The sequence below is a fragment of the Mesorhizobium sp. 43Arga genome (assembly GCF_053714255.1).
Window position 1 is genome coordinate 334,938 of sequence record NZ_JBSKBO010000005.1, and the last position, 56,627, is coordinate 391,564.

Annotated in this window: 48 protein-coding genes and 1 pseudogene (1 of these 49 only partly in view); 25 read left to right on the forward strand and 24 right to left on the reverse strand. The window is 63.9% G+C overall.

Annotation, left to right across the window (positions count from 1 at the left end; genetic code table 11):
- Window positions 1-927 carry the 3' portion of a xanthine dehydrogenase accessory protein XdhC gene (xdhC, locus tag ACWGS8_RS19810; protein WP_454582654.1) on the forward strand. The gene continues 75 nt to the left of window position 1, outside the view, so only the last 927 of its 1,002 coding nucleotides appear in the window; its start codon lies off the left edge, out of view; its stop codon occupies window positions 925-927.
- A 14-nt stretch (window positions 928-941) separates the two neighbouring features.
- Here the strand turns inward: xdhC and ACWGS8_RS19815 are convergent, their stop codons facing one another.
- From ACWGS8_RS19815 to ACWGS8_RS19825, 3 genes are all read right to left on the reverse strand, one after another.
- Complete coding sequence (locus ACWGS8_RS19815) at window positions 942-2,189, reverse strand: LLM class flavin-dependent oxidoreductase (protein ID WP_454582502.1); 1,248 nt, start codon at window positions 2,187-2,189, stop codon at window positions 942-944.
- Complete coding sequence (locus ACWGS8_RS19820) at window positions 2,186-3,205, reverse strand: LLM class flavin-dependent oxidoreductase (protein WP_454582503.1); 1,020 nt, start codon at window positions 3,203-3,205, stop codon at window positions 2,186-2,188. Before ACWGS8_RS19820 ends, ACWGS8_RS19815 begins: the two co-directional genes overlap by 4 nt.
- Window positions 3,206-3,291: 86 nt before the next feature.
- A complete protein-coding gene (locus ACWGS8_RS19825; RefSeq protein ID WP_010912979.1) occupies window positions 3,292-4,212 on the reverse strand; it encodes a LysR family transcriptional regulator in 921 nt (306 codons plus the stop codon).
- 132 nt (window positions 4,213-4,344) lie between these two features.
- Here ACWGS8_RS19825 and ACWGS8_RS19830 point away from each other — a divergent pair, with 132 nt between their 5' ends.
- From ACWGS8_RS19830 to ACWGS8_RS19845, 4 genes are all read left to right on the forward strand, one after another.
- Complete coding sequence (locus tag ACWGS8_RS19830; protein WP_454582504.1) at window positions 4,345-5,562, forward strand: urate hydroxylase PuuD; 1,218 nt, start codon at window positions 4,345-4,347, stop codon at window positions 5,560-5,562.
- Between the two features lie 2 nt (window positions 5,563-5,564).
- A complete protein-coding gene (gene guaD, locus ACWGS8_RS19835) occupies window positions 5,565-6,881 on the forward strand; it encodes a guanine deaminase (RefSeq protein WP_454582505.1) in 1,317 nt (438 codons plus the stop codon).
- Between the two features lie 73 nt (window positions 6,882-6,954).
- Window positions 6,955-7,458, forward strand: a complete 504-nt coding sequence (locus ACWGS8_RS19840; protein WP_454582506.1) for a heme-degrading domain-containing protein — start codon at window positions 6,955-6,957, stop codon at window positions 7,456-7,458.
- A complete protein-coding gene (locus ACWGS8_RS19845; RefSeq protein ID WP_454582507.1) occupies window positions 7,455-8,720 on the forward strand; it encodes a glycerate kinase type-2 family protein in 1,266 nt (421 codons plus the stop codon). Before ACWGS8_RS19840 ends, ACWGS8_RS19845 begins: the two co-directional genes overlap by 4 nt.
- Window positions 8,721-8,729: 9 nt before the next feature.
- Here the strand turns inward: ACWGS8_RS19845 and ACWGS8_RS19850 are convergent, their stop codons facing one another.
- The 3 genes from ACWGS8_RS19850 to ACWGS8_RS19860 are packed head-to-tail and all read right to left on the reverse strand — an operon-like array spanning window position 8,730 to window position 12,251.
- Complete coding sequence (locus tag ACWGS8_RS19850; protein ID WP_454582508.1) at window positions 8,730-9,401, reverse strand: UdgX family uracil-DNA binding protein; 672 nt, start codon at window positions 9,399-9,401, stop codon at window positions 8,730-8,732.
- A gap of 55 nt (window positions 9,402-9,456) precedes the next feature.
- The gene (locus ACWGS8_RS19855; protein ID WP_454582509.1) at window positions 9,457-10,857 is read right to left on the reverse strand and encodes a glutamine synthetase family protein; all 1,401 of its coding nucleotides are present in this window, start codon (window positions 10,855-10,857) and stop codon (window positions 9,457-9,459) included.
- Between the two features lie 11 nt (window positions 10,858-10,868).
- Window positions 10,869-12,251, reverse strand: coding sequence for an aspartate aminotransferase family protein (locus ACWGS8_RS19860; protein WP_454582510.1), 1,383 nt, complete (start codon window positions 12,249-12,251; stop codon window positions 10,869-10,871).
- A gap of 155 nt (window positions 12,252-12,406) precedes the next feature.
- On the opposite strand from ACWGS8_RS19860, the gene ACWGS8_RS19865 reads away from it, so the two are divergent.
- The gene (locus tag ACWGS8_RS19865) at window positions 12,407-12,859 is read left to right on the forward strand and encodes a hypothetical protein (protein WP_454582511.1); all 453 of its coding nucleotides are present in this window, start codon (window positions 12,407-12,409) and stop codon (window positions 12,857-12,859) included.
- Window positions 12,860-12,876: 17 nt separating this feature from the next.
- Here the strand turns inward: ACWGS8_RS19865 and ACWGS8_RS19870 are convergent, their stop codons facing one another.
- Together ACWGS8_RS19870 and ACWGS8_RS19875 are read right to left on the reverse strand one after the other, a co-directional pair.
- Window positions 12,877-13,851, reverse strand: coding sequence for a WD40 repeat domain-containing protein (locus ACWGS8_RS19870; protein ID WP_454582512.1), 975 nt, complete (start codon window positions 13,849-13,851; stop codon window positions 12,877-12,879).
- A gap of 259 nt (window positions 13,852-14,110) precedes the next feature.
- Window positions 14,111-15,178 (reverse strand): CobW family GTP-binding protein, encoded by a 1,068-nt coding sequence (locus tag ACWGS8_RS19875; protein ID WP_454582513.1) that lies wholly within the window; start codon window positions 15,176-15,178, stop codon window positions 14,111-14,113.
- Window positions 15,179-15,597: 419 nt separating this feature from the next.
- Here ACWGS8_RS19875 and ACWGS8_RS19880 point away from each other — a divergent pair, with 419 nt between their 5' ends.
- A complete protein-coding gene (locus tag ACWGS8_RS19880; protein WP_032933964.1) occupies window positions 15,598-16,068 on the forward strand; it encodes a MarR family winged helix-turn-helix transcriptional regulator in 471 nt (156 codons plus the stop codon).
- Here the strand turns inward: ACWGS8_RS19880 and ACWGS8_RS19885 are convergent, their stop codons facing one another.
- Window positions 16,069-16,941, reverse strand: a complete 873-nt coding sequence (locus tag ACWGS8_RS19885) for an AraC family transcriptional regulator (RefSeq protein ID WP_454582514.1) — start codon at window positions 16,939-16,941, stop codon at window positions 16,069-16,071.
- A 51-nt stretch (window positions 16,942-16,992) separates the two neighbouring features.
- Here ACWGS8_RS19885 and ACWGS8_RS19890 point away from each other — a divergent pair, with 51 nt between their 5' ends.
- From ACWGS8_RS19890 to ACWGS8_RS19910, 5 genes and pseudogenes are all read left to right on the forward strand, one after another.
- Window positions 16,993-17,400, forward strand: a complete 408-nt coding sequence (locus tag ACWGS8_RS19890; protein WP_454582515.1) for a DUF2000 family protein — start codon at window positions 16,993-16,995, stop codon at window positions 17,398-17,400.
- A gap of 200 nt (window positions 17,401-17,600) precedes the next feature.
- The gene (locus tag ACWGS8_RS19895) at window positions 17,601-18,485 is read left to right on the forward strand and encodes a DMT family transporter (RefSeq protein WP_454582516.1); all 885 of its coding nucleotides are present in this window, start codon (window positions 17,601-17,603) and stop codon (window positions 18,483-18,485) included.
- Between the two features lie 78 nt (window positions 18,486-18,563).
- Window positions 18,564-19,586: a LacI family DNA-binding transcriptional regulator gene (locus tag ACWGS8_RS19900; protein WP_454582655.1), complete on the forward strand. Its 1,023-nt coding sequence runs from the start codon at window positions 18,564-18,566 to the stop codon at window positions 19,584-19,586.
- Window positions 19,583-20,566 (forward strand): 2-hydroxyacid dehydrogenase, encoded by a 984-nt coding sequence (locus tag ACWGS8_RS19905; protein ID WP_454582517.1) that lies wholly within the window; start codon window positions 19,583-19,585, stop codon window positions 20,564-20,566. The genes ACWGS8_RS19900 and ACWGS8_RS19905 overlap by 4 nt, the downstream gene beginning before the upstream one ends.
- Window positions 20,567-20,649: 83 nt before the next feature.
- Window positions 20,650-21,047, forward strand: a pseudogene (locus tag ACWGS8_RS19910) (hypothetical protein).
- Here the strand turns inward: ACWGS8_RS19910 and ACWGS8_RS19915 are convergent.
- Window positions 21,048-21,821: a gamma-glutamyl-gamma-aminobutyrate hydrolase family protein gene (locus ACWGS8_RS19915; protein WP_454582656.1), complete on the reverse strand. Its 774-nt coding sequence runs from the start codon at window positions 21,819-21,821 to the stop codon at window positions 21,048-21,050.
- A gap of 264 nt (window positions 21,822-22,085) precedes the next feature.
- On the opposite strand from ACWGS8_RS19915, the gene ACWGS8_RS19920 reads away from it, so the two are divergent.
- Entirely contained in the window at window positions 22,086-23,195 is a 1,110-nt protein-coding gene (locus ACWGS8_RS19920) for a TRAP transporter substrate-binding protein (RefSeq protein ID WP_454582518.1), read from the forward strand.
- 105 nt (window positions 23,196-23,300) lie between these two features.
- Here ACWGS8_RS19920 and ACWGS8_RS19925 read toward each other — a convergent pair whose 3' ends face one another.
- The 4 genes from ACWGS8_RS19925 to ACWGS8_RS19940 form a co-directional block, all read right to left on the reverse strand.
- On the reverse strand, window positions 23,301-24,329 hold the full coding sequence (locus tag ACWGS8_RS19925) for a zinc-dependent alcohol dehydrogenase family protein (protein WP_454582519.1): 1,029 nt from the start codon (window positions 24,327-24,329) through the stop codon (window positions 23,301-23,303).
- Between the two features lie 13 nt (window positions 24,330-24,342).
- The gene (locus tag ACWGS8_RS19930) at window positions 24,343-26,124 is read right to left on the reverse strand and encodes a TRAP transporter large permease (RefSeq protein ID WP_454582520.1); all 1,782 of its coding nucleotides are present in this window, start codon (window positions 26,122-26,124) and stop codon (window positions 24,343-24,345) included.
- Window positions 26,121-26,705 carry a TRAP transporter small permease subunit gene (locus ACWGS8_RS19935; protein WP_454582521.1) on the reverse strand — a complete coding sequence of 195 codons (585 nt, stop codon included), beginning with the start codon at window positions 26,703-26,705 and terminating at the stop codon, window positions 26,121-26,123. The genes ACWGS8_RS19930 and ACWGS8_RS19935 overlap by 4 nt, the downstream gene beginning before the upstream one ends.
- 181 nt (window positions 26,706-26,886) lie before the next feature.
- On the reverse strand, window positions 26,887-27,792 hold the full coding sequence (locus ACWGS8_RS19940; protein WP_454582522.1) for a branched-chain amino acid ABC transporter permease: 906 nt from the start codon (window positions 27,790-27,792) through the stop codon (window positions 26,887-26,889).
- Between the two features lie 142 nt (window positions 27,793-27,934).
- Here ACWGS8_RS19940 and ACWGS8_RS19945 point away from each other — a divergent pair, with 142 nt between their 5' ends.
- The 6 genes from ACWGS8_RS19945 to ACWGS8_RS19970 all read left to right on the forward strand — a co-directional run bounded on the left by ACWGS8_RS19945 (window position 27,935) and on the right by ACWGS8_RS19970 (window position 36,643).
- The gene (locus ACWGS8_RS19945; RefSeq protein ID WP_454582523.1) at window positions 27,935-28,546 is read left to right on the forward strand and encodes a CGNR zinc finger domain-containing protein; all 612 of its coding nucleotides are present in this window, start codon (window positions 27,935-27,937) and stop codon (window positions 28,544-28,546) included.
- Complete coding sequence (locus tag ACWGS8_RS19950) at window positions 28,539-29,072, forward strand: hypothetical protein (protein WP_454582524.1); 534 nt, start codon at window positions 28,539-28,541, stop codon at window positions 29,070-29,072. Before ACWGS8_RS19945 ends, ACWGS8_RS19950 begins: the two co-directional genes overlap by 8 nt.
- Window positions 29,073-29,282: 210 nt before the next feature.
- Window positions 29,283-32,762: an indolepyruvate ferredoxin oxidoreductase family protein gene (locus ACWGS8_RS19955; RefSeq protein WP_454582525.1), complete on the forward strand. Its 3,480-nt coding sequence runs from the start codon at window positions 29,283-29,285 to the stop codon at window positions 32,760-32,762.
- A 142-nt stretch (window positions 32,763-32,904) separates the two neighbouring features.
- Window positions 32,905-35,244, forward strand: a complete 2,340-nt coding sequence (locus ACWGS8_RS19960; RefSeq protein ID WP_454582526.1) for a putative bifunctional diguanylate cyclase/phosphodiesterase — start codon at window positions 32,905-32,907, stop codon at window positions 35,242-35,244.
- Window positions 35,245-35,681: 437 nt separating this feature from the next.
- The gene (locus ACWGS8_RS19965; RefSeq protein WP_454582527.1) at window positions 35,682-36,374 is read left to right on the forward strand and encodes an N-acyl amino acid synthase FeeM domain-containing protein; all 693 of its coding nucleotides are present in this window, start codon (window positions 35,682-35,684) and stop codon (window positions 36,372-36,374) included.
- 119 nt (window positions 36,375-36,493) lie between these two features.
- Window positions 36,494-36,643, forward strand: coding sequence for a DUF3096 domain-containing protein (locus ACWGS8_RS19970; protein ID WP_111544933.1), 150 nt, complete (start codon window positions 36,494-36,496; stop codon window positions 36,641-36,643).
- Between the two features lie 8 nt (window positions 36,644-36,651).
- On the opposite strand, the gene ACWGS8_RS19975 is transcribed toward ACWGS8_RS19970, so the two are convergent.
- On the reverse strand, window positions 36,652-37,467 hold the full coding sequence (locus ACWGS8_RS19975) for an alpha/beta fold hydrolase (protein WP_454582528.1): 816 nt from the start codon (window positions 37,465-37,467) through the stop codon (window positions 36,652-36,654).
- Window positions 37,468-37,723: 256 nt separating this feature from the next.
- Between ACWGS8_RS19975 and ACWGS8_RS19980 the strand changes: the two genes are divergently transcribed.
- From ACWGS8_RS19980 to ACWGS8_RS19995, 4 genes are all read left to right on the forward strand, one after another.
- Window positions 37,724-37,948 carry an aa3-type cytochrome c oxidase subunit IV gene (locus ACWGS8_RS19980; protein WP_454582529.1) on the forward strand — a complete coding sequence of 75 codons (225 nt, stop codon included), beginning with the start codon at window positions 37,724-37,726 and terminating at the stop codon, window positions 37,946-37,948.
- Between the two features lie 87 nt (window positions 37,949-38,035).
- Window positions 38,036-39,310 (forward strand): Re/Si-specific NAD(P)(+) transhydrogenase subunit alpha, encoded by a 1,275-nt coding sequence (locus ACWGS8_RS19985; RefSeq protein WP_454582530.1) that lies wholly within the window; start codon window positions 38,036-38,038, stop codon window positions 39,308-39,310.
- Window positions 39,310-39,735 (forward strand): proton-translocating transhydrogenase family protein, encoded by a 426-nt coding sequence (locus ACWGS8_RS19990; RefSeq protein WP_032919126.1) that lies wholly within the window; start codon window positions 39,310-39,312, stop codon window positions 39,733-39,735. Before ACWGS8_RS19985 ends, ACWGS8_RS19990 begins: the two co-directional genes overlap by 1 nt.
- A 6-nt stretch (window positions 39,736-39,741) precedes the next feature.
- Window positions 39,742-41,139 (forward strand): NAD(P)(+) transhydrogenase (Re/Si-specific) subunit beta, encoded by a 1,398-nt coding sequence (locus tag ACWGS8_RS19995; protein ID WP_454582531.1) that lies wholly within the window; start codon window positions 39,742-39,744, stop codon window positions 41,137-41,139.
- 74 nt (window positions 41,140-41,213) lie between these two features.
- Here the strand turns inward: ACWGS8_RS19995 and ACWGS8_RS20000 are convergent, their stop codons facing one another.
- The 4 genes from ACWGS8_RS20000 to ACWGS8_RS20015 all read right to left on the reverse strand — a co-directional run bounded on the left by ACWGS8_RS20000 (window position 41,214) and on the right by ACWGS8_RS20015 (window position 48,725).
- The gene (locus ACWGS8_RS20000; RefSeq protein WP_454582532.1) at window positions 41,214-42,131 is read right to left on the reverse strand and encodes a hypothetical protein; all 918 of its coding nucleotides are present in this window, start codon (window positions 42,129-42,131) and stop codon (window positions 41,214-41,216) included.
- A gap of 686 nt (window positions 42,132-42,817) precedes the next feature.
- On the reverse strand, window positions 42,818-45,289 hold the full coding sequence (gyrB, locus tag ACWGS8_RS20005) for a DNA topoisomerase (ATP-hydrolyzing) subunit B (RefSeq protein WP_454582533.1): 2,472 nt from the start codon (window positions 45,287-45,289) through the stop codon (window positions 42,818-42,820).
- A 145-nt stretch (window positions 45,290-45,434) separates the two neighbouring features.
- Window positions 45,435-48,065, reverse strand: coding sequence for a caspase family protein (locus ACWGS8_RS20010; protein WP_454582534.1), 2,631 nt, complete (start codon window positions 48,063-48,065; stop codon window positions 45,435-45,437).
- 90 nt (window positions 48,066-48,155) lie between these two features.
- Window positions 48,156-48,725 carry an NADPH-dependent FMN reductase gene (locus tag ACWGS8_RS20015; RefSeq protein WP_454582535.1) on the reverse strand — a complete coding sequence of 190 codons (570 nt, stop codon included), beginning with the start codon at window positions 48,723-48,725 and terminating at the stop codon, window positions 48,156-48,158.
- Window positions 48,726-48,924: 199 nt separating this feature from the next.
- Here ACWGS8_RS20015 and ACWGS8_RS20020 point away from each other — a divergent pair, with 199 nt between their 5' ends.
- Window positions 48,925-50,298 (forward strand): cytochrome P450, encoded by a 1,374-nt coding sequence (locus tag ACWGS8_RS20020; RefSeq protein WP_454582536.1) that lies wholly within the window; start codon window positions 48,925-48,927, stop codon window positions 50,296-50,298.
- A 19-nt stretch (window positions 50,299-50,317) separates the two neighbouring features.
- Here the strand turns inward: ACWGS8_RS20020 and ACWGS8_RS20025 are convergent, their stop codons facing one another.
- Together ACWGS8_RS20025 and ACWGS8_RS20030 are read right to left on the reverse strand one after the other, a co-directional pair.
- Window positions 50,318-51,295: a complex I NDUFA9 subunit family protein gene (locus tag ACWGS8_RS20025; protein WP_454582537.1), complete on the reverse strand. Its 978-nt coding sequence runs from the start codon at window positions 51,293-51,295 to the stop codon at window positions 50,318-50,320.
- 497 nt (window positions 51,296-51,792) lie between these two features.
- The gene (locus tag ACWGS8_RS20030; RefSeq protein ID WP_454582538.1) at window positions 51,793-52,749 is read right to left on the reverse strand and encodes a GlxA family transcriptional regulator; all 957 of its coding nucleotides are present in this window, start codon (window positions 52,747-52,749) and stop codon (window positions 51,793-51,795) included.
- Between the two features lie 88 nt (window positions 52,750-52,837).
- Between ACWGS8_RS20030 and ACWGS8_RS20035 the strand changes: the two genes are divergently transcribed.
- Entirely contained in the window at window positions 52,838-53,974 is a 1,137-nt protein-coding gene (locus ACWGS8_RS20035; RefSeq protein ID WP_454582539.1) for a DJ-1/PfpI family protein, read from the forward strand.
- Window positions 53,975-54,021: 47 nt separating this feature from the next.
- Here the strand turns inward: ACWGS8_RS20035 and ACWGS8_RS20040 are convergent, their stop codons facing one another.
- From ACWGS8_RS20040 to ACWGS8_RS20050, 3 genes are all read right to left on the reverse strand, one after another.
- The gene (locus ACWGS8_RS20040) at window positions 54,022-55,023 is read right to left on the reverse strand and encodes an Ldh family oxidoreductase (protein ID WP_454582540.1); all 1,002 of its coding nucleotides are present in this window, start codon (window positions 55,021-55,023) and stop codon (window positions 54,022-54,024) included.
- Between the two features lie 99 nt (window positions 55,024-55,122).
- Window positions 55,123-55,932 (reverse strand): ABC transporter permease, encoded by an 810-nt coding sequence (locus ACWGS8_RS20045; protein ID WP_454582541.1) that lies wholly within the window; start codon window positions 55,930-55,932, stop codon window positions 55,123-55,125.
- Complete coding sequence (locus tag ACWGS8_RS20050) at window positions 55,932-56,597, reverse strand: ABC transporter permease (RefSeq protein WP_454582542.1); 666 nt, start codon at window positions 56,595-56,597, stop codon at window positions 55,932-55,934. The genes ACWGS8_RS20045 and ACWGS8_RS20050 overlap by 1 nt, the downstream gene beginning before the upstream one ends.
- Between the last annotated feature and the right edge of the window lie 30 nt (window positions 56,598-56,627).

A 56,627-nucleotide genomic window follows, 5' to 3' on the forward strand; every position in this document is an offset into this window, starting at 1 on the left:
ACCAAGGGCTCGACGCCGCGCGAGAAGGGCGCCTTCATGCTCGTCTCGCGGGAGGCGATTTTCGGCACAATCGGCGGCGGCCAGCTCGAATATATGGCGATCGACAAGGCGCGGCAGATGGTGGCGTCTTCACCCTCCTCCTTATGGGGAGGGTCGGCCGGCAAAGCCGGTTGGGGTGGGGATGCGGCGTTCGAAGGTCCCCCGCCCCGGCCGACTGCGTCGTCCGACCCTCCCCGCAAGGGGGAGGGTAAGGAAGCCCTCATCGACGTCGACGAAATCTGCGCTACCCTAGACATTCCGCTCGGACCGGAGATTGGCCAATGCTGCGGCGGGCGCGTCGAAGTCTTGATCCGGCTCGTCGATATCGATCTCGCCAGCCAGTTGGTCGCGGCGGCGGAAGCCGAAGATGCGCATCTGCCGCATGTCTACATCTTCGGTGGCGGCCATGTCGGCCAGGCTCTGGCATCGGCAATCGCTCTTCTGCCGGTGCACGGCGTCGTCATCGAAACGCGGGCCGAGGCGCTGGACGGCATGCCGGAAACCGTCGAGACGCGGTTGACGCCGATGCCCGAGGCCGAGGTGCGCAATGCGCCCGCCGGCACTGCCTTTGCCATCCTCACCCATGACCATGCGCTGGATTTCCTGATCGTTGCCGAAGCCTTGAAACGCAACGACGCGGCCTATGTCGGCATGATCGGCTCGAGGACCAAGAAGACGACGTTCAGGAACTGGTTCCTGAAATCGGCTGAAGGCACGGAAGCGGAATTTGCGCGCCTCGTCTCGCCGATCGGCGGCGACGCCGTCAAGGACAAGCGCCCACCAGTCATCGCGGCGCTTGCTGCCGCCGAGATCATGACGGCGCTGGTCGTGCGCACCGCTGCGTCAAATGCCGGCCATCAGGTGCAGCGCAGGGTGATGGCTCGCTAAGCTTGCGCTGCGGCTCAGGCCGGCCGCTTCAGGCCCAGATGGTCGCGCAAGGTGCGCCCCTCATAGTCCCGGCGAAACAGGCCGCGCCGCTGCAGTTCCGGCACGACCAGTGTGGCAAAGGCATCGAGTTCGCCGGGGAAATATGCGGGCATGACGTTGAAGCCGTCGGCGGCACCGCCTTCGAACCGCGCCTGCAGCTCGTCGGCGACCTGGGCCGCCGTTCCGACGATGCGCCAATGGCCGCGCGCGCCGGCGAAGTGGCGGGCAAGCTGGCGGATGGAAAGGCCATCGCGGCGCGATTGCTCGACGACCAGCGCCTGCCGGCTTTTCATCCCCTCGCTCTCGGGCAGTTCGGGCAGCGGCCCGTCGATCGGATAGCGCCACAGATCGGAGATGCTGAGATAGCTGGACAGCAGCGCCACGCCGACATCGTCCGGGATCAGTTCCTGCAATTGCTCGTGCTTCGCGCGGGCCTCGGCCTCGGTTTCCGCCACCACCGGTGAGACGCCGGGCATGATCTTGATGTCGTCAGGCTCACGTCCATAGGCGGCCATGCGTCCCTTCAGATCGTCGTAGAAGGCCTTGGCTTCCTCGAAAGTCTGCGCCGCCGTGAACACCACATCGGCGGTGCGGGCGGCAAGGTCGCGGCCGACATCCGAGGCGCCGGCCTGAACCATGACGGGCGCGCCCTGCGGCGAGCGCGGTAGGTCGAGCGGATCACGAACCGAAAAGCTCTGGCCGTCATGGCCGGACGCCTTGCCCTGCCAAAGGCCGGTGACCACCTCGGCAAATTCGCGCGCCCGCTCGTAGCGGTCGGCATGCGGCTTGAGGCCCGTCGAGCCGAAATTGGCGGCCTCGATAGGGCTGGCCGAGGTGACCAGGTTCCAGCCGGCCCGGCCGCCGCTCAGATGGTCGAGCGACAGGAAAGTTCGCGCCAGCCCGTAAGGCTCGTTGTAGCTTGTCGAAGCCGTCGAAACGAGGCCGATGCGGCTGGTCTGTACGGCCAGCGCCGAAAGCAGGCTGATTGGCTCGAACCCGATCGACCGCGACGTCTGGCTGGCGATGCCGATATTGGCTTCGCGCAGGCCTGCGGCGTCCTCGCAGAAGATCATGTCGAACTTCGCTGCCTCCGCCGTGCGCGCCAGCTGGATGTAATGGTCGATGTCGATGCCTGCCGTCACATGCGCCTTGGGATGGCGCCAGGCGGCGATATGATGACCGGTCGCCCAGAGGAAGGCGCCGAGCTTCATCTGCGCGGTCATTGGTCACCACCGCCGGCAAGCCCAAGATGCGAGCGCAACGTCGCCTCGCGATAGCCCTCTCGAACAAGGCCGCGCCGCCGCAACGCCGGCAGAATATGATCGGCGAACTCGTCGAGCGCGGAGGGTTGCAGCGGCAATTGAATATTGAATCCGTCGCAGCTTTTTGCCCGGAATTGAATTTCCAACCTGTCGGCGACAGCGGCCGGCCCTTCATCGGGGGCGAACGAGATACTCGTCAGCACCCTCACAGCGTCCGGATCGCGCCCAGCGGCCGTGGCGCGATGCTTCAGATCATCAAAGCGTATTTTCGCGCTCTCGGCCGACCCGCTCTCCAGCAAAATGACATCGGCGCTGCGGGCAGCAATATCCAGATCAGGCTCGGACAGGCCAGACAGCACCAGCACCGGCGCATCCTGCGGCGAGCGTGCGACGTTCAATGGTCCACGTACCGAAAAGAACTCGCCCTTGTGGTCGAGCAGATGCATTTTCTCAGGATCATGGAAGCGGCCGCCGGTCTTGTCGAACAGCAACGCGTCGACATCCCAGCCCTGCCACAGGCCTTGAACGATGCCGATATACTCCTCGGCCCGGTGACGAAAGTCCGTGTCGGAAAATCCTTCAGGCCGGCTGAAATTGGCGGCTTCGCGGGAGCCCTGCGCCATCGTCGCATTCCAGCCGGCGCGGCCATGGCTGATGATGTCGAGCGAAGCAAAGCGGCGCGCCAGATTGTAGGGCTGGTGGGCAACCGTCGAGGCTGCGGCGACGAGGCCGATTCTGCTCGTCACCGTCGCCAGTGCGGCTAATAAGGTGGTCGCTTCGAAGGGCACGGGACCGGTTACGGCGTCGCGGCTCGAAGCGGGCGCGGAATCGGCAAGCAGCACCATGTCTATCCCGGCCGCTTCGGCTCGTTGCACAAGACCAGCAAGACGGCTGAATTCCGGCTCTTCCCCAGGCGGTGTGTCGGCGGCTCCCGGCAACAGCGAAACGGCAAGATGCATTGTGGCGCCGTTGTCCATCGATGGTTCCCGCGAGACGAAATGGAAACCGGACTATGTTCGCCACATCCAGGGATGGCAACCGCTGGCACTGGGCCAATCGCCGCTCACTTGCCGGCCAGGATATCCTTGATCAGCCGCTGGCAGCGCTCCGCCATGAAGTCGAGCAAAAGCCGCACCTTGGGGTCCTGCAGCTTTTTGTGCGGATAGACGGCGGCGAACTGCACCGGCGTCGGCGGCGTGTTGGCCAGGATCACCTGCAGCCGCCGGTCGCGGATGAACGGTTCGACCTCGAAGCGCGGCTTGTTGATGATGCCGCGCCCCGACAGCGCCCAGCCGGTCAGCACATCGCCATCGTCGGTGTCGTAGGGTCCGTGCACCTCGAATTTCTGCGGCCCGGTCGGGGTCTGCAAGGTCCAGACATATTCGCGCGCACCGGAATAGCGCAGCATCAGGCAGTCGTGTTTCTTGCCGATCAGCTCCTGCGGCTCGGCCGGTTCGCCGCGCGCCTCCAGATATTTCGGCGCCGCCACGAGCACCCGCTCGCATTCCATGATGCCGCGCATCCTGAGGCTGGAATCCTCGATGATGCCGAGCCGGAAGGCGACATCGATGCCTTCCTTCATAATATCGACATTGTGGTCCGAGAGCCTCAGCCGGACCTCAATATCAGGATATTTGTCGTGGAAATCGGGAATACCGGAAGCCACCAGCCGACGGCCAAGGCCTAGGGGTGCGGTCACGCGGATCGTGCCGCGTGGCTGGCCGGAAAGTGCTGATACCGCCGCTTCCGCTTCGGTGATCGCCTCCAGCACCTGCTTGGCGCCCGAGTAGAAAACCGTGCCGTGCTCGGTCGGCATCAATTGCCGCGTCGTGCGGTTGAACAGCCGCACGCCCAGATGCTTCTCCAGTTCCTTGATGCGGTTGGAGGCGACCGCCGGCGAAATGCGCATGTCGCGGCCGGCCGCCGACAGATTGCCGAGTTCGACGACGCGGACGAAGACGGCGATGTTGTCGAGATAGGCCATGCGGGGCACCTTCGCCGGTTTTCGGCGACAAACCTAGTATTTTCCATTTTTTTTTGAAAGTCATCGTACACCTCACCTCTTTCCGTTTGCGCGCGACGCCGTAAAGTCGCGTCATCGGCAGGGACGACTTCAATGATGGATTTCGCGATTTTCTGGGACTGGCTGAGCTTCGCCGTGCGGTGGCTGCATGTCATCACCGGCATCGCCTGGATCGGCTCGTCCTTCTATTTCGTCGCGCTCGATCTCGGCCTGCGCCAGCGGCCGGGCATGCCGGTCGGCGCCTTCGGCGAGGAATGGCAGGTGCATGGCGGCGGCTTCTACCACATCCAGAAATATCTGGTGGCGCCAGCCGAGATGCCGGAGCACCTGACCTGGTTCAAATGGGAATCCTACGCCACCTGGCTGTCCGGCTTCGCCATGCTGTGCGTGGTCTATTACGCCGGCGCCGATCTGTTCCTGATCGATCCCAATGTGCTGCCCATGTCGGTGCCGGTCGGCATCCTTTTGTCCATGGCCACGATCGGCGTCGGCTGGGTGGTCTATGATCTGCTCTGCCGCTCGCCGCTCGGCAAAAGCGACACCGGCCTGATGCTGGTGCTTTACTGCGTACTGGTGTTCATCGCCTGGGGGCTGACGCATCTGTTCACCGGCCGCGCCGCCTTCCTGCATCTGGGCGCGATCACCGCCACGATCATGTCGGCCAACGTCTTCATGGTCATCATCCCCAACCAGAAGATCGTCGTCGCCGACCTCATCGCCGGCCGCAAGCCCGACCCGAAATACGGCAAGATCGCCAAGCAGCGCTCGCTCCACAACAACTATCTGACGCTGCCGGTTCTGTTCCTGATGCTGTCGAACCACTATCCGCTGGCGTTCGGCACGCAGTTCAACTGGGTCATCGCCTCGCTGGTGTTCATCATCGGCGTCTTGATCCGCCACTATTTCAACACCGTGCACAAGCGGGCAGGCAACCCGCACTGGACCTGGCTCGGCGCGCTCGTCCTGTTCATCATCATCATCTGGCTGTCGACCGTGCCGAAGGTGCTGACCGGTGAGCCCAAGGCGTCCGCCTCGGCGGACATCTATATCGCTTCCGCGCATTTCCCGGCGGTGCGCGACACCGTGCTCGGCCGCTGCTCGATGTGCCACGCGCAAGAGCCGGTCTACGAAGGCATCTATCACGCGCCCAAGGGCGTGATGCTCGACACCGATGCAGACATCGCCAACCACGCCCGCGAGATCTATCTGCAGGCCGGCCGCAGCCACGCCATGCCACCCGCCAATGTCTCTGAGATCACCGACAAGGAACGGGCGCTGCTGGTGGCCTGGTTCGAAGGCGCGGGGAAATAAGCATGACCTCGACACTCCTGCGCGGCCGCACGCTGTCCTTCGTGCGCTGGCCCGAGACCATCGACGACCATTCGGCCTGGCGTTACGAGGAGGATGGCGGCCTGCTGATAAGCGACGGTCGGATCGTCGCCTCGGGCGCCTACCACGATGTCGAGAATCAGGCTGGTGAGGGGGCCAAAAAAATCGACCACCGGCCGCACCTCTTGCTGCCGGGTTTTATCGACACCCATGTGCATTTCCCGCAGATGCAGGTCATCGCCTCTTACGGCGCCGAACTGCTCGACTGGCTGAACACCTACACTTTTCCCGAAGAAACGAAATACGCCAACGCGCAGCATGGCCGCCGCATCGCGCGGCTGTTCCTCGACGAGATGGTGCGGCACGGCACCACGACGGTTGTCGCCTACTGCTCGGTGCACAAGGCTTCCGCCGAAGCCTTTTTCGCCGAGTCGCATGACCGTAACATGCTCAACATCGCCGGCAAGGTGATGATGGACCGCAACGCACCCGAAGGCGTGCTCGACACGCCGCAATCCGGCTATGACGACACCAAGGCGCTGATCAACGAGTGGCACGGCAAGGGGCGCCAGCATTATGCCATCACGCCGCGCTTCGCCATCACCTCCTCGCCGGAGCAGATGGAGATGGCCGGCGCGCTGTGCCGCGAGCATCCCGACCTGCACATGCAGACGCACCTGTCGGAAAACCACGCCGAGATCGCCTTCACGCAGCAGCTTTACCCCTGGTCGCGCGACTACACCGACGTCTACGAACATTACGGGTTGCTGGGCAAAAACAGCCTGTTCGGGCACTGCATCCACCTGTCGGAGCGTGAGGCGGACGCACTATCACAGAGCGGCTCGGTGGCGGTGTTCTGCCCGACCTCGAACCTGTTCCTCGGCTCCGGCCTGTTCGACTATCAGCGCTTCCGGCGCAGGGACAAGCCGCTCAGAATCGCTGCCGCTACCGATGTCGGCGGCGGCACTAACTATTCCATGCTGCGCACCATGGACGAGGGCTACAAGGTGATCGCGCTGAATGGCGAAAAGCTCAACCCGTTCCAGTCTTTCTGGCAGATCACGCGCGGCAATGCCGAGGCGCTGTCGGTGGCCAGCAAGATCGGTACGCTGGATCAGGGCACCGACGCCGACATCGTCGTGCTCGACGCCAGGGCGACGCCGGCGATGCGGCTGAGGATGGAAACGGCGCAGACGCTGGCGCAGGAATTGTTCCTGCTGCAGACACTGGGTGACGACCGCGCCGTGCGCGAGGTCTATGTCGCGGGGCGGGCTGCCAAGAGCGAAATGATCGCGGGGTAGGCCGCCGCGACGAGAGCTTGACCGGGCGGAGCTTGTCGTACAAACGACGTGTGACGATTTTCGGAGAAAGAAAATGGCCGCTGCGGACGACATCGCTCTGATCCGGAAACAGGAAGAGATGCTGGTCTTTCCTGCCTTCGATGAGGCCGTCGCCTTCAAGATCGGCTCCGCGATCCGCCACCGCGCAATCACCGAAAACCTGCCCATCATCGTCGACATCAGGCTGTGGGACCGGCCGCTGTTCTATGCGGCCATGCCGGGGTCAAATGCTTCCAATCCCGATTGGGCGCGCCGCAAGATCAATGTAGTGAAACGGTTCCTGAGAAGCACCTACCGCATGGTGCTGGAGCAGCAGCGCCCTGACCGCGCCTTCAAGATCGGCGAGGGCCTCGACGTCTCCGACTATGTGCTCGCCGGCGGCGGTTTTCCGGTGACGGTCAAAGGCGCCGGCGTCATCGGCGTGATCGCGGTCTCCGGGCTGCCGGAGCGCGAGGATCACGGCGTGGTCGTCGATGCGCTGTGCGACCACCTGGGTGTTGACAAGCGTGGACTGGCGCTGGCTACGGAAGCCGAATGACCGTGCTCGATCCCAAGGCCTTCCTCATCTCGATCTTCAACGCCGCCGTTGCCGCTGCCGATCCGGAACGGACGATCAGGGATCATCTGCCGGCCAGGCCAAAGGGCCGCACCATCGTCATCGGTGCCGGCAAAGGCTCGGCGCAGATGGCCGCGGCTTTCGAGAAGGTCTGGGACGGGCCGATCGAAGGGCTGGTCGTCACCCGCTATGGCTATGGTGCGAAATGTGAGCGCATCGAGATCATCGAAGCGGCGCATCCAGTGCCGGACGCTGCTGGCCTCGAGGCCTCGCGCCGTCTGCTCGCCAAGGTCCAGGGTCTCACGGAGGATGATCTGGTCGTGGCGCTAATATCGGGTGGCGGCTCGGCCCTGCTGCCGTCGCCGGCCGCCGGACTGACACTCGCCGACGAGATCGCCGTCAACGAGGCACTTCTCGCCTCCGGCGCGCCGATCGCGGCGATGAACACCATCCGCAAGCATGTCTCGACCATCAAGGGCGGCCGGCTGGCCGCCGCCGCATGGCCGGCCAAGGTGGTGTCGCTGGTTGTCTCCGACATTCCCGGCGACAATCCGGCCCTTGTCGCCTCCGGCCCGACGGTCCCGGATACGGGCAGCCGGGAAGATGCGCTGGCGTCGATATTGGCCTATGGCATGAAGCTGCCGGCCTCGGTGATGGCGCATATCCATTCGCCGGCGGCCGATGCGCCAGATCCCGGAGATGAGCGCTTTTTGCGCAATGAGGTGCATCTGATCGCCTCGGCCGGGGTGTCGCTGGAAGCAGCGGCGGCGGAAGCCAAGCGGCAAGGGATAGAGGCCGTCATCCTCTCCGACGCCATCGAGGGCGAAGCGCGTGAGGTCGGCGGCGTCCATGCGGCCATCGCGCGCGAAGTGGCGACGCGCAACCGGCCGTTTTCGAAGCCGGTGCTCATTCTCTCGGGTGGCGAAACAACCGTGACCTTGCGGGCAAAAGGCAAGGGTGGCCGCAATTCGGAATTCCTGCTCGCCTTCGCCATCGGCGTCAACGGCATGCAAGGCATCGATGCCCTCGCCGCCGATACCGACGGCATCGACGGTTCGGAAAACAATGCCGGGGCCTTTGCCGACGCTTCGACCGTGTCGCGCATGCGCGCGGCCGGCGTCGACGCCAAGGCAATGCTGGCCGGCAACAATGCGTGGACGGCGTTCAATGCGGTTGGCGATCTGTTTGTACCGGGGCCTACGGGCACGAATGTCAATGATCTCAGGGCGATCCTGATCCGATAGGTGACCGGTTCAGGTAGCCATTAACCGCTTCACCTCTATCATATCCCGCAGGAAACGCTCGCGCTCGGCCTCCTTGTCGGCAGGCTCATGGATGCGCAGGATGAAGGACGGATGGATGGTGATGAACACGCGCAGGCCGTCCTCGCGTTCGATCATCTGGCCGCGCATCTTCGTCACTGGGATAGCCTTGCCCAGCAAAGACAAGGCAGCCGTTGCGCCGAGCGCCACCGCCAGTTCCGGCTTGATCAGTGCGAATTCCCGGTCGATCCACCAGCGGCAGGCCTGCACCTCACCGGAATTCGGCTTGGAATGGATGCGGCGCTTGCCGCGCGGCTCGAATTTGAAGTGCTTGACCGCGTTGGTGACGTAGACTTTTTGGCGGTCCACACCCGCATCGTCGAGGATCGCGTCAAACACCTTGCCCGCCGGACCGACGAAAGGTTTGCCGGCGAGATCTTCCTGATCGCCGGGCTGTTCGCCGACGAAGATGACCTTGGCATTGTCAGGTCCCTCGCCGAACACCGTCTGCGTCGCATCGCGCCAAAGCGGGCAGCGGCGGCAGCCTTTCGCGGCCTCGCGCAGCTCGGAAATCGATCCGTCGAAATGTTCATCCAGTACCTGTCGGGCACGCGAAGCGCGTCCCGCGGCTGTGTTCGTCCGGTGCGGCAGGATTGCTGTCATCTGTCTCATCCATTTCGACAGGGAAATGGACGTGGCGGATGATGGTTCCCGATCCTCACACCTCGTGCAAATAGAGATGATAATCCAGTTCGCCGACCGTGCGCGCCACGCGCAGATATTCGGACTGTTTGATCGCCACGAAGGTGCGGTGCAAATCCTCGCCGAGCGCACCTTTCAGGAAGCTGGAGGCCTTGGCTGCTTCGATCGCGGCGCGCCAGTCCGCCGGCATCGTCGTGCGGGTGACGGCCGCCTCGTAGCCATTGCCGGTCGTTTCGGGACCTGGATCGAGCCCTTCATCGAGACCTTTGATGATCCCGGCCAGCACCGTCGCGGCGATCAGGTAGGGGTTGGCGTCGACGCCGGACGGCCGATGCTCGATGCGCCGATTCCTGGCGTCGCCCGCCGGCACGCGCAGCGCCACCGAACGGTTGTTGACGCCCCAGGTCGGCGCCACAGGCGCATAGGATCGCGAGACGAAACGCCGCCAGGAATTGGCGTGCGGCGCAAACACCAGCATCGATTCCGCCATCGTCTGGATCAGTCCCCCAAGCCCTTGCAGCAGGGGCAGCGACCAGCTCTCGCCGCCGGCTTCGGCAAACACGTTTCGGCCGGCTCTGTCCTGCAGCGAGACGTGGAAATGCATGCCCGAGCCGGCATATTTCTCGATCGGCTTGGCCATGAAACAGGCGGTGACGCCGTGGCGGCGCGCCTGCGCCCGCACCAGCCGCTTAAGCATGACGAGGTCGTCGGCTGCCCGCATCACATCCTTGCGGTAGTTCAGCGTCAGTTCGTACTGGCCGGGCGCATATTCTGAAATCACCGTCTCGGCCGGAATGCCTTGCACCTTGGCGGCGGCGTAAATGTCTGAGAACAGCGGCTCCATGCCGTGCAGATGGTCGACGGAATAGACTTCCGTCTTGCCCGAAACGCGGCCATCGAGCACCGCGCGCGCCGGCTGCACCTTGCCGTCGGCGTCGCGCTCATTGGCCAGCAGGAAGAATTCCAGCTCGAAGGCGCCCGCCGGGTAAAGGCCTTTGGCCGCGAGGATATCGACCTGCCGGGCTAGCGCCAGGCGCGGGTCCGACGACATGGGCTGGCCGTCGAGATGATACATCGCCATAAGCACTTGGCCGCGCGGCGGGTTGGTGCCGTAGAGTGGCACCAGCGTGCCGGGGATCGGCCATGCCCTGAGGTCGCCGTCGCCGGTCGTCCAGATCAGTCCGGTCTCGTGCACGTCCTCGCCGGTGATGTCGAGGCCGAGGATCGAGATCGGCATATGCCGGCCACCCTCGAAAATGCTTTTCAGCTCATGTCGGCGCACGATCTTGCCGCGGCCGACGCCATTGGCGTCGGTCAGCACGATATCGAAGGCTTCGATCTCGGGATGGACGTCGAGAAAGGCTTGCGCCTCGGCGGGCGAAGACCCCGAAGGGGAGGTCACGATGGCGTTGTCCATGGCTGCTTGTCTCATGCCGCAAGCTTTGCCGCAACCGCGCCGAAGGCGCTGATCAGCCGGTTGACCTGGGCGCCTGACGTCGCCGGCGAGATCAGCATCATATTGTGGAAGGGCGCGATCAGCACGCCGCGATTGACCAGAGCGACATGGATGGCGGCCTCGAGCTCCGGCGCGTGCGCCCCTTCAGCCTCTGCGCCGTTGCGCAATGGGCCGGGCGCGCAGATGAACTCGACGCGGGCGCCGACGCGTGCGACATGCCAGGGCAGGCGATGGCGGTCGATCACCCCGGTCAGTCCGGCATCCAGACGCCGCGCCAGATGGTCCATGCGGTCATAATTCTCCGCCGTCATCACCTCTTCCAGCGTTGCGCGCATGGTGGCGAACTGCAGCGGGTTGGCCGAAAGCGTCGTGCCCATGCCGGAATAGCCGGGCTCCTTCGTCCTGTTGTAGTCGGCGTAGCGCGAGGCGACGTCATCGCTCATGCCCCACACGCTTGCCGGCACGCCGCCGGCGATCGGCTTGCCCAGCACGAAGAAGTCGGGTTCCAGCCCGTATTTCCTGGTGTAGCCGCCGGGGCCGGTCGAGATGGTGTGCGTCTCGTCGATCAGGAGCAGCGTACCGGTCTCGCGCGTCAGTCTGCGCAGCGCGTCATGGAAGCCGGGGTCAGCCAGCACCATGCAGGAATTGGTCAGCACCGGTTCGGCGATGACGCAGGCCACGTCCTTGTCCTTGAGCGCTGCTTCAAGTGCTGCAACATCGTTGAACTCGATGACCTTGGCCGTGCGGGTCAGGTCGCGGTATTCGCCCGCCAGTCCCGGTCGGTTTACCGGCCTGCCGCCGATCAGCCGCACCATCGTCTCGTCGACCGAGCCGTGATAGCAGCCGTTGAAGACCAGGATTTTTTCGCGCCCCGTGACGGCGCGGGCCACGCGCAGCGCAAAGCGGTTGGCGTCGGTCGCCGTCGTCGCGATCTGCCAGAACGGCAGGCCGAAACGCTGCTGCAGCAGCGGCCCGATGGCAAGTGCGTCTTCCGAGGGCAGCATATAGGTCAGGCCGCGCGCGGCCTGGCGGCGGATGGCCCGTGCCACCGGCGGTGGCGAGTGGCCGAACATCGAACCGGTGTCGCCAAGGCAGAAATCGTCGAGCCTGTTGCCGTCTATGTCGGTGATCGCAGCGCCTTTGGCGCTGTCGACCAGGATCGGAAATGGCGTCGGCCAGTCGTTCATCCAGTGCATCGGCACGCCGCCGAAGAAGCCGGGCAGGCCGTTGCCGACCTTGGCCTGCGATTTCGGTCGCGCCTTGCGGAAGGCCGCGCCTTCCGTCTCGCGCAATTGCGCGATGCGGTCGCGGCTGATGCCGCCGATGGACGTCCTTGAACTGTCGCTGCTGTGCATGAAAACCCTCGCGTCCGTCCCTCTTAGCCAATCCCTGTCCGCGACCGCAATTGGCCGCGCGCCTGTTCTGCATTGGCTCAGCCGCCTGCGGCGGCGCTTGACCGTGCTGGCGACGTCAGCGCCAATATGAGCGGGAATTGAGGTGGGGGAACAAAATGCGGACGATCATCGGTGTGGCAATGTTTCTGGTGTCGGCGGGCACGGCCTTCGCCTCGGGCGGTATCTGGTGCAACGTCGACGACACGGCGGTGACATTCGACGTCGCCGCCGGTGTCGCCAGAGGCATGGGCGGCCCGACTTTCAACTTTCGCGGCGATCTCGAAATCAAGGCGAGGCCAGCTGGCGATGGATTGCGCAAGACGGCGTTCGAGGATTCCAACCTGACCCAGTACTGGCTGGACGACAAGGAGCTGCGGCTGAACATCTACCGCGAGCACCAGGAGGCAAACACCTTCAATTCGGTCGAACTGACGATCCTGACCAAGGCCAGCGACGAAGGGGTCTATGATGGCCAGTACACGCTTGCCGTCTATGACAATGCCGCCGACACCGACAAGGATGGCAAGCCGGCGGAATTGACGGGCAAGGTGTCGTGCGGGGCTGAGTGATCCGCGGTCTTGAGAAACTAGGCAGTGATGTCGATCACGCCGCAATCACCGGCCGCACTGCCGAAGGCGATGCGGCGCTCTTCCCTGTCCCACATCATCGCGGTGATGGCGCCCTTGCCTTGCCGGCGCAACAGCACTTCCTTGGCGTCGGCGAAGCGCGCGGCGATCACCATACCGTCCTCGTAGCCGATCGCCACGACATCCTGGCTTGGATGGCATGCCACGCAAGTTACCATCGTGTTGCCGCGCGTGCCGAGTTCCAGCGGCGCCTTGCCCATCGGCCCGTCCTTGCCTGAAAACGGCCAGACGATCGCCGCTGGCGCGCCGGAACTCGCTAGCCATTTGCCTTTGGCGCTCCATGACAGGCTTTTGACCTTGCCGGGATAGCCGCTCATGCGCATATGCTTGCCGTCGGCCAGCTTCCAGCCATGCAGGGCGTTTTCCTGCATGGTGGTGACGAGGAAAGCGCCATCCGGCGAGAAGGTTATGCCGGTATGGGCGCCGGCCCATTCGAGCTCCACCGGCTTGCCCTCGGCGGCCGGGAAATGCAGCGTCGCGCCATTGTAGCGGGCAACGCCGAAGCGCATGCCCTTGGGCGAAAACGCCAGTCCCTCGACCGAGCGCGGATGGCCAAATTCCTTGGTCTTGCCATCGGCGAAGCGCACGAAGGCGGTCTTGCCCGTGGCATAGGCGATGGCGCCTTGCGGCCCGGCGGCAACGCTGGTGACCCACTTCTTGCCGGCGCTGGCCACTTCGCTGAATTCGCCGCCCGCCTTGACGGCAAACACCTTGCCATCCTCGCCGCCGGTGATCAGCCGGTCGTTGGCTGAATCATGGAAGGCGGCGAGCAGCCCGTCATTGGCCTGGACCGTCTTGTGGCCATTGTCGAGCCGATGGACGGCGCCATCGGCCAGCCCGAAATGCGGAACATCGCCAAGAAAGACGGCGGCAACGCAATGGCCTTCGAGGTCGAGGGGGGCGACGGTTGGCATGTAAGACAAGTCCATTCCAGATAGTTGCTGGTCGTCTACCCTGCCGAGGTTGCTGGCGCGGCTAGGTGCGGCTCCGCCTTCTCCCCTTGTGGGAGAAGGTGGATCGGCGCGCAGCGCCGAGACGGATGAGGGGTGCGCGACGGAGTGCCGCCATTGCCAAGCTGGAATACCCCTCATCCGACCTCGCTTCGCGAGGCCACCTTCTCCCACAAGGGGAGAAGGAAAGAAGGGGCAGCGCTAGCGGCATAAGGCCCGGAAATCAAGCCGCCTGGCAGGCCTCGAAACTCTTCTTCAGCCGCTCGGCGTCGAGTTCGCGGCCGATGAACACCAGCCGGCTCTCATGTTTCTCGCCGTCTTTCCAGGCGCGCTGATGGTCGCCCTCGATGATCATGTGCACGCCCTGGATGACGTAGCGTTCATCATCGCCCCTCAAGGCAATGATGCCTTTCAACCGCAGGATGTTGGGGCCTTCCATCTGGGTGATCTTCTCGATCCACGGGAAGAATTTCTTCGGGTCCATCTCGCCGCCGCGCAGCGACACCGACTGCACCGTCACATCATGGATGTCGGAGGGATGCGCATGGTCGTGATGATCGTGCCCGTCATGATCATGATGGTGGTGATCATGGTCGTGATGATCATGATCATGATCGTGATGATGGTGGTCGTCATGCGCCTCGAGGAAATGCGGATCGTTCTCCAGCGCCCGGGAGAGATCGAAGGCGCCGCGGTCGAGCACTTCCGACAGGGCGACGCCGGCGCGCGTCGTGCGATGGATCCTCGCCGCCGGATTGATGGCGCGGATCGTCGCCTCGACCTTGGCGAGCTCTTCGGGGGTGACCAGGTCGGTCTTGTTGAGCACGACGACATCGGCGAAAGCAATCTGGTCTTCGGCTTCCTTGGAATCCTTGAGCCTGAGCGGCAAATGCTTGGCATCGACCAGCGCCACCACCGCATCGAGCTTGGTCTTGGAGCGCACATCGTCGTCCATGAAGAAGGTCTGCGCCACCGGTACCGGATCGGCGAGACCGGTGGTCTCGACTACGATGGCGTCGAAGCGCCCCGGCCGGCGCATCAGGCCCTCGACGACGCGGATCAGGTCGCCGCGCACCGTGCAGCAGACGCAGCCATTGTTCATCTCGTAGATTTCCTCGTCGGATTCCACGATCAGGTCATTGTCGATGCCGATTTCGCCGAATTCATTGACGATGACCGCGTAGCGCCTGCCATGGTTCTCCGACAGGATACGGTTGAGCAGCGTCGTCTTGCCGGCGCCGAGATAGCCGGTGAGAACGGTTACGGGGATCTGCGTCTGTGCGTCGCTCATGGCTTGCCTCGAGATGACTGGGCCTTGAAACCAGGCCACAAAAAGGGATTGTCGGTTCCATATAGGATGTGTGCCGGGCTTTTGCACGGGGCAAACCGATGGGCCAAAGCGGCCGGCCGAGATTGTCCGATGGCTATGACGGCGAAAAGCCTCGCCTCATCGGCGACGAGACGAAAAAGACGATATGTTGTCCGGAGTTGCCGATCGTCAGACGCGCCTCGCGTCGTGGTTGCTGCGAATCCGGCGCTCCGCAAACTCGTTTGTCATCTAACTGAAATAAACATCTGGCATCACCACGGCCGGCACCGCAATGCTTGCCGGCAAAGCTGTTTCATGCGCCGGATTCTTTTTATCGTCGATTGCCAACCGGCCGGCTGCGTCTATGCTGTCCCTGCCGGTATGGCCGAAGAGGGATGACCATGGCCAAGGCGGACAAGACTGCGACAATGAGCCGGCTGCATTCGGCGGCCAGGCTGGCAAGAACCGCGCTGGCGGCCCGGCTCCTGGCGCACGGCTTCTATGCCGGCCAGGACCAGATCATGCTGGCGCTTGACCGCGAGGACGGCCAGACGCCGGGCAATCTTGCCGGTCGCCTCGGAGTGCGGCCGCCCACCATCACCAAGACCATCAACCGGCTGCAGGCCCAGGGTTTTCTGGAAAAGCGCGCCTCCGAGGCCGATGCCCGCCAGGCGCATATCTTCCTCACCGACAGCGGCCGCGAAACCATCCGCGCCATCGAGAAGTCGGTGAAGAAGACCGAAAAGCAGGCGCTGAAGGGCCTCGACAAGAAGGACCAGAAGGCGCTGTTCAAGCTGCTGGCGCGCATCGAGGCCAACCTCTCCAACGAGGAGCTGGTGCTGATCGACGACGACGCCGAGTCGGACGACTGATCAGGCCGTCGCTGGGGCCGAGTCCCGGATCAGCGATGACCAGCGTCCCGGCGTGATGCCGAACGCTTTCTTGAATTGCCTGTTGAAATGGCTCTGGTCGGCGAAGCCGGCCTCGACCGCGATCTGCGCCAGGGGCTCGCCGGCGGTGATCATCCGCCGCGCGCGCTGGAGCCGGCGCATCACCAGGAAACGATGCGGGCTGGTCGAGAAGGCGGCGCGGAAATGCCTCGATAGGGCGTAGCGGTCCAGTCCGGTGACGGCTTCCAATTCGCCGGAACGCACGACGCGCGATGCATTCTCCGTCAGATAGTCGCGCGCCAGCGCCGCCGCCCGCCACGCCGTCCTCGCCATCGGCTTTGCCGGCTGGCCGGCATGCCGTGCCAGGCTTTGCATCAGTTGCGTGAGGAAGTCGTCGACGAACAGTTCGTCGAGTTCCTGCTGCAGCGGCCCCAGCGCCGAAAGCAGCGTGGCGCAGAAGGCGTCATCCCTCACCACGGCGTCGCTGACAAAGGGCAAGGAAGCGCCGCCAAGGCAATCCAGCATCAGCGAGGGTTCGAGATAGAGCATCCTGTAGCGCAAGCCGTCCTCGGTGCCGGCGCCGCCATCATGCAGTTCGTCGGGATGCAGCACGATGATCTGGCCGGGCAGGCTAAGCCTCGTCGCGCCGCGATAGCGAAAACTCTGCACACCATGCAGCGTCACCCCGATCGCGTAGGTGTCATGGCGATGCAGATCGAAGGCGCTGCCATGAAACCGCGCCTCGATCCGCTCCATGCCCGCGGGGTCGGGTGCGGAGATGATGCAGTTCTCCGCCGCATCCGCGCACAAACGTCCAAGACCCCTAGAGGCCTGCCGGTCTAGTTCGAGCGACATCGTCTCCTTCAGCCTCGCAATCGGCGCCTAACCTCGAATGGTCCTTTTCTCATGTTCGATACGAAATTTGCAATCGTCCTGCGGGAAGACTTGCCCGTCTGGCAGAAACTCAACGTCACCGCCTTTCTGACCAGCGGCATCGTCGCGCAGTTTCCCGACATCATCGGCGAGCCCTATCGCGACCGCTCAGGCAATCTTTACAATCCCCTCTCGATCCAGCCGGTCATCGTGCTGTCGGCAGACCAGGCGACGCTCGCCACGATCCATCGGCGCGCGCTGGAACGCGGTGTGACGACCTCGCTCTATGTCGAGGAGATGTTTTCGACCGGCTTCGACGCCGCCAATCGCGCCGTCTTCGCGCAATTCGGCCCCGAGGACGCCAAGGCGGTCGGCATTGCGTTGCGTGCCGAGAAGAAGGTGGTCGACAAGATCACCAAGGGCGCCCGTATGGAGGCATAGCGCGGGAGGCTTGGACTAAGCCTGGCGGCTTCTATTGTTGTGCCAGCAAGCTTAGCGGCGCGGCAGCGGCCGACAATAGGCTTGCCGGCAAGCGACAATTCCCGCAAAGGTGGGCTCCAGCCCAGCTTTTCCCCGGCCAGCAAGTGAATGCTTCCCAAAGATATGTCGAGAGCGCGACGCCGCCGGTGGCGATCCTGTGCATGCTTACCACCTATGTCTTCTTCACCTTCCTCGACACCTCCAGCAAATATCTCGTCCTGGCCGGCGTTTCCGCGCTGATCGTCGCCTGGGTGCGCTTTGCCGTGCATGTCGTGCTGGTCGGCACCCTCTTGCGCGGTTGGCGCGATCCGCTGCGGTTTCGCCCGGTCAACTTGCCGGCGCATGTGCTGCGTGGTGTGTTCCTGTTCGGCTCGACCATGTGCAACATCCTGGCCCTGCGCTCCCTGCAGCTGGCCGAGACGACGTCGATCTATTTCTTCGGCCCGATGGTGATAACCGCGCTTGCCGGCCCGCTGCTCGGCGAATGGGCCGGCTGGCGGCGCTGGCTGGCCATCCTGGCCGCCTTCGCCGGCGTCCTCATCATCACGAGGCCAGGTGTCGGCGTCTTCGGCGTCGGCCATCTCTTCGCGCTCGGCTCGATGCTGTCGAACTGCTTCTATGTCATCATGACGCGCCGCATGTCGTCGACCGAGACGTCGGAAAGCCTGATCCTGTTTTCGGCACTGGCGCCGACGGTGCTGCTTCTGCCCATGCTGCCGTTTTCCTTCTCGCTGCCGCATGATGGCTGGCACTGGTTCATCCTGCTCATGCTTGGCGTCTTCGGCGGTGTCGGGCACTGGCTGCTGGTCCAGGCCTATCGGCTGGCGACAACCACGGCATTGGCGCCCTATCCCTATTCGCAGATGGTCTGGATGATCATTTCCGGCTGGATCGTCTTCAAGCAGTTCCCGGATCGCTGGACACTGCTCGGCGCCGCCATCATCGTCGCCAGCGGCCTCTACATCGTCCACCGCGAGCACCGGCTGCGGCTGCAGAGTCGCGCGGCCTCCGATGTCGAGGCCGAGGCGCTGGCAAAAAAACTTTGATTTGCCCCCGATCGGTGGCATAACGCCGCCTTTAAACTGTTTAGGTAGCAATTCAGCTGGTTCGGGGGGCGCAAGGCGCTGGCACAAAAAATCAAGCTTTCGACGATCGCCGATGCACTCGGCGTGTCCACGGCCACCGTGTCGCTGGCGCTGCGCGACAGTCCGCTGGTTGCCGGCTCGACGCGCGACCGCATCAAGGAACATGCGCGCGCCATAGGCTATATCTACAACCGCCGCGCCGCCAGCCTGCGCACCTCGCGCTCGGGCATTGTCGGCGTGGTCGTCCACGACATCATGAACCCGTTCTTCGCCGAGATCCTGCGCTCGATCGAGAGCGAGCTCGACCGCAGCCGGCAGACCTTCATCCTGTCTAATCACTACGACCAGCTCGAAAAGCAGCGCACCTTCATCGACACGCTGCTGCAACTCGGCGCCGACGGCGTCATCATGTCGCCGGCCATCGGCACGCCAGCCGCCGACATACTGATGGCCGAAGAGAACGGCCTTCCGGCGGTGCTGATCGCCCGCACCGTCGAGGGTGCCGACGTGCCGGTGTTTCGCGGCGACGATTCCTATGGCACCGGGCTTGCCACCAACCACCTGATCTCGCTCGGCCACAAGCGTATCGCCATGATCGGCGGCACCGACCAGACCTCGACCGGCCGCGACCGCTATCAGGGCTATGTCAACGCCATGGAGGCGGCCGGGCTCGAAGTCAAGCCGTCCTGGCGCATCGCCGGTCCACGCACCAAGCAGGCCGGCTTCGAGGCCGCCGGGCAGTTCCTGGCGCTGAAGGACAGACCGACCGCCGCCTGCTGCTGGAACGATCTTGTCGCCATCGGCCTGATGAACGGCATTGCACGCGCCGGCCTGGTGCCGGGCATCGACATCTCCGTCACCGGCTATGACGATCTCGAAGAGGCGGCGATCGCCACGCCGGCGCTGACCACCGTCTGGAACGGCCAACGCGAGGTCGGCCGCCGCGCCGCCAGCGCGCTGCTCGACAAGCTCAACGGGCAGACGGTGCGGCCCTCGCAGGAATTGATCAAGCCGGAACTGCATGTGCGCCAGTCGACCGGCAAGCCGGTGGAGCGGGCATGACCAAAGCCGAACAGCTGCAAGCCGTCGCCATTCTGGTGCCGGCGGAGTTCAGCGACCATGCCGTCCGGCGCATCGACCGGACCTTCAAACAGGTGAGGATCGAGCGCGCCGATCCGGCGCTGGTTACCGACGAGATGCGCCGCACGGTGCGCGGCATTGCCTCCTTTGCCGGCATCAGCGCGGCGATGATGGATGCGCTGCCCAATCTCGAACTCGTCGCCTCCTTCGGCGTCGGCTATGATTCGGTCGATGTCGGCCATGCGGCGGCGAACAACATCATGGTCACCAACACGCCCGACGTGCTGACCGAGGAGGTCGCCGACACCGCGATCGGGCTGCTGATCAATACGATCCGTGACCTACCGCGGGCGGAGAACTGGCTGCGCGACGGCAGTTGGGTGCGCAAGGGCAACTATCCGCTGAGCCGGCTTACCTTGCGCGCGCGCCGCGTCGGGATTTTCGGCATGGGCCGCATCGGACAGGCCATTGCCCGGCGGCTCGAGGCGTTCGGCCTGCCGGTCGCCTACCACAACCGGCGCCGGGTCGAAGGTCTTTCCTACGAGTATCATCCGACGCTGAAGGGGCTGGCGGAAGCGGTGGATACGCTGATTTCGGTGGCGCCTGGCGGGGTTTCGACGCAGAGGGCGGTCAATGCCGAGATTCTGTCGGCGCTTGGCGCCAACGGCGTCTTCGTCAATATCGGCCGCGGCAGCACGGTCGACGAGGCGGCACTCGCGGCAGCCCTTGCCGACGGCACCATCGCCGCCGCCGGGCTCGACGTCTTCGCCGACGAACCGAACGTGCCCAAGGCGTTGCTCGACGCCCCCAACGCCTCCCTGTTGCCGCATGTCGGCTCGGCCTCGCAACACACGCGCCGCGCCATGGCCGATCTGTGCGTCGACAATCTGGTGTCCTGGTTCACCGAGCGCCGGCCGCTGACGCCGGTGCCGGAGACGGCCCACGTGAAGGCTCCCGGCTGACCGGCAGTTTGCCACATTTATTAACGCCGGCTTAACCCTTTGAAATCATTCTGCATCCTGCCTGCATGAACGGATGAAGAATGATGAGAGTGCTTTCCGCATTGATCGCAATCGCCGCCTTGTTTGGCGGCGTTCAACTGTTTCATGACGGCAATGGGGAAAGCGTCGCCGAAGAGGCCGTGCCGTCCAGCACCTCAGGCTGGTCGCAAATGGCGATGACGGAGCCTGCGCGGTGAGCCGCGGGGCCGAAATTTCGGATGGCCTGTCCCTGCTTACTGTTGCTGCGACATGCCGTCGTCTGATGCCCGGCATCGAGCAGGCAAAGTTCTGGCGCGAACAGAATGACGGCACGGTCGCCTTCAGCGCCAACGGCGTCGATCCGATTGTCACTTTCTCGGTTGCAGATGGCGACGGCTACGAATCCTACGCGCCAGCCACGCCCTTGCTGTCGCTGGCGGGTGACCACAAGACCGGCGACTGACTACTCCGCCGCGGCCCGCGAGCCAGCCTTCGCGGCGGCGTGCAGGCGCACCGCATCGCCGAACGCGCGAAAAATCTTGGCCGAGTTGCTGTCCGAGTTGACCCAGTACTCCGGATGCCACTGGACCCCGACAGCAAAGGCGCGGGCTCCCTTGACCGAAACCGCTTCGACCGTGCCGTCAGTGGCGACAGCCTCGATCTCGAGCTTCGACCCGAGCCGGTCGATCGCCTGGCGGTGCAGTGAATTGACCTTGATCTCGCCGGCGCCGAACACACCGGCCAGGCAGCTGCCCGGCTTGATCGAAATGGTCTGGTGGATGGCGAAGCGCTCGTCCTGTTGGTCGCTCACCGGCGCGCGATGGTCGAGCGAGCCCTCGCGTTCCTGGATCTCGGTGCCCAGCGTACCGCCGAGCGCGACATTGAGCTCCTGGATACCGCGGCAAATGGCGAGCAGCGGCACGCCGTGGTCGATCGCCCGGCGGATCAGCGGCAGCGTGGTGGCGTCACGCGCCGGGTCATAGGGACCGTTGGCTTCGCTGGCATCGCCACCATAGAGCGAGGGGTGCACGTTGGATTTCGAGCCGGTGACCATGACGCCGTCGACCGAGGACAGGAGTTCATCGAAGTCGAGCCTGTCGCCGAACGACGGCACCAGCAGCGGGAACACGCCGGCGCCGGCAACCGCCGCTTCCAGATATTGCTGCGGGGCGGCATGCCAGGTGTAGTTATCGAACTGACGGACGTCGGTCGATATGGCGACGAGCGGCTGGTGCATTTTGGGTCTGTTTTCCATTTTGCAAGGGATATCCTGCCCGCAAAATAGGCGATCCCCGGGCATTTTTCCATGCCAAGTTTCAGCGTGTCGCATGGGCCACGAAACCGCCTGTTAGACTATAGTTGCAGTGTCGCATGGCTTGGTCACCAAATCGAGCCGGCGTGCTGGACTCGACTTCTTGCCCGTGTATTGTTTCGGCCAACCGATGCGGGAGCCCGAGGATTTCCCGGATGTCGGTCTGTTGATCCAAAAGGGAGGAAGTGCATGGATCGTCGTTCATTCATTCGCAAGGCCGGCGTGACCGGCGTCGGCGCCGCCGCGGCGGCGGCAACGCTTCCGGCCCCTGCAATCGCCCAGTCCAATCCCAAGGTGACGTGGCGGCTGGCGTCGTCCTTCCCGAAGTCGCTCGACACCATCTATGGCGGCGCCGAAGTGTTCTCCAAGATGCTGTCGGAAGCTACCGACGGTAATTTCCAGATCCAGGTCTTTGCCGCCGGCGAACTCGTGCCGGGCCTGCAGGCCGCCGACGCCACCACCGCCGGCACGGTCGAAGCCTGCCACACGGTGGCATATTATTACTGGGGCAAGGACCCGACATGGGCGCTCGGCGCGGCGGTTCCCTTTTCGCTCAACGCGCGCGGCATGAATGCCTGGCACTATCATGGCGGCGGCATTGACCTGTTCAATGAGTTCCTCGCCACGCAAGGTCTCTTCGGCCTGCCGGGCGGCAATACAGGCGTGCAGATGGGTGGCTGGTTCCGCAAGGAAATCAACACCGTCGCCGACCTCTCCGGCCTCAAGATGCGCATTGGTGGCTTTGCCGGCAAGGTGGTGCAGAAGCTCGGCGTCGTGCCGCAGCAGATCGCCGGTGGCGACATCTATCCGGCACTGGAAAAAGGCACGATCGACGCCGCCGAATGGGTCGGACCCTATGACGACGAGAAGCTCGGCTTCTACAAGGTCGCGCCCTATTACTACTATCCCGGCTGGTGGGAAGGCGGCCCGACCGTGCATTTGATGTTCAACAAGGCGAAATACGAAGAGCTTTCGCCGGCCTACAAATCCCTCCTACGCACCGCCGCGCAAGCCGCCGATGCCGACATGCTGCAGAAATACGATTATGTGAACCCGGCGGCGGTGAAGCGGCTGGTCGCCGGCGGCGCCAAACTGCGTCCATTCAGCCAGGAGGTCATGGCCGCCTGCTTCGAAAAGGCCAACGAGGTCTACGCCGAAATGGAGGCCTCGAACGCGCCGTTCAAGAAGATCTGGGAATCGATCAAGGGCTTCCGCAAGGAGCACTATCTCTGGGCGCAGGTGGCCGAGTACAATTATGACACCTTCATGATGGTCCAGCAGCGCAACGGCAAGCTGTAAAACTGGCTCATCGCATTCGTTCAAGAGACCCCGGGCGACACGCCCGGGGTCTTTCTTTTCAGCTCGGCGAGGAACCGATCTCGGCCGGCGCGGCTTGCGTCTGGCTCAACCCCGACCTGGCACCACCAGCACCTTGACCTCGCCGGGCGCCGGCGGGTTGGCGATCACATCGGCAGCCTCTTCGAGCGGCACCTGCCTGGAGATCAGCCGGTCGATCTCGATCGCCCCCGAAGCGATGAGCTCGGCGGCACGGCGGTGCGTGTAGGGGTTGAGGAACGAGCCGACCATCTTCAATTCCCGAAACAGCAGGTCGAAGGGCTCGAATTCCGCCTTCATCCCTTGCGGCGTCACGCCGACGATAACGACGGTGCCGCCGGCCCTTGCCAGCCGCATCGATTGTTCGACGGTGTCGCGCACGCCGGCGCATTCGAACACCACGTCGGCGCCGCCGGGCATCAGGCCCGCGGGTCCTGCGATGGCATCGATGACATCGCTGGCGGTGGGATCGACCGTCGCCGTCGCGCCGAGCGCCTCGGCAAGCGCGCGCCGCGAAGCCTGCCTGGTCGACAGGATGATGGTGGTAGCGCCGGCCAGTTTTGCCAATTGCACGGTCAGCAGGCCGATCACGCCGCCACCGAGCACGATCACCGAACTGCCCGGCCTGATCTGCGCAAGGTCGACGCCATGCAGGCAGCAGCCAAGCGGCTCGCAGAAGGCGCCATGCGTCGGCGGCAGATCGGCGGGCAGGATGAAAGCCTGTTTCTGCGGCAGCACGACATACTCGGCAAAGCCGCCATCGCGATGGATGCCGATGGCGTTGAGATTGCGGCAGAGATTAACCCGGCCGGCATGGCAATGCGGGCACCGTCCGCAGGCGATGTTGGGATCGCCGGTGACGCGGTCGCCGACGGCGAAGCCGGAGACGGTGTCGCCGACCGCCTCGATGATGCCCGAAAATTCATGTCCGGGCGTCACCGGCGGCCGGCAGGGGAATTCGCCATGGAAAAGATGCCGGTCGGTGCCGCAAACGCCACAGGCCTCGATCCGCACCAGAAGCTCGTCCGGGCCAGGGGCAGGTTTGTCGACTTCCCGCAGCGCAATCCTGCCCACCGCCTCCAGCCGCACCGCTTTCATGGCGCCGTCCCCATCAATTGAAGCTCGGCGGCTGCGAAAGGTCCGGCGCCGGTGCCGCCGGCTTGGCGGGAGGCGTCTCGCCGAAACTCGGCGGTTGCGACAAATCGGGGGCCGGTGCCGTGCCGCCATTGGCCGGTGCCGTGCCGTTTGCCGGTGGCGCGCCGAGCGGCGACAGGCCGGGCACCTCCGGCACCTTGTAGTCGATCGTGCCCGGATCGATCACCGTGCCCTTGTAGCGCATTACCATTTGCGGGAAGGCGATGGTCAGTCCGATCATCACCACCTGGATCAGCACGAAGGGCACCGCGCCCCAATAGATCTGGCCGGTCGTCACTGGCGCGATCTGCTTGCCGGTAAGGCGGTCGAGATAGGGCACGCGGGCGGCGACCGAGCGCAGGTAGAACAGCGCGAAGCCGAAGGGCGGATGCATGAAGCTGGTCTGCATGTTGACGCCCAGCAGCACGCCGAACCAGATCAGGTCGATGCCGAGCTTGTCGGCCGCCGGCGCCAGCAGCGGCACGATGATGAAGGCCAGTTCGAAGAAATCGAGGAAGAAGGCCAGGAAGAAGACGAGGATGTTGACGCCGATCAGGAAGCCGACTTCGCCGCCCGGCAGCGAGATCAACAGGTGTTCGACCCAGAGATGGCCGTTGACGCCGTAGAAGGTGAGCGAGAAGACGCGCGCGCCGATCAGGATGAACAGCACGAAGGACGACAGCCGCGTCGTCGAGGTCAGTGCCTGCCTGATCACGTCCAGCGACAGCCGGCCTTTTGCCGCGGCCATGATCAATGCGCCGACGGAGCCCATGGCGCCGCCCTCGGTCGGGGTGGCGATACCAAGGAAGATGGTGCCAAGCACCAGGAAGATCAGTGCCAGCGGCGGGATCAGCACGATGACCACCTGCTGTGCCAGCCTGGACATCATGCTGAAGTTCAGGCGTTTGTCGGCAACCGCCACGATGTAGATGAAGAGCACCCCGACGGTGGCGCCGAGAATGTCGGCATTGTCGCCATGGGTTGGCGCGAGATAGCGATACGCGGCATAGGAGATGGCCACCGCCACCACCAGCGCCATCAGCAGCGACAGAACACCGTGGCCGAGCGTGCGTGCCTCGAGTGGCAGAGCCGGCACCGAGGTCGGCCGGACGACCGACATGATGAGGATGTAGAGAGCATAGAGGCCGGTCAGCACCAGACCCGGGATCAGTGCGCCGGCGTACATGTCGCCGACCGAGCGGCCGAGCTGGTCTGCAAGCACGATCAGCACCAGCGATGGCGGGATGATCTGGGCCAGCGTGCCGGATGCCGCGATGACGCCGGCAGCCACCCGGCGGTCGTAGCCATAGCGCAGCATGATCGGCAGCGAGATCAGACCCATGGCGATGACGGATGCCGCCACAACGCCGGTGGTCGCCGCCAGCAGCGCGCCGACGAAGATGACCGCATAGGCAAGGCCGCCGCGGATCGGCCCGAATAACTGGCCGATCGTGTCGAGCAGATCCTCGGCCATGCCCGATCGTTCGAGCACGATGCCCATGAAGGTGAAGAACGGAATGGCCAGCAGCGTGTCGTTCGACATCACCCTCGAGCCGTAGAAATTATCCGGCAGTGCGTGAAGAAGCGGCCAGGCGAGATTGATCGATCCACCAGAATAGGGCGAGAGGAGCACGCCGATGAAGAAGAACATCAAGCCGTTGGCGGCCAGGGAGAAGGCCACGGGGTAGCCGATCAGCAGGAAGATGATCAGCGAGGCGAACATGATCGGCGCCATGTTCTGGGCGATGAATTCCATCATGAGCGCACCTCGTCGGCCAGTGCCTTGGCTTCGAGTTCGGCTTGCTCATGTGCCGATATGAACGGATTGGGGTCGTCCATGTCGCCGCGCATGATGGCGATCTTCTTGATGATTTCGGAGATGCCCTGCAGCGCCAGCAGGAAAAAGCCGACCAGCAGGATGGCCTTGGCCGGCCAGATGATGAGACCGCCGGAATTGTTGGACATCTCGCCGCTGCGGAACGACAGGGATACGTACGGAACGAAATAGATGACCATCAGCGTCACGAACGGCATCAGGAAGAGGAGATGGCCGAGAAGGTCGATCCAGTGCTGCACGCGGCGTGAAAACAGGCCATAGACGACATCGATGCGGATATGCTCGTTCTGCTTCAGCGTATAGGCGGCGGCCAGCATGAAGGCGGCGCCGAACAAATACCATTGCAACTCCAGCCAGGCATTCGACGAAATGTCGAAGATCTTGCGGATGACGGCGTTGGCCGCGCTCACCAGGATCGCCAGCAGGATCAGCCAGGATACCGATTTGCCGATGAATTCGTTGAGGCGGTCGATGCCCCGTGACAGAGCGAGCGGCCCTTCCATGCAGTCCTCCCTTGTACCGGAGGCGTGCCGGTTCCCCTGCCGTCACGCCTCGTGGCCCAACGGTATGCCGCGCGTGGCCGGACGGGTCAACACGCATGGAGGCAGCAAACCGGTATCGGATGGAGGGCGGCGCCGGACAAGGGCGGTCTGCCCCGGCGTCATGCAACCAAAGTCTGATGGTTCACACGACCTTGCTGGTGTCGCGGCCGGCCCCGATCAGGATCAGCATGGCCACCAGGAACAGATACATCCACGCATCGCGCCATTCGATCGGGAAATAACCGGCCCACAGTGATTCGGCCATGCCGAAGGCGGCGGCACCCAGGGCCGCCCGTGGCGGCGAGAGATAGCCGCCGACCGCCGTCACGAACAGGATCTTCAGGCCATAGACGAGGCCGGAACCGAAGCTGACATTGCCGTAGTAGAGGCTGGCCATGACGCCGGCCAGCGCGGCGCAGAAGCCGCCGAGCAGCACGGCATGGCGGAACACGCCGCGCACGTCGACGCCGCACAGAGCGGCAGCGCGCGGGTCGTCGGAGACGGCGCGCCAGCGCAGGCCGAAGCTGGAGCGGGCAAACGCGGATGTGGCGAGCGCGACCGCCGCCAGCACCACCGCGCAGTCGAGCACCTGGACCAGCGTCAGCGTCGCCTTGAAGCCGGCGCCTTCGGCGAAAACGATGGGCTGTGCCAGCATTGGCGGCAGCCAAAGATCATGCGTATCGGCCGCGATCCGGCTCGCTTCCGACAGGACGATCAGGATGCCGAGCGTCGTTACCACGATGGCGTTGGGCGAGCGGTCTGCCAACGGTTCGAAGACGCTGCGCGACAGGACATGGCTGATCAGCGCAGCATAAAGGAATGCCGCGACCACGCCGAAAAGCACCGACGCCAACAGCGTCAGCCACAGCACCTGGTAGCCGAAGGCGACGCTCACGATCATTGCCTGTCCGCTGAAGGCGAACAGTGCGCCATAGGCGAGGTTGGTGCGATGCAGGATGCCGTTGATCAGCACGTAGCCGAAGGCGAGCAACGCATAGAGCGCGCCGGAATGCAGCCCATTCAGCACCTGCTGGAAGAAATAGAGCATGCTCAAAACACCAGAGGCATCTCGCCGACAACGGTTTTGGACGACGGAATGCCCAAGACAAAGGCGACGATACCGTGCGCAGCGAGGTTTGCATCGTCGAATCTAACTTGTCAAATGCGATTTATCGGTTAGATTTTGCGACATGACAGTTGCCTGGACCCCGCACCGCTTCACCGGCGGCCTGCTTGCGCTCGATACGGCGAACACCGTCGTCTTGCGCGGCGATCCGGAGCGCACATTCGACCGCTTCGACGATCCGACTGAAATCGCCCGCTTCGCCGACGCGGCCAGCGGTTTTCGCGCCGCCGAACTCGGCGACCGCCGGCTTACCGTGTCTTCGCCGACGGCAATCGCACCCGTGGTGCTGTCGATCCGCGAGACGACCGACCGGCTGTTTCGCGGCGCTGTGTCGAAGGGCGCGGTCGCCACCGCCGACCTGCCCGATTTCCTGCGCGCCTGTGCCGAGGGCCTGGCCGGCAGCCGGATCGAGATCGGCGCGCCGGGAAGGCCGTTCGGCGATCCCCTGGTGCCGATCCCCTTCGAGGCGGCGCTGGCGGTCTCGGCCCTTTCGCTGCTGCGCGACGACACGGTCGCGCGGCTCAGGATCTGCCCCAACTGCACCTGGCTGTTCGTCGACAGAAGCCGCAATTCCAGCCGGCTTTGGTGCGACATGGCGGTGTGCGGCAACCGGCAGAAGGCCAGTCGTCACTATCGCCGCCGCCGCATGGCGGCCCATGAGGTCAAGGATGCCTAGAGGATTTTCACGCGCGCTCGTTGCCGGCGCCATGCTGATCGCCGCCGTGGCGCTCGGCGCCTGCCGCGACACCGGTGGCGAGGGCAAGCTGTTCGAAGTTTCCGGCAAGATATTCGTCTTCAACTACCGTCTCGCCCGGGCGACCTATGTCGTGACGTTGCGGCCCTTGCAGCCGATGGGCGAGGGTCAGGTGGCGGTTGCCAGCTTCCAGAATCCAGCCGGCGGTGCGCCCTTGGTGGTCGAGCAGAAGGTCTGGCCGAAGCTTGACAAGGTCAGCTTGGAGAGCCCAGCGCTGACTTGCATCGTCAAGAACAAACCCTATGCCATCGCCATCAGCATCAAGGGACCAGACGGTGCGGTGCTGCAAAAGATCGACACCACGCTGATGTCGACGGAAGACCAGTCGATCCTGCCCGACCGGCCGCTGGTCATGGACCAGCTCTATACGCCCAATCCCGATCTCGCCGGCCATCCCGACGGCAAGCTGCCGGGCGAGCCGAAGCCGGACTGCTCGAAAGCCGGCTGACACCTTCATCGATTCCGGCGGAATTTTCATGCGCTGTCGCCATGTCGGCGCGCGGTTTCATGCGCTGTCGCCCGCCGCCGAACTGTTTGTTGCGCGTTGCCTGGCCCCTGCGATTTTGTTTGACCTCACTTGCAAGGGGAGAAAGGATGCGTCATCCGACCCCGACGTTGGCTGCCTGCCCCCGCGCGGCCTTCGCACAGGAAATGCCTGATGACGCTGCATGATGTCGCGCTCGACGACAAGTTCGACCTCGGGAAGGAGCGCATCTTCCTGTCCGGCGCGCAGGCGGTCATCCGCATGCTCCTGATGCAGCGCGAGCGCGACCGCCGCGCTGGCCTGAACACGGCCGGCTTCGTCTCCGGCTATCGCGGCTCGCCGCTCGGCGGCCTCGACATGCAGCTGTGGAAGGCCAAGAAGCAGCTCGCCGGGGCCGACATCGTCTTCCAGCCCGGCCTCAACGAGGAACTGGCCGCCACCGCCTGCTGGGGATCGCAGCAGACGGAACTCCTGGGCGAGGGCACCCATGACGGTGTCTTTTCCGTCTGGTACGGCAAGGGCCCGGGCGTCGATCGTTCGGGCGACGTGTTCCGTCACGCCAATCTCGCCGGCTCATCCAAGCATGGCGGCGTGCTTGCGCTGATGGGCGACGACCATATGGCCGAATCCTCGACCAACGCGCACGCCACAGAATTCCTCTTCGTCGACACCATGGTGCCGATCCTCAACCCGGCCGGCGTCCAGGAGATCATCGATTACGGGCTGTATGGCTTTGCCATGTCGCGTTTCGCCGGCACCTGGGCGGCGATCAAATGCGTCAAGGACAACATCGAATCGACGGCCTCGGTCGACGCCTCGCTCGAGCGATTGAACATCGTCGTGCCGGAGTTCGACATGCCGCCGGGCGGCCTCAACATCCGCCACGAGATCGACATGCTGGGCCAGGAGGAGCGGCTGCACGAATACAAGCGTGCCGCGGCCTCTGCCTTCATCCATGCCAACGGGCTGAACCGCATCGTCTATTCGGGCGGCCGCAACCCTAAGCTCGGCATCATCACGCTGGGCAAGAGCTATCTCGATGTCCGCCAGGCGCTGGAGGATATCGGCATCGACGAGGCCGCCGCCAACCGCATCGGCGTGCGGCTGTTCAAGGTCGGCTGCCCGTGGCCGCTCGACCTGCATCACATCGCCGACTTTGCCCGCGGCCTCGACACCATCGTCGTCGTCGAGGAGAAGCGTTCGCTGATCGAGGTGCAACTGCGCGAAAGCCTCTATGGCACCGCCTCGCAGCCGGTCATCGTCGGCAAAAAGGACGAGCGCGGCGATTGGCTGTTTCCCGCCAAGGGTGCGCTTGATCCCAACGAGATCGCCATTGCCCTTGGCGAGAGGATCGTCAAAACCATCGGGCCGTCGGAGGAGATCTCGGCGCGGGTGGGCAAGCTGCGCCAGTTCCAGGCGATGCTGGCCGATGCCACCGACATTGGTTCCCGCACGCCCTTCTTCTGTTCGGGCTGTCCGCACAATTCCTCGACCAAGGTGCCGGACGGCTCGATCGCCGCCGCCGGCATCGGCTGCCATTTCATGGCTCTGTGGATGGACCGCAACACGCTCGGCTTCACCGCCATGGGCGGCGAGGGCGCGCAATGGGTCGGCCAGGCGCCGTTCTCGAAGCGCGATCACATCTTCCAGAATCTCGGCGACGGCACCTACAACCATTCCGGCACGCTGGCGATCCGCTTCGCTTTGTCCAGCGCGGCCAACATCACCTACAAGATCCTCTACAACGATGCCGTGGCCATGACCGGCGGCCAGCCGCATGAGGGCGGCCTGACGGTGGACATGATCGCCAGGCAGGTGCGGGCCGAGGGCGTCGACCGCATCGCCATCGTCACCGACGAGCCCGACAAATATGCCGGCAAGGCCGAATTCCCGGCCGGCGCCACCATCCACCACCGCGATGACCTCGATCTCGTCCAGCGCGAACTGCGCGACGTCAAGGGCGTCTCGATCCTGCTCTATGACCAGACCTGTGCTGCCGAAAAACGCCGGCGCCGCAAGCGCGGCACATTTCCCGATCCCGACAAGCGCGTCTTCATCAACGAACTGGTCTGCGAAGGCTGCGGCGATTGCGGCGTGCAGTCGAACTGCGTCTCGATCCAGCCGGTCGAGACCGAATTCGGCCGCAAGCGCAGGATCGATCAGTCGAGCTGCAACAAGGACTTCTCCTGCGTCAACGGCTTCTGCCCGTCCTTTGTCACCGTGCACGGCGCCAAGATCCGCAAGGCTGAGGGCCTCGCCGGCAACACCGATCCGCTTGACAGCGTGCCGACACCGGCGGGGTTCCCGCTGGGCGCCGAGGGCTGGGCGGCGATCATCGATGGCGTCGGCGGCACCGGCGTCGTCACCGTCGGCGCCGTGCTCGGCATGGCGGCCCATCTCGAGGACAAGGGCTGCGGCATGATCGACATGGCCGGCCTCGCCCAGAAGGGCGGCTCGGTGTTCACCCATGTCCGCATCGCCCGCACTCCGGACGACATTCATGCCATCCGCGTTTCGGCGGGCAAGGCCGACCTCGTGCTTGGCTGCGACCTCGTCGTGTCGGGCGCCAAGAAGGTGCTGACCGCGGTGCGCGAAGGCCATACGATCTTCCTCGCCAACACCGCCGAGATCATGCCCGGCGAGTTTGCCCGCTCGGCGGATTTTTCCTTGCCGATCGAGCGCCTGAAGAAGGCGATCCGCACCGCCGCCGGCGACGACAAGGCGCATTTCTTCGATGCTACCCGCACCGCCACGGCGCTGTTCGGCAATTCGCTCGGCGCCAACATGTTCATGCTCGGCTTTGCCTTCCAGCATGGCGGCCTGCCGCTCTCGGCCGAGGGTGTCGAAAGGGCGATCGAGCTCAACGGCGAAGCGGTGGCCATGAACATCGCCGCCTTCCGCTGGGGCCGCCGCGCGGCGCACCAGCCGGATTTCGTGCGCGGCCTCGTCGCCCAGCCGGGCAAGGCGGGACAGACCGCCACGATCGCGCAGACGCTGGACGAGATCATTGCCCGCCGTGTCGCCTTCCTGGCCGCCTATCAGAACGCCGCCTACGGCAAGCGCTATGCCGACAGGCTGGCTCTGCTGCGCGCCGCGGAGGCCAAGGCGGTGCCCGGCTCGACCGCCGTGACCGAGGCAGCGGCCAGGAACCTGTTCAAGCTGATGGCGATCAAGGACGAGTACGAGGTGGCGCGGCTCTATACCGACGGCTCCTTTGCCGCCGAGCTTGGCAAGCAGTTCCAGAGCTATGAAAAACTCGAATTCCATCTCGCGCCGCCGATCATGGGCCGTCGCGGCAATGATGGCAAACCGAGGAAGTCGAGCTTTGGCCCCTGGATGATGAAGGGTTTTCGGCTGCTGGCGGCGCTGAAAGGGTTGCGCGGCACCGCTTTCGACTTGTTCGGCTATACAGCCGAACGACGCATGGAACGGCGGCTTCTGGCGCAATATGAGGGCGATCTTGAGCTCATCGCCAGGTCGCTGACCCCGGGCAAGGCCGAGGCGGCGGTTGCTCTGGTCTCGGTCCCCGTGCTCATCCGTGGTTATGGCCATGTCCGGCACGCCAGCGCGGAAAAGGCCGCGGGCGAGCGTCAAAGACTGCTCGATCGCCTGTCGACCACGCCGACGCCGGCGGAACTCCAGGCCGCCGAGTGATGGATACGCCTTGTTTACCTGAAGCTTGATTTTCCTGCTCTGTCCTGCGTTTGCAGGCCCTTGGCACCTCAGCCGAAGTCCCCGTTCTAAGCCTTTCTTAAGGCGGGTGTGACATGACAAGGCTTAGCGTTGGGCCGACAATATGGGCAGAACAAAAACTGAGAACATCCCGGCGGATGTTTATATCCAGTTTGTGCGGTCGTTGTTCGACAACGCCCACATGCTGGTAATCGGCGGCGTATGCTACTGGATCCTCGGATTCATGATCTATTTGCGTACGCACAACCCTTTGTTCCTGGGTTTTTCTTTCGGTCTGCTGTCCATCAGCCTTTTCCGCTACTCCGGCATTCGCGGCTTCCGGAAGGCGGGCGGCGTAATAGCCAATGTGGAAGAGGCGCGACGGTGGGAGCGCACCTATATTCTGAAGGGCAGCCTGCAGGGCCTCGGCTTGGGTGCGCTGTGTTTCCTATCGATCTATGTATATCCCGATCCCTTCGCCGAACTGGCCGCCACCTCGCTGGCCATCGCCACCCTGGTGACGGTTGTTGGCCGCAACTACGGCTCTCCGCTCATGGTGCGGATTTTTTCCGTAACCTTCATTGGTCCGGCGGCACTGGCACTGTTGCTGCGCATGGATGTCCCCTCGGTCGTTCTCGGGCTGATGATCATCCCGTTGACTTTCATCACGATCAACAGCGCCGACCACGTCCGCAACGTGCTCTTTTCGGCGGTCATCGGCCACAAGGAAGCAAGGAAGCTCGCGCTGAGGTTCGATCGCGCCCTCAACACCATGTCGCATGGCCTTGTCATGCTCGGCCCCAACGGCCGGGTGGCGGTGGCCAATGCCGAAGCTGCCCATCTGATGTCGCTGAAGTCCGCGAATGCGCTGCTCGGGCGGTCGATCCATGGTCTTTTGATGCGCGGCGTCGCCGGCGGCATGCTGGCGCCGAAGGACTGCCGCTACATCGAGGCCCAGCTGACGCGGGCCTTGCGCGAGGGCCGCGACCGCAAGGTTCTGGTGTCGCTGGCCAATGGCCAGCACTATGAATTCTCGGCCCGCGAAGGCAGCCAGGAACTCGGTGTCATCACCTTCGAGGACGTGACCGCGCGCGTCGAGGCGGAAGACAAGATCCGCTTCATGGCGCGTTACGACAATCTCACCGGCCTGCCCAATCGCGCCTATTTCCACGAACTGGTCGGCGAGGCGATGGCCTCAGGCGATCGCGACCGTTTCTGCGGCCTGGCCGTGCTTGACCTCGACGATTTCAAGAGCGTCAACGACACCCTCGGCCATCCGATCGGCGATGGGTTGATCTACGCGGTCGCCGAGCGTCTTGCCGCCGTTGCCGGGCAAGGCATCACCGTCAGCCGTTTCGGCGGCGACGAATTCATGGTCTTCTTCGACCGCATCGAGGATGAGAGCCATCTGACCACCCAGATCGACGAGATCTTCGCGGCATTGCAGGGCGAGGTGGACGTCGCCGGCCATGGGCTGCGCATCCAGACCAGTGGCGGCGCGGTATTGGCGCGTGTCAGGGACAGCGATGTCGACGCCATGATCGTCAAGGCGGATCTGGCGCTTTACAAGGCCAAGGAGCTTGGCAAGAACGGCTGGCGGCTGTTCGAGGCGGCAATGGACGCCGCCTTCCGCAACCGGCAGCTGATGAAGGCGGATCTGCGCAGCGCGGTGGAAAGCAAGAGCCTGCGGGTCGTCTACCAGCCGATCGTGGCGATGAACACCATGCGCATCGCCAGTTGCGAGGCGCTGTGCCGCTGGGATCATCCTGACCTCGGACCGATTTCGCCGGGCATCTTCATTCCGCTGGCCGAGGAAATGGGCATCATTTCCGAGATCAGCACTTTCGTGCTGCAGGCAGCCTGCACCGAATGCGCCAAATGGCCCGATCAGACCAGCGTCTCGGTCAACCTCTCGGCCAAGGATTTCCGCAGCCGCGACGTCATCCAGAAGGTTCGCGATGCGCTGGCGAGTTCCGGCCTCGCGGCCGACCGGCTGGAGATCGAGGTCACCGAAACGGCGCTGCTCGACGACAAGTCGCTGACGCGCCAGTATATCGAGGAGCTGAAGCAGATTGGTGTTCGCATCGCGCTCGACGACTTCGGCACCGGCTATTCGAGCCTGAGCTACCTACACAAGCTGCCGCTCGACAAGATCAAGATCGACCGCTCGTTCCTGATGGACGTCACCCAGAACGCGCGTTCGCTGGAACTGCTCAAGGGCATCGTCAATCTGTCACGGCCACTGGGGCTTTCCGTGACCGTCGAAGGCGTCGAGACCTTCGAACAGCTCAAGATCCTCGCCTTGCAGGTCAAACCAGATCTCGTGCAAGGCTTCCTGTTCGGTGCCGCGCTCAGTGCGTCGGGTATCGAGACGATGTCGAATGTCACCTGGCCATTCGCGGCCGACCTGCGTCGTGCCGGCAAACGGACAGCCGTTTTCTCTGCAATTTCGCCGCGCATATAATTCTTTTCGATTCAATCACCGCCCTTGACATCGAACTCAGGCAAATTGCTCAGGCCGTCGTCCCGCGATTTTGCTTTCGCGCAATGCTGCTGAAAAGGGGCTTTTGGAGCTCGCTCGGGAATGGATTGAACTCAGCCGCTGAAATCAAGAGACCTGAGTTCAGGTTGACCTGCCTGTTTGTCGAGGCGCGATATCTCGGAGGCCATGAACCAAGTCGGTCCCAGGCGTGTGCTCGCCAGGATTCTCAACGGGGCGTGCGCTGTTAAGGTTAACATAAGGTAAATCAACAGCATCCAAGTTTCTGCTTGTGTCTCATTTTGACTCGACTAGCCTATTCGCAGGCGGAATTTCGAGGACAGATGATGGATGCTGCTGCGGCTGCAAGGAATACGTCTGGCGCGGTCAGGGCAGCCGGGGATTCCGTGCTGAATCGATCGATGATGCAACTGCTGGAGCATGTCGATTATCGCCTCATCACCGGAGGCGAGGATTTGGAGGCGATTTACCGGCTTCGCTACAAATCCTATCTGCGCTCGGGCATGTGCGGCCCTATCGCCAGCGGGATGTTCGAGGATCGCTGGGACAATCTGCCCAATTCCTACCGGTTCGGCGTCTACTGCTATGGCGAATTGGTCAGCACGATCCGCTTCCATTACATTTCTCGCGAGCACCCCAATTCGCCCTCCGTCGATGCCTATCCCGAAATACTGATCGAGCGGCTTGCCCGCGGAGAAACCTTTATCGACGGAACCCGGTTCGCAACCGATCCTGATGCCGCGCCGGCCCCCGGAGTGCTGCCGTTCCTGACCCTCAGGCTTGCCATGGTGGCCTCGCTCTATTTCGGCCAGAACTCGGTGCTGACTCCGGTCAAGGTCGAGCATTCCAATTTCTACTCCCGTTATTTCAACGCCGTGCAGAAGACCGAGGCTAAGGAATTTCCGGGCGTTCTGACCCGGATCGCCCTGTTCGAAATCCCTGCCGGCGAAAATATGCGCCTGACGCTTGAACGGTTCCCATTCTTCAGGTCGACGCCAACCGAACAGCGGCTGACGTTCGCCAATCCGGCCATCAACCGGCTGACGCCCTTGTCCATCGTGCCGACAGCGAAATATTATCGCGACGCCGCCTGAGGCCCTTGTTTTTTGCGAGGCGTCTGGAGCCTTCCGACCACTTCCGCGTTTTGGTGACGGCGGCGCCGTCGCCCTAGTCTTCGTCATCATCTCGACGGATCTGTCAGAAGGAACCCGACATGACCATTTCCACCCTTGCGCTCACCCCGCTCATCTCGCTGATCGCCGGCGTGCTGATCCTCGTGATGCCAAGGCTGTTGAACTACATTGTCGCGCTCTACCTGATCGTCGTCGGATTGCTCGGGCTTTTCCCGCATCTTGTCCGCTGAAGAAACCTTTAGCCGGCAAAGAAACGCAACGCTGCGGCGACGATCGCTTCCGGAGTATCCTCCTGCATGAGGTGGCCCGAGCCGGGGACGAGGGTCAAGGCGCAACCCGGCAGCATGGCCGCGAGCTTTTGGCCGCTTTGCGGCGGTATCCAGCGGTCTTCCTCTCCCCACAGCAAGGTGACGGGGCAGCGCAATTGGCCGTAGAGCGGTTCGACCTCGTCGGTGAAACGCTGATCCATCTGGGCGATCTGCCGGTAGAAGGCGGGCTGGCCAACGGGCCCGGTCCATGGCGCGATGTAAGGTTCCAGATCGCTGTCCGACAAAGGCCTGGCCGCCGCGCCCGAAACATACGCTTTCAGAATCGCCGCTTGTATGTAGTCCGGCAAGCCGGCGAATGCGGCCTCGTGCTGACGCACATGCCGGACAAAGGGCGAGCCCCAGGGGCGCACCGCCACCGGGTCGATCAGCAGCAGCCTGTGATAGTCGCAGCCGTCGATCAGATGCGCGCGTAACGCCGTGGCGCCGCCGAAATCATGGGCGATGATTTGGGGTCGGTCGAGCTTCCAGAAGGCCAGCATCGCCGCCAGCGCCTTGTTCTGGATGCCGAGCGAAACGTCCTGGCCTTCCCGCTTGTCGGATCGCCCATATCCGGGAAGATCATAGAAATACAGCGTATGGCCACGCGCCAGTTCCGGTGCGACGCGATGCCAGACATGCGAGGAGAACGGCGTTCCATGCACGAGTACGATTGGCGGGCCCGAACCGATGGCCCCCCATGCGATGGTCGTGCCGTTCCAGTCAAATGTCTGTGTGGGTGTGATCATGGTGCTTCACCAGCCGGCGGGTTCATCCCGCGACGATAGTCCTTCGCGACCACGTCCAGAACCGCCAAATTCTGACACTAGGTTCAACGGGATTCACACCTGACCGGCAACGGCCGGGCTCTGTCATGCAAGGGATTGGCCAGCAGTTTCAATTTTCCCTTGAGGCAGTTGTCGGCCCCAATGCGGCAATAGCGCCATTGCTCTCGGCCCGGCTTTTCGCTATGTGCCTGAAAGATGTCTTCGAAGGGGTATTCCTATGGCTGATCACTCGCCGACCGGTCCTGTCGAACTGGGCGCGAAGATGGACTATGCCGAGCATGACCGCACCTATGCGGGCTTTCTTGCTCTGGCCAAATATGGATCGCTTTTCTGCGGCGCGCTGCTTATCGCGATGGCTTTCGGCTTCTTCGCGGGCGGTTTCTTCTCGGCACTTATCCTGTTCGCCCTGATCATGGCCGTCGGCGCCCTCATTCTGCGATAGACCTTCCAAAACCCCGTTGCCATTGACCTCGCCGGATATTCCGGCCGACACTTTGCGCAAACAGGTTCCAGCCGAAAGGATCATGCGGTGGGACAGACGGTTTTCATCCCTCGTGAGCTTGACGCGAACGAGCCGCGCGTCGCGGCCTCGCCCGATACGGTCAAGCGGCTGGCGGGGCTGGGCTTCGATGTGATTGTCGAAACCAGCGCCGGCACACGGTCGCGCATCCCCGACGAAGAGTTTGCCAAGGCAGGTGCCGCCATCGGCAAGGCCTCGGACGTCGGCAAGGCCGACGTCGTGCTGAAGGTTCGCCGGCCGACGGATGCCGAGCTGAAGAGCTACAAATCCGGCGCCGCCGTGATCGCCATCATGGATCCCTACGGCAACGATGCCGCCGTCGCGGCGCTGGCAAAGGCCGGTGTCACCGCCTTCTCGATGGAATTCATGCCGCGCATTACCCGCGCGCAATCGATGGACGTGCTGTCCAGCCAAGCCAATCTTGCGGGCTATCAGGCGGTCATCGATGGTGCCTCGGAATATGATCGTGCCTTGCCGATGATGATGACGGCGGCCGGCACGGTGCCGGCGGCGAAAATCTTCATCATGGGTGTCGGCGTCGCCGGTCTGCAGGCGATCGCCACGGCGCGCCGCCTTGGTGCCGTTGTCACTGCCACCGATGTGCGCCCCGCCGCCAAGGAACAGGTCGCCTCGCTCGGCGCAAAGTTCCTGGCCGTCGAGGACGAGGAGTTCAAGGCCGCCGAAACGGCCGGCGGCTACGCCAAGGAAATGTCGAAGGAATACCAGGCCAAGCAGGCGGCGCTCACCGCCGAGCACATCGCCAAGCAGGACATCGTCATCACCACGGCGCTGATCCCCGGCCGGCCGGCGCCGAAGCTGGTGTCGGCGGCGATGGTCGCCTCGATGAAGCCGGGCTCGGTGCTCGTCGACCTCGCCGTCGAACGTGGCGGCAATGTCGAAGGTGCTCAGCCGGGTCAGGTGGTAACCACGGCCAATGGCGTAAAAATCGTCGGCCACCTCAACGTGCCAGGCCGCGTCGCCGCATCCGCCTCGCTGCTCTATGCCAAGAACCTGTTCGCTTTCCTCGAGACGCTGGTCGACAAGACCACCAAGACGCTCGCCATCAAGCGCGACGACGAACTGGTCAAGGCCACCATGCTGACCGACGGCGGCAAGGTGGTTCATCCAGCCTTCGCCAAGGCCGACCAGCAGCCTTATGTCGAACCCGCGGCGATCCCGGCCAAGACCATGGTCGCCGATGCTTCGGCTGCGTCCAAAAAGCCCGCGCCAAGGAAGTCCGCCGCGTCCAAATCGTCCTCGCCCAAGTCGAAAGGCACAGCGTGATGGATCAGACCCTGCAGAAAGCCCTCGACCAGCTCGACCAGGCCTCCGCCGCCGTCAGGCTTGCGGTGCAGAACCTGGCCAATGCTCCAGGTGGTGCCGAGGCGGCGGGTGATGCCGCACACGCTCTGTCCGGCGGCGCCATCGATCCCTTCGTCTTCCGCTTCGCCATCTTCGTGCTGGCGATCTTCGTCGGCTACTATGTCGTCTGGTCGGTGACCCCTGCGTTGCACACGCCGCTGATGGCCGTCACCAACGCCATCTCGTCGGTCATCGTCGTCGGCGCGCTGCTCGCCGTCGGCATTGCCGCCTCCGGTGTCGCCGCCGGCTTCGGCTTCGTCGCGCTGATGCTGGTCTCGGTCAACATCTTCGGCGGCTTCCTCGTCACCCAGCGCATGCTGGCCATGTACAAGAAGAAGGACAAGTAGAGCGCCATGAACGCCAACTTCGCGTCCTTCCTCTATCTCGTCTCCGGCGTCCTGTTCATCATGGCGCTGCGCGGCCTGTCGCATCCGACCACCAGCCGCCAGGGCAATCTCTACGGCATGATCGGCATGGGCATCGCCATTGCCACCACGCTGGCGCTGGCAACCCCGTCCGCCGGCCGCTTTGGCCTCATCGTGCTTGGCCTTGCCATCGGCGGCGGCGTCGGCGCCGTCACCGCGCGCCGCATCGCCATGACCTCGATGCCGCAGCTGGTTGCCGCCTTCCACTCGCTGGTCGGCCTCGCCGCCGTCATGGTCGCAGCGGCGGCCATCTACGCGCCGGAAAGCTTCGGCATCGGCATGGCGGGCGACATCCATGCCCAGGCGCTGATCGAGATGAGCCTCGGCGTTGCCATCGGCGCCATCACCTTCACCGGCTCGGTCATTGCCTTCTTGAAGCTCGATGGCCGCATGTCCGGCAAGCCGATCATGATCGGCGGGCGTCACTTCATCAACGCGGCCCTCGGCGTCGCGCTCATCGTGCTGATCGTGCTTCTGGTCACCACGGAATCGAAGCTGGTGTTCTGGCTGATCGTCGCCGCCTCGCTGGTGCTCGGCGTGCTGTTGATCATCCCCATCGGCGGCGCCGACATGCCGGTCGTCGTCTCGATGCTCAACTCCTATTCGGGCTGGGCGGCGGCAGCACTCGGCTTCACGCTCGGCAATCTTGCGCTGATCATCACCGGCGCGCTGGTCGGCTCGTCCGGCGCGATCCTGTCCTACATCATGTGCAAGGGCATGAACCGCAGCTTCATCTCGGTCATCCTCGGCGGCTTCGGCGGCGAGACGGCCGCAGCGGCGGATGACGGCATCGAGCGCACGGTCAAGCAGGGCTCGGCCGATGACGCCGCCTATCTGATGATGAATGCGCAGAAGGTCATCATCGTGCCCGGCTACGGCATGGCGGTCGCCCAGGCGCAGCACGCGTTGCGTGAAATGGCCGACAAGCTGAAGGCCAACGGCGTCGACGTGAAGTACGCCATCCACCCGGTGGCCGGCCGCATGCCCGGCCACATGAACGTGCTTTTGGCCGAAGCCAACGTGCCCTATGACGAAGTGTTCGAACTCGAGGACATCAATTCGGAGTTCGCGCAGGCCGATGTCGCCTATGTCATCGGCGCCAACGACGTCACCAATCCGTCCGCGCGGGACGACAAGAGCAGCCCTATCTATGGCATGCCGATCCTCGACGTCGACAAGGCCCGCACCTGCCTGTTCGTCAAGCGCTCGCTCGGCTCCGGCTATGCCGGCATCGACAACACGCTGTTCTACAAGGACGGCACCATGATGCTGCTCGGCGACGCCAAGAAGATGACCGAGGAAATCGTCAAGGCCATGGATCACTGATCCGGCCGACAAGCGGAAAAGCAAAGAGCCCGGCTTTGGAGCCGGGCTCTTTCATTTCTGGCGCAGGGCTACGTTCAGCGGCTGGTCAGGAAAACCGCTTCCTCTTCGTCGCGCTGCCTGCCGCCGAGGGCCGCGGCCGCACTGGCGATGAAGGCGCCGATGACCAGCGACAAGGCGCCGAGCAGGGCAAAGGTCGCGCTGGCCTTCCTGGTGGTGTCGGCCGCCTGCTTGGCCTTGACCTTGGCGTCCTCGACCTTGGCAACCATAGCATCGACACGCGCCTTGGCGTCAGCCTCGGACAGGCCGGTGCGAGCGGCAACCAGTCGCGAGAGATAGGCTTTGTCGTCGGCCGAGATCTCGCCCGAGGCGGCACTGGCGATGAGGATGCGGGAGGCCTGCCCGGTAGCGGCCGCTTCGTCGCCGGGATTGGTGGCGGCGGGCTTGGCCGGGTCGGCTGGGCGAAACAGCGAGTCCACGAGATAAGAGGTGGCATTGTCCGTCGATGCTTTGCCTGCGTTGGCAGAAGCGCCGGCCGATGCACCCGTGGCAGCACCGGAAGCCACGGTGGAAACGGCCTGCACACCTGAACCGATCGCAGCGGAAAGCGCCGAACCGAGGATGCCGACGACAAGCAAGGTGGCCAGCGCCCAGGCAAGAAAGCCGTGCGCGGTGTCACGGAAATAGACCTCGTCGGTATGGATACCGACCCATTTGGTGCGCAAGCGGCCAGCGAGATAGCCGCCGACACCGGAGGAAAGCCATTGCACGACGACGAGCCAGATCGCCGTCGATACCGCGAATGTGGTGGCCGACGTGCCTGACCCTGACCATGGCGAGACCATGGTCAGTCCGAGGCCCGAGCCGAGCAGCATGAGGATGAAGGTCAGCGTCGAGGCCGCGAAGGCGCCAGCAATGATCGGTCCCCAACTGACTGCGGTTGAGGATGATTCCGTCGAAGGGGAGACGTCGACCGCCGAGAGGGTGGACTGCATTGACGCCCCCTATCGTACGAAAAGCATGATGAGAATGATGATCGGAATCGGAATGCCGAGCAACCAGAGCAAGATGCCGCGTCCCATGAAGGCCTCCTATGAGAAATCGTGATCGATGCTGTCACAATGTCCCGCAGGGGCTTCCGTTCCGGCGGGCTATAAAATGATTTTGTTTGCCGGCCATGGAACAAATCGGAGCGCCGCTTCGATGTCCCAAGCGATCATGTTGTTGTGATTTGACCCATAGGTCGAGTCGGGCAAAAGCGGAAACCCTGGGTTTCGTCCCTGCCTTGTGACTTACAAGTCTCGCTGGATCCGACCCGGCAGCTCTGCGAATTTTCTTCGAAGTGCCTTGCCGAGGAGGACGGACAAATGACTCTGCAGAGATACCAGGAGAAGCAAAGAGCAAAAGCCCAGCCGATTTGGGCTCCTGTTCGCGGGTCACTATGCGTTCCTGCCGCCATGCGGGTGCCCGACGGCGCGCCGCTCCCGATACCTGCATCGACGCACCCAGCTTCGACCGGGCCGCGTTCCATCAATGCCTGAACGCCGCCCTGGCAAGCTTTTTCAGCACGGCGCTACAGCCTTAAAGCGCGTCGCGTCAAAACGGATTCAGGCGACGCGCTTAAGCGCGTGTTGTGCATCTCGTTCGCCCCAAACCGCAGCGCGGTTTTGCGCGACATGCATCAAATATCCAGATTGGCGACCGACAGCGCATTGTCCTGGATGAATTCGCGCCTTGGCTCGACCTCGTCACCCATCAGCCGCGAGAACAGGCTGTCGGCATCGGTCGCGTCGTTGACCTTGACCTGCAGCAGCGAACGCACATTCGGGTCGAGCGTGGTTTCCCACAATTGCTCGGCATTCATCTCGCCGAGACCCTTGTAGCGCTGCATGGTCAGCCCCTTGCGGCCGGTCGCAAAGACGGCGTTGAGCAGCGCCAGCGGCCCCGAGACGGTTTCGGAGACATCCTTGCGGCGCAGCACCGGCGGCGCCCCGTAGACCTCGCTGAGGCGCTGTGCGTAGCGGTCGAGCTGGCGGGCGTCGGCCGAATTGATCAGCCCCATGTCGAGATGGGCGTACTCCTTGACGCTACGCACGGTACGCTCGAAGACATACCCGCCGCTGCCGTCATTCGAGGTCGACATGCGGCCGATCCAGCCGCGCTCGGTATCCTCGGCGATGATGTCGAGGCGTTGCGCGATCCGCTCCGCCATGGCGTTGGCGCGACCAAGATCGTTGAAGACCTCGGGATTGAGCCCGCCGGCGATCGCCGCCTGCTCGACGACGTTGCGGTTGTAGCGCGTGTGCAGGCCGTTGATGAGCTGGCGCACGGCCAGTGCGTCGGCAACGGCGCCGTGCAAATCCTGTCCGGTCCGCACTTCGCCCGAGCCCAGCGTCAGCGAGGCTTCCTCCAGCCCCGAATCGATCAGGAACTCCTCGAAGGCGCTTTCATTCTTGATGTATTGGGAGCTCTTGCCGCGCGTCACCTTATAGAGCGGTGGCTGGGCGATATAGAGATGGCCGCGCTCGATCAGCTCCGGCATCTGCCGGAAGAAGAAGGTGAGCAGCAGGGTTCTGATATGCGCGCCGTCGACGTCGGCGTCGGTCATCAGGATGATCTTGTGGTAGCGCAGCTTGTCGGCATTGAACTCGTCCTTGCCGATCGAGGTGCCGAGCGCGGTGATCAGCGTGCCGATCATGTCGGATGAGAGCATGCGGTCGAAGCGGGCGCGCTCGACATTGAGGATCTTGCCGCGCAGCGGCAGGATGGCCTGGTTCTGGCGCGAGCGGCCGCCCTTGGCCGAGCCGCCGGCCGAGTCACCCTCGACGATGAAGATTTCCGATTTCGCCGGATCGCGTTCCTGGCAGTCGGCCAGCTTGCCAGGCAGCGAGGTGACGCCGAGCGAGGTCTTGCGGGTGATGTCGCGCGCCTTGCGTGCGGCTTCGCGCGCCGCCGCGGCCTGGATCACCTTGTCAATGACCACCTTGCCTTCGCTCGGATGCTCTTCCAGCCATGTGCCGAGCGCCTCGTTGACCAGCCCCTCGACCACCGGGCGGACCTCGGAGGAAACCAGCTTGTCCTTGGTCTGCGAGGAGAATTTCGGGTCGGGAACCTTGACCGACAGCACCGCCGTCAGCCCTTCGCGGCAATCGTCGCCGATCAGCGAGACCTTTTCCTTCTTGGTCAGGCCCGAGGAATCGCCATAGCCGGTGATCTGACGCGTCAGCGCGCCACGGAAACCGGCCAGATGGGTGCCGCCATCGCGCTGCGGGATGTTGTTGGTGAAGGCCAGCACATTCTCGTGGTAACTGTCGTTCCACCACATCGCCACTTCGACGGTGATCCCGTCGCGCTCGGCCTTGATGGCGATCGGCTTCTCTATCAGCGGCTTCTTGACCCGGTCGAGATATTTGACGAACTCTTCGAGGCCTCCGTCGTAGTGCAGTTCATGCCGCACGATGTCGGCGTGGCGGGCGTCGGTCAGAATGATGCGCACGCCGGAATTGAGGAAGGCGAGCTCGCGCAGCCGGTGCTCCAGCGTGCCGAAGTCGAACTCGACCATGGTGAAGGTCTCGGCCGACGGGAAGAAAGTGATCGAGCTGCCGCTGCGGCCCTCATAGGTGCCCGGCTGCTTGTCCTGCTCGTAGCTGCCGGTCGCCTTCAACGGCGCATCGGCATTGCCGTGCGTGAAGCTCATTTCGAAGATCTGGCCGTTGCGGCGGATCTTGAGCTTCAGCCATGCCGAAAGGGCGTTGACCACCGAGACGCCGACGCCATGCAGGCCGCCCGACACCTTGTAGGAGTTCTGGTCGAACTTGCCGCCGGCATGCAGCTGCGTCATGATCACTTCGGCCGCGGAAATGCCTTCGCCGGTGTGGATATCGGTCGGAATGCCGCGGCCATTGTCGATCACCGTCACCGAACCATCGGGGTTGAGCGTCACGGTGACGAGGTCGGCATGCCCTGCCAGGGCCTCGTCGATGGCGTTGTCCACCACCTCGTAGACCATGTGATGCAGGCCCGAACCGTCGTCCGTGTCGCCGATATACATGCCGGGGCGTTTGCGGACGGCATCCAACCCCTTCAAAACCTTGATGGAATCGGCGCCGTATTCGGCGTCGGCGCCGTTGGTGTTCTCGGTCTGGTCGCTCATGAAAACCTATTGTCTAGATGCCGCTTATACAGCGCGAAAAATCGGCCCCGAATCGCGCCTCTGATATAGCGTAGATATAGGCGCTAAAGGCGGTTTTTCCAAGGTTTGCGGGCATTTCCGGCCCAAATCCCGGGCCGGCAGCCGGCTATTTTTTTCGAGCGCCGAATTTGGCGAGAAGGCCGCGCAAATATTTGATCGTGGGTTTGTCTCTTGGCGCCAGCCGGCCTGTGCGGTGGAGCTCCAGCGTCAGATTCAGCGCTTTGGTCAGCACGGCTTCCGGATCCTTCGCCACATAGGCATAGTTGATGTAGGCCTGTACCAGATCAAATTGCCAGATCGCATTGTTCGGATCGGACCCTGCCAGTTTCTGGCGAATGCCGAGACTGGCTTCGAAGGCCTTCTTGGAGCCCTCGAAATGGCGCTGTTTGGTTTCCAGCATGCCGATCTCCGAGAGCGTGATTGAAAGGTCGCGTTGCCAGTCGGAATTGGCCGGGTCGAGCTTGGCCAGCCGGTCGGCAATGGCAAGACTGTCCTGGTAGTTTTGCAGTGCGCCGCTGACATCGCCCTGGGCTTCAAGCACGCCGGCCACTTTTTCCAGGCAGACCGACAGGTCGCGCTGCCAGTCGGTATTGCCGGGGTCGCCTGCGGCAAGTTCATGCGCGACGGCCTGCGCTTGCTGATAGGAAGCCAGCGCTGCCGGCCAGTTCTCCTGGTCATTGAGCGCGTTGCCGACCTTGGCGTAGTTGATCGACAGGTCGCGCTTCAAGTCGGTGTCGTTGGGGTCACGGCGCACCAGTTGCTCGGCGATCGCCTGGCTCTTGCTGTAGGCCGCGAGCGCACCAGCGGCGTCGCCGCGCTGGCGCAGCAGGTCACCGATCCTGTCATGGCTGACGGAAACAGCCCGCTGGCGCTCAGGGTCATCGGGTTTGTTCTCGGCCAGCGCTACCCGAATTCTCAGGCTCTCTTTAAAGGCCGTCTGGGCGCCGTCCAACTGTCCGGTGGTCCGGGCAAGGTCGCCGATTTCATCATAGCTTATGGTCAGGTCGCCCAGCCGATAGGCGTTGTTCGGCTCGGCGTCGGCCAATTTCTGCTTGATCGACAGGCTTTGCTGATAGGCGTTGGCCGCCTCACCCACATCGCCCTGCGTCGCCAGCACGTTGCCGATCTTGTCGTTGGCCATGGCAAGATCACCGAGCCAGCCTTTCTCGTCCGGCACGCTTGCGGTCAGGTCCTGCAGCATGTCCCGGGCCGCCTCATAGTGTTCCAGGGAGGTTGGCAGATCGCCTTGCACCATCCTTATGTTGGCGAGCTTGATATGGCTGATGGCGAGATCGCGCTTGAGGCTGGGGTCGGTCTCCTGGCGCGACCGCTGCTCAAGGTTGGCCAACAGCGCGGTAAAGGCCCGGCCGGCCGCCTCGACATTGCCCACCGTCGTATAGAGAATACCGAGTTCCTCCAGCGTGCGGCTCTGGCGGTCGGCCTGTTCCAGGTTGAGCGAGGTCTGCCCGGCCTCGCCATAAAGCGACAGCACCGTTTCATAGTCACCAATGGCCGTGGCGTAGTCGAGGTCGGCGCGTGCCGCACCCCCGGACAGGAAACGCGTCGCGGCCTCCGACAGGGTGCGGCTGACGAAATTGCTCTTCAGCGCCTGGCGCGACACATTGTCGATGTCGGCGGCCTTGGCGAGCAAGACGCGGGCGCCATCGAAGGCGCCGAGCGAAAGCTGCTCCTCGGCCTGCCGGCGCAATTCCGCCACCCGCGGATCGTCGGAGGCGAGCGTCTTCATTTCGCTGCGCACCTTGACGAAGGCGTCGGCGGCCTCGCGCAGCCGGGCATTCAGGCTATCGGCGGAGAGATGGCCGGTGTCGGAGCTGATCAGCGCGCCATAGAGCGGCGCCAGCGGCATGTCGGCATCGCTGGCGATCTGTTCGACCTCGCCGCGCATTTCCGGGGTCACGTCGGCCATGGCGAGCAGCAGCCGTTCGCGCTCCGGCAACTGTTCCTTGGCCGCCGCGGCAAAGAAGAGTTTCGGCAGGCCGCTTTCGACATAGGGCAACTGCTTGCCGCGCGACACGTCATAGACCTCCTGCTGCACCAAGGTCAGCACCGAGCGGATCTCCAATCCATCCGTGCCGAGATATTTGGTCAGCGCAGTCGTGAAGGGCGAATTCTCTCCGGTTCCGTCGGCTGCCGTCTCGCCGGGTGCGGCTGAAAAGGCGAACAGGATGTTTTCCGCGCGGCCGACGCGGCCGAGGCCTGGCTTGATCTTGTCGGCGACATCCTTGGCCAGCGAAGTCGCGCCGCGACCATCGCCGCTGCTTGCCGAGAAGGGATCGCTGCGGCAGGCGTCGAGAACGATCAGCCCGACCTTGGCGGTTGCGGCGACGGCATCGCGCACCTCCTCCAGCGGCATGCTGGTCTTGTTTAGCTGATCGAGCGAGGACGCGTCGGCATCGACCGGCAATAGGCGGTTGTCGCCTGAAATCTCGACGCCATGGCCGGAGAAATAGACCAGCGCGACATCGGCGCCCTTGGCATCCTGGCGAAAGTCGTCGAGCGCGCGCCGCATGCGCCGAAGGTCCCGGTTGGTTTCGAGGATGACTTCGAAGCCGAGCTTCTTCAGCGCGGCTTCCATTGCCTCGCCGTCATGGACGGGATTGGCCAGCGGCCGGACCAGCCGGTAGTCGTTATCGGCCATGACCAGCGCCACGCGCCGTTCCGCCACCGCGGTGGCGGTGGTCGCAATCGTCAGCAGCAAGGCAAACAGCAAGCGCAAGTCGAACCGCCCCCGGCTCAGTCACCTGCCGACCATTCCACCTCTTTATGGCGCGAGCAAGCCAGGGCGTTTGGCCAAATACCGGCGCTTTCAGGCAGCGCGTAGCGGCTTCAACGCCTCGCTCCAGCGCAACAGTTCGTCCAGCATGGCCTTGGCGCCGCCGATCACCTGTTCGCTGGCGTTGAAGGCGCCGTTCTCATCAAGCAGCTTCTGATACATCGGCAGCGCGACGCCTTCCGGAATCGGCATGATCCCCACCGACGTCAAAAGCGGCTTCAGCGCCTGCGCCGCGCGCAGGCCGCCGGAGACGCCACCATAGCTGAAAATGGCGGCCGGCTTGTACTTCCATTCGCGCAGCAAATAGTCGATCGCGTTGACGATCGCTGGCGCCGCGAAATAATTATACTCCGGCGCCACGAAGACGAAGGCGTCCGCGGCGTCGATCGCCTTCGACCAGGCCTTGGTGTGGTCGTTCTGATAATTGCCAAGCCTTGGATGGTGCGGCTCGTCCAGCACCGGCAGGTGGAACGTGGCGATGTCGGTCAGCACCGGCTCGAATTTCCCGTGCTGGCGCGCGAATGTCTCCAGCCATTCGGCAAAAACCGGGCCGGCGCGGCCGGGCCGCGTGCTGCCGATGATGATGTTCAACTGGTGCTTCAAGGCGGGCTCCCTTGTCAGGCGGTATCTCTTTGTGACTGTCACTACGGCAGAGCGTCCCGGCGGACAAGCGCGGCGCCCAGCGAAAGGGTCAAGATCGGATGAACGGAGCGTCTGCTTCGCACCGCGATTTGCCCGCCGTCCGGTCACATGGACGTCGGGATCGCCAGCCACTACATTGATGCGAGCAGCGGAGCACTTCATGGACACTCAGCCCGCCCCCTTTGTTCCTCCCGCGCCGAAGCCGCGCACGACTCCGCCTTCGACGCTGGAGATGATCCGCATCGTCTATCGCAATCCGCTCGAATTGTGGGGGGAGCATACCTATAACGAGCCGTGGATTTCCGCGAATGGCGTCGGTGGCCATCTGATCGTCGCCAACGATCCCGGCCTCATCCGACATGTGCTGGTCGACAACGCCAGGAACTACAAGATGGCGACGGTGCGCCAGAAGATCCTGCGGCCGATCCTGCGCGATGGCCTGCTGACCGCCGAGGGCGAGGTGTGGAAGCGGTCGCGCAAGGCGATGGCGCCGGTGTTCACGCCGCGCCATATCTTCGGCTTTGCCCAGCCGATGCTGAAGCGCACCAGGGAGTTCGTCACCCGCTACGAAGAGGGCGGTATATCAGACATCGCCCATGACATGACATTGCTCACCTACGATATCCTCGCCGAGACGCTGTTCTCAGGCGAGATCGCGGGCGAGCCGGGCAGTTTCGCCAACGAGATCGACCGCCTGTTCGAGACCATGGGCCGCGTCGATCCGCTCGATCTGTTGCGCGCGCCCGACTGGCTGCCGCGGCTGACCCGCATCCGCGGCCGCAAGACGATGGCCTATTTCCGCAAGATCGTGACCGACACGGTCAAGATGCGCGAAGAGAAGTTCAGGCGCGATCCCGATGGCGTGCAGCAGGATTTCCTGACGCTGCTGCTCAAGGCCGAAGGTCCCGACGGGCTGACGCGGTCGGAGGTCGAGGACAACATCATCACCTTCATCGGCGCCGGCCACGAAACCACCGCGCGGGCGCTCGGCTGGACGCTTTACTGCCTCGCCGAATCGCCATGGGAGCGCAATCGGGTCGAGCAGGAGATCGATGAGGTGCTGGCGCGCGAACCCGATCCGACCAAGTGGCTCGACGCCATGCCGCTGACCCGCGCCGTCTTCGACGAGGCGCTCCGGCTCTATCCGCCGGCACCCTCGATCAACCGCGAGCCGATCGAGCCGGAGATGTGGAAGGATCTTTATATCCCCAGGCACGCGGCCGTGCTGGTCATGCCTTGGGTCGTCCACCGCCACAGGAAACTGTGGGACAGGCCCGATGCCTTCCTGCCCGAGCGCTTCCACCCGGGCAACCGCGAGAAGATCGACCGCTTCCAGTATCTGCCGTTCGGCGCGGGGCCGCGCGTCTGCATCGGCGCCAGCTTCGCCATGCAGGAAGCGATCATCGCGCTCGCCATCCTGTTGTCGCGCTTCCGCTTCGACACCACGGCTGAAACGAAACCCTGGCCGGTGCAGAAGCTGACCACGCAGCCGCAAGGCGGGCTGCCGATGCAGGTCACCCCTCGACGTCGTTGAGGGGCAAGACTCTCTGGAGTTATGCCGCGGGCTTGCGCTGCTGGAACTGGCCGGCGGCGCGGAAGCGCCAGAGGTAGCTGGGCAGGATCGTTGCGATCGATTGCGGCTGGATGCCGAGCCCGGCGAGCGTCCGGTTGGCCTTAGTGGCGGCTTCCGAAACGATGTTGTGCTCGCGCAGCTGCATCACCTGGTCCTTGGTCAGCAGCGGGTTGGGCAGCAGGCCGAGGATTGAGGCCTGGATGTTGGCCACCCACCACGGCACCGGCACCAGCAGGCGTTTGCGCTCGATCACGGTGAGCAGCTCTTCCATGCACTCCTTGAACGTGAGCACATTGGGGCCGCCAAGCTCATAGATCTGGCCGCGATCGATCTTGCCGTCGACCGAGCGCGCCACCGCTTCGGCGACGTCGCCGACATAGACCGGCTGGAATTTCGTCTGGCCGCCGCCGATCAGCGGCAGCACCGGCGAATAGCGCGCCATGCTGGCAAAGCGATTGAAGAAGCTGTCTTCCGGTCCGAAATTGATCGACGGCCGGAAGATCACGGCGTCGGGGATCGTCTCCAGCACGGCCTTTTCGCCAAGCGCCTTGGTGCGTGCATAGTCCGATTCGGAGTCCAGATCGGCGCCAAGCGCCGAAATATGGGTCAGCCCGGCACCAACCGAGCGCGCCGCCTCGGCGACGGCGCGGGAGCCGAATTCGTGCACGGCGGGGAATTTCTGCCGGCCGGTCTCATGCAGGATGGCGACGAGATTGACGACATGGTCGGCGCCTTGCACGGCGCGGTCGACCGACCAGCGCACGCGCACATTGGCCTGCACCGGCTGGATCTGGCCGACATTGCCGAGCGGCTGCAAATGGCCGGCAAGATCGGGCCGCCGGCAAGCGACCCGGATGCGGTAGCCACGCTTGGCCAGCGCACGCACGACATGGCGGCCGACAAAGCCAGACCCGCCAAAGACGACGACGAGTTTGGGAGTCTGCAGGATTTCGGTCATGGCTGGCTCCGGCGCGCTTTCCAGATGGCTTGGCTGAAGCCGTTTCATAGTCGGTTTTGCGCCAAAGGCAAAGGGTGACGCGTCGTCGCGTCACGCCTCTTGAAAGCTTGTCGGAATGCCTTGCCGATGCAGGCGTCGACCGACGAAGAAGAGCAGGATCGCGGCCCACAAAAGCGACTTTTCAGCACCCGAAAAACCCTGGCTCAGGTTATCAAGTGGAACCAGACGATCACCAGCAGCACGAAACGCAGAAAACCCCGCCGAAGCGGGGTTTTCCGGGTGTAGCTCATGCCGAAACCAGGGTCCAACGAGGCGACCTGACCTGAGACGGTATCAGCATGGCGTAAGACGCCCGCCCCAGCCCTGGACGCATTCGACAGACGACACCGACCGGGCAAACCCGACCCGGACATCCATTGGTCGCCGCGACATGCAGGAAGGTTCACAAAGGTGGAAAAATCGCACCGAAGGGGGCGACATGAATGCGGTAAGGGACGTCATCGGCCGCCATTGCGGGAAACCGCCGCTGCTCGCCTGAGCGCCTGCGGCGGCTGGCCAAAGCTTCTCAGGAAAGCGCGGCGCATTCGCCCGGCATCGCCGAAGCCGCTCTCTTCCGCGATGCGATCGAGCGACATGGAGCCTGTTTCCACCGCAATCCGCGCGCTCTCCAGGCGAATTCGTTCCACGGCCTTGGCCGGAGTGGTGCCGGTTTCCGCCTTGAAGGCGCGCGCAAAATGCCGCGGGCTCATGGCGGCACGATCGGCAAGGCACTCCACGGTCAGCGGTTGGGCAAGCGCCGTGCGCATCCATCCGATCAGCTCGATAAACCGGCCTGTCCGCCCGCCGAGTTCGACGAGCGCGGAGAATTGCGACTGGCCGCCGGGGCGGCGTTGATGCACGACAAGCTGCTGGGCAACGCGTCGCGCCATGGCCGGGCCAAGATCATCCTCGATGAGCGCCAATGCCAGGTCGATGCCGGCCGAAATGCCGGCCGAGGTCCACACGCTGCCATCCCTGACGAAGATCCGCTCCGCATCGAGTTTCACCGCAGGGTAGCGGCGTGCAAAATCGTGCGTGCTCCACCAGTGGGTGGTGGCGCGCCTGCCATCGAGAAGTCCAGCTTCCGCCAGCAGATAGGCGCCTGTGCACACGCTCGCCGTGCGCCGTACACCCGTGCGCTGGAGCCAGGCGACGATCTCCTGGGCGGCAGCCATGGAGCGAATGATTTCGCCACCGGAGATGATGGCGGTGTCGAGCGGCTCTTCCGTCGACAAAGGCCGAGCCGCGAGCCGCATGCCGGATGAGCTCTCGATCTCGCCGCCGCCGGGCGCCAGTATATCGAGCGTATAGCTGCCGACGCAAAAACCTTCTGCCAGCTCGAAGGCCGCCGCCGGGCCGGCCGCATCCAGCAATTGGAAGCCGGGGTGAATGATGATGGCAATCTTGCGGATCATGGCAGTTTTTGCGCGATATATGTCATTTCGGACAAGTCCTACCGCAGCTAGGCTGATGGTCAAGCGTTTCGATCGGAAGGACCGGATCATGAATTTGCGTATCATGCTGTGGGCTGGGCTCTGCATCGTAGTGGCCGTCCTCGCATTGGGTTCCGCATGGCTGCTGTCGCTGCCGGCGGCGTCCCAGGCTGCCGTTCAGCCGGCAATCGATGTGAAGGAGGCCGCCGCGACGCTTGCGGCATTGAAGCCGCCGAAGCGCCAGCACCCCTTGATCGCCATCATCGGCATCAACGACGGCACCGAAACAACCGATTATCTCATGCCTTACGGCATCCTGCGGCGCGCTGATGTCGCCGATGTCGTGGCGCTGGCAACACAGCCCGGACCGATGAGATTGCACCCGGCCTTGCAGATCGAGCCCGATGCGACGACGGCAGCGTTCGACGCCGAGCACCCGGACGGCGCCGACTACGTCATCGTCCCGGCCATGATGCGCGACGACGATGCCGACGTGCTGAAATGGATCAGGAGCCAGGCGGCCAAAGGCGCCATGGTGATCGGCATCTGCGCCGGCGCCAAGGTGGTGGGCGCCAGCGGGTTGCTCGACGGCAAGCGGGCGACGACCCATTGGTATTCCGTCGGCGAGCTCCGCGAAAAACATCCTGCGATCCACTATGTCGCCGACCGGCGCTTCGTCGTCGATCAGGGTGTCGCGACGACAACAGGGATCACCGCATCGATGCCGATGATGCTGACCCTGATCGAGGCCATCGCCGGCCGGGACAAGGCCGAAGCCGTCAGCCATGATCTGGGCCTGGCGCACTGGGATGCGCGGCATGACAGTGGCGCCTTCAAGTTCACCCGCCCGTTCGCGCTGACGGCGATCGGCAACACGCTTGCCGTTCGGGATCACGAGCAGCTCGGCATCCCGCTGACATCAGGCATGGATGAGGTGTCGCTGGCGCTGGTCGCCGACGCCTGGTCGCGAACCTTTCGCTCCGGCGCGGTCACATTCGCGGGCAAGGACGGCGCGATCGTCAGCCGCGACGGCTTGCGTATCTTGCCTGACCAGGTCACCACCGACTGGCCGGTGGACCGGCTAGTCCCGGCAATGGCCGATTTGCGGCCGGCGAGGGCGCTTGACCAGGCGCTTCAGGATATCTCGGCTCGCCACGGTGCACGCACGGCCGACTTCGTCGCCATGCAGCTCGAATATCCCCGGTGACAGTCACTGTTGAAGGCCGGCACCGGCCAGGCATTCGTCGTCGGAATTCAGGCCGAATAGCGCTCGGCGAATTCGGAAATACGCTGCACCACCGCCTTGGGCGCGGTGATGCCGCGCGCCTGCGCCTTCTCGGCGGCTTCCGCCCGGGCGCGGCCCGGCACATGCACGCCGAAGCGGCGGCGCAGGCGGTCGAGCTGGTCCTTCATGCGCTGTTCGAAATCCGGATCGAGCAGCTTGGGCTCGATAGCCAGCACGAACAGGCCGGTGCCGGGGCTGTCGGGCCCGCCGGTGAACCAGGGCGCGTCGAGCGACCAGTTGGCCCCGGAAATGCCCGCAGCCAACACTTCGACCATCAGCGCGATGTTGGCGCCGCGCTGGCCGCCAAAGGCAAGCATGGCGCCCTTCATGGCGGCGGCCGGGTCGGTGGTCGGGTTGCCGCTGGCGTCGAGCGCCCAGCCTTCGGGAATCTTCTTGCCGTCTTCGGCCGCCTTGCGGATGTTGACGAAGGCGGTGGCGCTCGATGACTGGTCGATGACCAGCGGTGCGCCGTCGGCGGCGGGCGCGGCAAACGACATCGGATTGGTGCAATAGACCGGCTTGACCGAGCCCGAGCCGGCAAGAACGGCCGGGCCGTTGGTGGCGGCGAAGGAGACCAGCCCCTGTGTCGCCAGCCTTCCGGTGAAGTAGCCGAGCGCGCCGCATGTATAGGCGTTTTTCTGCGAGAAGATGGCGACGCCGAACAGCTTTGCCGCCTTGGCAAGGTCGTCGATCGTCCGGTCGAAGCCGGTATGCGCCAGTCCACCGCGTGCGTCGGAAAGATAGACGGCCAGCGCCGGCCTGGTGATCACCGGATCGGCGTTGCCGTCGATGCGCCCGGCCTCCAGGGCTTCGAGATAATCGATGAAATGCGACAGTCCGACTGTCGAAAGCCCTTCCGCCTCGGCGGCGATGATCGACGCGGTGAGCGACTGCGCCGCCTCCTCATTGGCGCCGGCGCCGAGTGCCGCCATCCGGCACAGTCCTCTTGCCTGGTCGAGACTGAGTTGCATCGCAATCGCCTTTAGTGAGTAGTGAGTAGTGAGTAGGGATTAGCGAGTAGCAGAAACGAGCGCCTTCGGACTACTCACTACTGACTACTCCCTAAAATCCTAGCCGATCTTGACCGGGATCCGCGCCTCGATCCGGCTGAGAGCCAGGACCAGGATGCCGGTGATCGCCATATAGATCAACGCCAGCAGCAGCAAGGGCTCGTAGGTAAGGTAGGTGTCCTGCCGCACCTTGCCTGCGACGGCGAAGATATCGATCACGCTGATCGTCGCCACCAGCGGCGTCGACTTCAACTGCAGCACGGTCTCGCCGGTCAGCGTCGGCAGCGCCCGGTAGAAGGCCTGCGGCAGCCAGATGCGCCGGAGGATCTTCCAGCGGCTCATGCCGAAGGCGCGGGCGGCTTCCAGCTGTCCCTGGGGCACGCCGGCAAAGGCGCCGCGCATGACCTCACCCTCGTAACCGGCGAAGGACAGGGTGAGAGCCAGAACGCCGTACGGCCATGCCTGCCTCAGATAGGGCCACATCCAGGAATCGCGTATCCATGGATATTGCGGGAACAGCGAGCCCAGCCCGTAATAGAGCAGCCACAGCTGCAGAAGCAGCGGCGTGCCGCGGATGATGGTGCAGAAGACTTTCGCCGGCGCCGCGACCCAGATCGAACCGGCGGCCTGCGCCAGCCCGACCGGCACGGCGATTAGGAAGCCGAGCGCGCAAGTGACGGCCAGGATCCACAGGGCCCGCCAGATGCCCATCAGGCCCATTTCCCAATATTGCGGCAGCCAGTTCCAGCGCATGAAAAAGGCGGCCGACAGCACCAGCGCCAGCGCGATCAGGATGAGGACGATGCGGTGCGGCTGCAGCCAGAGCGAGGCGCGCGCCGCCGTGTTGATGATGGCCGCTTCGCCCGCCATCAGCGTGCCTCCTTAGCCGAAGGCATGCCGCGCCGCGCCCATTTCTCGGCGCGGCCAAGCAGGAAGTTCGAAAACAGCGTCACCGCGAGATAGAGCACGCCGGCGGCGAGATAGAATATCAGATAGGCCTTGGTGACGCCTGCCGCCTGCCGTGTCGCCAGCGTCAGTTCGAAGAAGCCGACGACAGCCAGCAGCGCGGTGTCCTTGGTCGCGATCAGCCACAGATTGGCGAGGCCTGGAATGGCAAAGGGCAGCATCGCTGGCAGCGTGATGCGCCGCAAGAGAAGGCCGGGAGACATGCCGAAGGCGCGGGCGGCTTCGATCTGGCCCTGCGGGATGGCGAGGATCGCGCCGCGCATGACCTCTGTCGAATAGGCGCCCTGGCAGAAGCCGAGCACGGCTATGCCGGCGACCAGCCCGCTAATATCGACACGCTGGTAACCCATCGCGGTCAGCACCTGGTTTATCAGATCGGTGCCGGCATAGTAGAGCAGCAGGATCAGCACCAGTTCCGGTACGGCGCGCACCACGGTGGTGTAGACCGCGAGCAGGTCACGCACGACAGGTCCGCCATAGAGCTTGCCATAGGCGCCGCAGATCCCGATGAGCAGGCCGACGATCGTGGCGCCGACGGCAATCTCCAGCGAATGCAGCAGCCCGAGCATGAGTGTGCCGCCCCAGCCGACGGGCGCGGG

What these genes read in the sequence shown, in the direction of transcription:
- ACWGS8_RS19815 (WP_454582502.1), bottom strand. Translation starts at nt 2,189, where the DNA reads ATGACCGCGCAGATGAAGCTCGGCGCCTTCCTCTGGGCGACCGGTCAT.
- ACWGS8_RS19930 (WP_454582520.1), bottom strand. Translation starts at nt 26,124, where the DNA reads ATGATGGAATTCATCGCCCAGAACATGGCGCCGATCATGTTCGCCTCG.
- ACWGS8_RS19885 (WP_454582514.1), bottom strand. Translation starts at nt 16,941, where the DNA reads ATGTCGCTCGAACTAGACCGGCAGGCCTCTAGGGGTCTTGGACGTTTG.
- ACWGS8_RS19970 (WP_111544933.1), top strand. Translation starts at nt 36,494, where the DNA reads ATGACCATTTCCACCCTTGCGCTCACCCCGCTCATCTCGCTGATCGCC.
- ACWGS8_RS19995 (WP_454582531.1), top strand. Translation starts at nt 39,742, where the DNA reads ATGAACGCCAACTTCGCGTCCTTCCTCTATCTCGTCTCCGGCGTCCTG.
- ACWGS8_RS19830 (WP_454582504.1), top strand. Translation starts at nt 4,345, where the DNA reads ATGATGGATTTCGCGATTTTCTGGGACTGGCTGAGCTTCGCCGTGCGG.
- ACWGS8_RS19940 (WP_454582522.1), bottom strand. Translation starts at nt 27,792, where the DNA reads ATGCTCTATTTCTTCCAGCAGGTGCTGAATGGGCTGCATTCCGGCGCG.
- ACWGS8_RS19990 (WP_032919126.1), top strand. Translation starts at nt 39,310, where the DNA reads ATGGATCAGACCCTGCAGAAAGCCCTCGACCAGCTCGACCAGGCCTCC.
- ACWGS8_RS20000 (WP_454582532.1), bottom strand. Translation starts at nt 42,131, where the DNA reads ATGCAGTCCACCCTCTCGGCGGTCGACGTCTCCCCTTCGACGGAATCA.
- ACWGS8_RS19955 (WP_454582525.1), top strand. Translation starts at nt 29,283, where the DNA reads ATGACGCTGCATGATGTCGCGCTCGACGACAAGTTCGACCTCGGGAAG.
- ACWGS8_RS19860 (WP_454582510.1), bottom strand. Translation starts at nt 12,251, where the DNA reads ATGCACAGCAGCGACAGTTCAAGGACGTCCATCGGCGGCATCAGCCGC.
- ACWGS8_RS19890 (WP_454582515.1), top strand. Translation starts at nt 16,993, where the DNA reads ATGTTCGATACGAAATTTGCAATCGTCCTGCGGGAAGACTTGCCCGTC.
- ACWGS8_RS19935 (WP_454582521.1), bottom strand. Translation starts at nt 26,705, where the DNA reads ATGGAAGGGCCGCTCGCTCTGTCACGGGGCATCGACCGCCTCAACGAA.
- ACWGS8_RS19855 (WP_454582509.1), bottom strand. Translation starts at nt 10,857, where the DNA reads ATGGACAACGCCATCGTGACCTCCCCTTCGGGGTCTTCGCCCGCCGAG.
- ACWGS8_RS20040 (WP_454582540.1), bottom strand. Translation starts at nt 55,023, where the DNA reads ATGCAACTCAGTCTCGACCAGGCAAGAGGACTGTGCCGGATGGCGGCA.
- ACWGS8_RS19980 (WP_454582529.1), top strand. Translation starts at nt 37,724, where the DNA reads ATGGCTGATCACTCGCCGACCGGTCCTGTCGAACTGGGCGCGAAGATG.
- ACWGS8_RS19975 (WP_454582528.1), bottom strand. Translation starts at nt 37,467, where the DNA reads ATGATCACACCCACACAGACATTTGACTGGAACGGCACGACCATCGCA.
- ACWGS8_RS19825 (WP_010912979.1), bottom strand. Translation starts at nt 4,212, where the DNA reads ATGGCCTATCTCGACAACATCGCCGTCTTCGTCCGCGTCGTCGAACTC.
- ACWGS8_RS19820 (WP_454582503.1), bottom strand. Translation starts at nt 3,205, where the DNA reads ATGGACAACGGCGCCACAATGCATCTTGCCGTTTCGCTGTTGCCGGGA.
- ACWGS8_RS20050 (WP_454582542.1), bottom strand. Translation starts at nt 56,597, where the DNA reads ATGCTCGGGCTGCTGCATTCGCTGGAGATTGCCGTCGGCGCCACGATC.
- ACWGS8_RS20020 (WP_454582536.1), top strand. Translation starts at nt 48,925, where the DNA reads ATGGACACTCAGCCCGCCCCCTTTGTTCCTCCCGCGCCGAAGCCGCGC.
- ACWGS8_RS20045 (WP_454582541.1), bottom strand. Translation starts at nt 55,932, where the DNA reads ATGGCGGGCGAAGCGGCCATCATCAACACGGCGGCGCGCGCCTCGCTC.
- guaD (WP_454582505.1), top strand. Translation starts at nt 5,565, where the DNA reads ATGACCTCGACACTCCTGCGCGGCCGCACGCTGTCCTTCGTGCGCTGG.
- ACWGS8_RS19920 (WP_454582518.1), top strand. Translation starts at nt 22,086, where the DNA reads ATGGATCGTCGTTCATTCATTCGCAAGGCCGGCGTGACCGGCGTCGGC.
- ACWGS8_RS19925 (WP_454582519.1), bottom strand. Translation starts at nt 24,329, where the DNA reads ATGAAAGCGGTGCGGCTGGAGGCGGTGGGCAGGATTGCGCTGCGGGAA.
- ACWGS8_RS19865 (WP_454582511.1), top strand. Translation starts at nt 12,407, where the DNA reads ATGCGGACGATCATCGGTGTGGCAATGTTTCTGGTGTCGGCGGGCACG.
- ACWGS8_RS19840 (WP_454582506.1), top strand. Translation starts at nt 6,955, where the DNA reads ATGGCCGCTGCGGACGACATCGCTCTGATCCGGAAACAGGAAGAGATG.
- ACWGS8_RS19915 (WP_454582656.1), bottom strand. Translation starts at nt 21,821, where the DNA reads ATGCACCAGCCGCTCGTCGCCATATCGACCGACGTCCGTCAGTTCGAT.
- gyrB (WP_454582533.1), bottom strand. Translation starts at nt 45,289, where the DNA reads ATGAGCGACCAGACCGAGAACACCAACGGCGCCGACGCCGAATACGGC.
- ACWGS8_RS19945 (WP_454582523.1), top strand. Translation starts at nt 27,935, where the DNA reads ATGACAGTTGCCTGGACCCCGCACCGCTTCACCGGCGGCCTGCTTGCG.
- ACWGS8_RS20025 (WP_454582537.1), bottom strand. Translation starts at nt 51,295, where the DNA reads ATGACCGAAATCCTGCAGACTCCCAAACTCGTCGTCGTCTTTGGCGGG.
- ACWGS8_RS19905 (WP_454582517.1), top strand. Translation starts at nt 19,583, where the DNA reads ATGACCAAAGCCGAACAGCTGCAAGCCGTCGCCATTCTGGTGCCGGCG.
- ACWGS8_RS20030 (WP_454582538.1), bottom strand. Translation starts at nt 52,749, where the DNA reads ATGATCCGCAAGATTGCCATCATCATTCACCCCGGCTTCCAATTGCTG.
- ACWGS8_RS19875 (WP_454582513.1), bottom strand. Translation starts at nt 15,178, where the DNA reads ATGAGCGACGCACAGACGCAGATCCCCGTAACCGTTCTCACCGGCTAT.
- ACWGS8_RS19965 (WP_454582527.1), top strand. Translation starts at nt 35,682, where the DNA reads ATGATGCAACTGCTGGAGCATGTCGATTATCGCCTCATCACCGGAGGC.
- ACWGS8_RS19845 (WP_454582507.1), top strand. Translation starts at nt 7,455, where the DNA reads ATGACCGTGCTCGATCCCAAGGCCTTCCTCATCTCGATCTTCAACGCC.
- ACWGS8_RS19870 (WP_454582512.1), bottom strand. Translation starts at nt 13,851, where the DNA reads ATGCCAACCGTCGCCCCCCTCGACCTCGAAGGCCATTGCGTTGCCGCC.
- ACWGS8_RS19960 (WP_454582526.1), top strand. Translation starts at nt 32,905, where the DNA reads ATGGGCAGAACAAAAACTGAGAACATCCCGGCGGATGTTTATATCCAG.
- ACWGS8_RS19880 (WP_032933964.1), top strand. Translation starts at nt 15,598, where the DNA reads ATGGCCAAGGCGGACAAGACTGCGACAATGAGCCGGCTGCATTCGGCG.
- ACWGS8_RS20035 (WP_454582539.1), top strand. Translation starts at nt 52,838, where the DNA reads ATGAATTTGCGTATCATGCTGTGGGCTGGGCTCTGCATCGTAGTGGCC.
- ACWGS8_RS19950 (WP_454582524.1), top strand. Translation starts at nt 28,539, where the DNA reads ATGCCTAGAGGATTTTCACGCGCGCTCGTTGCCGGCGCCATGCTGATC.
- ACWGS8_RS19895 (WP_454582516.1), top strand. Translation starts at nt 17,601, where the DNA reads ATGCTTACCACCTATGTCTTCTTCACCTTCCTCGACACCTCCAGCAAA.
- ACWGS8_RS19850 (WP_454582508.1), bottom strand. Translation starts at nt 9,401, where the DNA reads ATGACAGCAATCCTGCCGCACCGGACGAACACAGCCGCGGGACGCGCT.